The sequence below is a fragment of the Dehalobacter sp. MCB1 genome, from assembly GCF_003590275.1.
Lineage (GTDB): Bacteria > Bacillota > Desulfitobacteriia > Desulfitobacteriales > Syntrophobotulaceae > Dehalobacter.
On sequence record NZ_LXPC01000009.1, the window covers coordinates 1 to 56,982 of the forward strand.

Below are 56,982 nucleotides of genomic sequence, written 5' to 3' on the forward strand. Positions count from 1 at the left end.
AGAAGGAATCGGTAAGCCGATTCCAACAAGATCGAACCTCGGACTTCGAACTTCGAACCTCGAAAAGATCTGGTGACTATACCGGAGGGGTACCACCCGTTCCCATCCCGAACACGGAAGTTAAGACCTCCTGGGCTGAAAATACTGCAAGGGAAGATAAGACGTTGCCAGGTAATGTAAAGAGACTACATCAAATGATGTAGTCTCTTTACATTTGAACTTGCACCCCTTTGCTTTCCATGAATAATTCAGTATACTATAGGGTAAATTGATTGAGAAAAAGCAGTAAATGGAGAGTAAATGGAGAGTAAATGATGGATAACTATTTGTTTTTTTCAAGCCTTGAGCTGATTGACTACTTTGTTAATAACTTGGCAGAAAAAGACATCAGGACCCAAACGAAAAGAATATTTGAAATGGCCAGGGTCTTTATGGGCAAAAAAGATTTTAAGCTGGAAGACATTTATTCAGTACTCATCATGGTTAGAAACATTGGACTGGGTTCCCAGATTGATGAAGTCTTTTCTCTATATTTCAAAGAGGGGAATTACCCTATCCGGGTTTTTATACAAATTGCTGATTTAGAAAGCACAGCCGATGTCGAGATAGAATTTTCAGCCTATCGGGGACAGAAAAAATATATCAATAACGGGAAGATTTATCTATCTGAAGGGCCTTTCTCGCAAGGCGTTATCATAGACAATTATATTCACTGCTCCAGCGTACAGCCCTTTTCCCCAGTTACTCAAGAGCTAATTGATGGCAACATCAAGCCGGCCGTCAGGCAGTGCTTAGATAACTTGCGGAATACGCTAGAGTTGACAGGAAGTAGTTTAGATCAAGCTTACTCTTTTATCGTTTATTTAAAAGACCTGGATACGCTTTCCGAGGTTGAAGAGATATTTGAGGAGTATGTCTCCAGTCAGAATGAAATATTGCGAGAAGTAATACAAATTGAGCAGTTTAAGGGAAATCATGCGATTGAAATTGCTTGTTCAGCATATCTGTGTTGAGACTTTTGATATTTTCTTGCTAAATTTTCATTGAATTCTAAGACAATTTTAAGAGCACGCAGCTAATATTACAATCAGGACGTATTATTTGGCTGTTCCTTGTTCTTTTATTATGTTTATATTACTATATTAAGGCAAGGAAATGATTAAAATAGGTGTGTTTGTTTAAATGTTTGTTTAAATCCATGTCTGAATGAAGGAGAATTTGATGGAATTTATTACGAGTTTGATTGATGTTGTCTTACATATTGACAAATACCTAGGTATGTTGGTCCAGACGTATGGTGCCTGGGCGTATCTGATTATTTTTTTGATCATTTTTTGTGAAACCGGCCTTGTCGTGACACCTTTTCTGCCCGGGGATTCTATGCTGTTTGTCGTCGGTGCTTTGGCAGCGACAGGGGCAATGGATATTAAATTTGCTTTAATCTTACTGCTAATTGCTGCTATCGCAGGAAATACGCAGAACTATTTTATTGGAAGATATTTTGGACAGAAAGCCTTCAATTGGAGAGACAGCAGATTCTTTAAGAAAAAATATCTTATACAAACCCATGGTTTTTATGAGAAACATGGGGGGAAAACGATTTTTCTTTCGCGGTTTTTGCCAATCATTCGAACATTTGCACCCTTTGTTGGCGGGATCAGCAGCATGGGGCTATGGAAGTTTATGTTCTACAATATATGTGGGGCCTTAGCTTGGATCACGCTTTTTATGATGGGCGGATATTTTTTCGGGAATATTCCGACAGTCGAGCAGAATTTTTCGTTAATCATTTTTGCGATTATTTTTATCACTGTTTTACCAAGTGTCATTTTTGCTCTTCGCCAAAAGTTTTCGTAAAGCTGCACTAGGGGGATTGAAAAATGGCTGATCATATGAAGGAAATTGAACAATATGAAGATGCAGAGATCATTATTGAACCGCAGGAGATGGTGCGCTGGCAGAATAAGGCTGAGCACTATGTGGACAACCCTAAGAAGACAAAAGATTTGCTTTCCGAAGCCCTGGAAAAAGCGAATAACAATAAAAACCGCGATGTGATTCAGAATATCTGGGATAAAATCCAGTTGCTTTTTTCTCTATTAAAAGACTGGTTAAACGGTGATTACCGAACGATCTCTAAGACTGCCATAATTTCTGTAATTGCCGGGTTAATTTATTTTGTATCCCCCGTTGATTTTGTTCCTGATTGGATTGTCTCGCTTGGGCTGGTGGATGATGTTGCTGTTTTAGGATTAATTTTTAACCAGTTAGATAAGGAATTAACCAGGTATAAAAAATGGAAAAACGCAAACAACCCAAGGATTTGATCCTGGGTTGTTTTTTATAGTCCGCCTGGAATGGATAACTTGGTGTGAAAGTCTGCTACAGGCTTAGCAGCAGCATTCTGCTCATTTTAGTGGCGTTGATCAGGCGTATTGAATCTTGGAGCTTGGGGGTCTTTAAGTTCATTGAAGTACTTTCCAGGTGTTGAGAGATCAAAGTATACCTTGGAATCCTGGGTAACTCCCCAGTCCTGAAGTGAGCCTGTATTCTGGAGCATATTGAATGCTTCCCGGAAAAGCGTATTATGTGCTTCTTCCCTATTTAAAAGGAAGTCAATCGTTTCTCTTACCCCTTTATCGTTAATCTGCCGGTAGAGATATTCATAGACTACTTTTGCCCTTGTTTCAGCCGATATATCTGACAGCAAATCTGCAGCGAGATCGCCGGTACATTCGATATATGCTCCGGTCCATGGATAACCGGAAGCATTGGTTAACATGGGGGCAAGTCCGCCGATAACATGTGATTCCACGGTACCAACAGAAGTATTCATGGCCTCAAGCGTGTGACCATTTAATAGGTTGACTGTCTGGGCGACCATTTCCATATGACTCAATTCTTCTGAAGCAATATCCATGAAAAGATCCTTAATCTTCTCATCTTTAATGCGGTAACTTTGAGACAGATACTGTAAAGCTGCTTTGAGTTCACCATGCGGTCCGCCTAATTGGTCTAACATTAAAGATGCATAGTTTGGATTAGGACCGTCGACGCGTACATCTTTCAATAGCTGCTTATCATGTTTGAACAAATGTATTGCCTCCTTCATTTAGATTTTAATCGTTCGTTACCTTCTATAGTTTTGCAATATCCTTATAGATTATACAAAGAAGAACAGTTCAATTTTAACTTTTGCATAATAATCATAGATTTTTAACAAAATATAATAATATTGATAATAGGAGGAACTAAAATGCAATTAAGCCAGAAAGAAAAAATGCTTTTGGAAGACTTGAAAAGCCACGAGCAAATGTTTGCTCAAAAATGCAGTGAATTTGCCAATCAAGCTCAAGATCCGCAACTCAAACAAATTTTTCAGAACATGGCGCAGCATGAACAGCAGCATGTCCGAAAAATCGATCAAAGTTTGAGCCAAACTTCCGGAACATCAGGCCAGTCTCAAGGCATGACGGGTCAAAAAGATTCGATGCTTTGCCATGATATGCTCTCAACAGAAAAATATCTCTCTGGAGCCTATAATACGGTAATTTTTGAAATCCAGGATACCTCCCTCCGTCAGGATCTGAATAGTATACAGAGTGAAAAGCAAAGGCAGGGGGAAGAAATCTTCAGGTATATGCAGAGTAAAGGGATGTATACAGTCCACTAAAAAAATAGAGGGTACCGCCAACGACTACAAAGTAGTAGTTTTGCGGTATCCTCTGTCCTTATCAAAAAATATTTTGGGGGGGTTACATGATGCAGCTTACAAGTAAAGAAAGATCTTTACTGGAAGATTCTAAGAGCCATGAAGAGCTGTGTATTAAGAAGTACAATAACTATGCCAGTCAGGCCCAGGATCCGCAGCTTCAACAATTGTTTCAGAGCCTGGCGCAAAAAGAGCAGGAGCATCTAACAAGCCTTAATCAGATTTTAAGCGGCGGGATACCCAACATCCAGCAGGGCCAACAGCAACCGCCGCAATTTATGACATCCGGTATGGGACAGGCCGGAATGGTCAACCAGCAGGATGCAGATCTTTGCCAGGATATGCTTTCTACGGAAAAACATATTGCTTCAACGTATAACACTGCCATTTTTGAATTCAGAGATACAAATATCCGTAAAGTATTAAATCATATCCAGACAGAAGAGCAGCAGCATGGTGAATCTCTTTTTAACTATATGCAAACAAAAGGGATGTATCAAGTACATTAGGATGCGTAAATATACCCAATCAGTTTTTTGAAATTTCTAGACCCCAAAGCTCGTTCTGGGGTCTGATTTTCAGTTGTGATTACTTGCTACAAATTACGACAACAATCCGTTTACCGCAAGAAGGCTAAGGAAGATGTGGCATTTAAAATTTGTTTTTGTGCATACTAACAAAAAACTATAAGAGGTATAATTGTGAAAAAATTGCTCTATATAACCGCAAATCCTAAACCAGAAAACCTATCGGCCTGTAAAACAGTAGGAAGACAATTAGTAAATAAATTATTAAAGCAAAGTACAGATTATATGCTTGAAGAAGTAGATTTATATGCGGATCATATCCCGCAGTTGAAGCATATTTATTACGAAAGCCGGAGTACGCTTATTAGCCAAGATAAAATAGAAAAATTAAAACCAGAGGATAAAAAAGAAGTACAACGTATCATAGCTCTTTGTGATCAGTTTAGAAGTGCGGATATATATATCTTAGCGGCTCCGATGTGGAGCTTATCATTTCCGGCTCCTGTAAAAGAGTATCTGGATTGTATTATACAAGCAAATTGGACAATTAGGTTTGATAATGAAAAACCGTATGGCATATTAGATGACAAACCTAGAACATTTATATACGTACAATCATCCGGAGCAAATATTCCTTGGATAATCAGACCTGCTCTTAATAAAGGATTAAATTACGTACATGATATGATAAAGTATATTGGAATCAGTAATTTTGAAGAGCTTTTGGTAGATGGTACTGGTTCTAATGACGCGCAAACACAACAAGCCATTGAGATAGCAAAAGCAAAAATAAATGGATTAGTTGAAAAAATAAGTCTATAAGCACTGCAAATAAGCAGTGTTCACCATTGACGGTGTTCTGCCATACGTTGTGGCTGTCACGTTTTCCAGCCTGCTTTATGTCATCGGCTCCCGCATGATCAAATCAATGGGGGGTCTTTTTTAATTCCATGTGAAAACAGGATAAAATCCTTTTCAAAATACTATTCGGGAATACCTGAACGATACGGGTTTGAAGTAAATACTAAACGATTACGATAATCACTATGTAGTTTTTTATATCTAATTATTTCATGCTTTTTCTTGATATTATACGGATATGCGTATATAACTAAAGCTAACCGGTCATGGAGGTTGGCAAAATGTTGGACTATCTTTCTGTTCGAGATACGGCAATCAAATGGGGCTGCCGATGGCAGGCTGAAAGAAGACAGGAAAACAGCATATTGCCTTAAGATAATCTTAAGGATTTGATAAGATTAAACCACAAAATTGTTTTCGATTCCTTGATATGATATTATGGGTTTTTGTGAAAGAAGGAGTTGAGCAGACTATGACAGTAAATATTTTAGTGGTAGATGATGAACAGTCTATTGCGGACTTGATTGAAGTATATTTGAAAAACGAAAATTATGATGTATTCAAGTTCTATAATGGGCAGGATGCTTTACAGTGTGTTGAAAACCAAAATATAGATTTAGCAATATTGGATGTCATGCTTCCCGATGTAGATGGTTTTTCAATCTGTCAGCAAATCCGGGAAAAGCATAAATTTCCGGTTATCATGCTGACAGCCAAAGAAGAAGAAATCGATAAGATTACGGGGCTGACATTAGGTGCGGACGACTATATCACTAAACCTTTCCGCCCTTTGGAGCTTATTGCCCGTGTTAAGGCGCAGCTCCGGAGATTTATCAAATATAATTCTTCAGAGCCAAAACAGGAAGGACACTTAATTGCCTTTTCCGGCTTGTTATTGGACATGGATACTCATGAATGTACCTTGAATGAAAAAAAGCTATCGCTTACCCCTACGGAATTTTCCATTCTTTGGGTCCTTTGTTCCAAGCGCGGACGGGTGGTCAGTTCAGAAGAATTGTTCCATGAAGTATGGGGAGACAAGTATTTCACCAACAGCAATAATACGGTAATGGTTCATATCAGGCATTTAAGGGAAAAAATGCAAGAAAGCGCGGAGCATCCTAAATATATCAGAACGGTATGGGGGGTTGGCTATAAAATTGAAGAGTAAGAGAGATATAAGAAAGAATGATTATACAAAATTAAAAAGAAAAGTATTTTTGCAAATGATTCTGATCACAATTGCCGCCGCTGCGACTGTTTATCTATTACGCGATATCCTGCGTGGACAGTTCGGAGATCGTATCGTTCAATTTTTAGTCAAAGCTTTTCATTTTAATAATTCGGATGCACTAACAATCTATCAGCTGGTGATTCGCAACAATATGGATATGATTCTTTTTGTTGTAAGTCTAATTTTTTTAGTTATTCTTTTTCGATTTTTTGTTTCATGGTTCACAAAATATTTTGATGAAATCAGTGCCGGAATGGATAAACTTGCTGAGGAATCTAATGCTGAAATTATTTTAACACCGGAATTGGATTTTATGGAAAATAAGCTTAATCAGATGAAAAACAACTTGGAAAAACAAAAGAAAGCCGCGCTTGATGCCGAGCAGCGCAAAAATGATTTGGTAGTTTACTTGGCTCATGATATAAAGACACCCCTGACCTCCGTTATAGGATACTTAAGTCTTCTGGATGAAGCTCCTGATATGCCTCCTGAACAAAAGGCAAAATATGTTGGTATTACCTTGGAAAAAGCTTATCGCTTAGAACAGCTTATCAATGAGTTTTTTGAGATCACAAGATTTAATCTTCAAACGATTGTTTTGAATAAAGAAAAAATCAATTTACTGTTCATGCTCGAGCAGATTGCGGATGAATTCTATCCAATACTGGCTCCACAAGGAAAGCAGGTGACTGTCAATGTGCCCGACGGCCTAACTCTGTGGGGAGATGCAGACAAACTGGCCCGTGTGTTTAATAACATTCTGAAAAATGCGCTAACCTATAGCTATGAAAACAGCGTCATTGACATTTCCGCTGACCAGCAGGACAAAAATATTATGATAACTTTTACGAATCAAGGTAATCCTATCCCACAAGAAAAGCTGGAAACGATATTTGAGAAATTTTTCCGGCTGGATACATCCCGTTCTGCCAATACAGGCGGTGCCGGGCTTGGACTGGCTATTGCCAAAGAAATTGCAAATACGCATGGAGGCAATATTTTTGTGCAAAGTAATACAGAAAAGACAGTCTTTACTGTCGTGCTTCCACAAAAGCAAGAAAAGGACAAGTTATCTGCTTAAGTTAGATAGCTTGTCCTTTTGTAAACTGATTCGCCTGCACTTATTAAATCAAAACAAATCCAAACAAAGATCTTAAAAATGGGATTAATAAAGATCTTAAAAATGGGTAAAACACAAAGAACATACCGGCGAATGCGCCGGCCATATAAAAGCAGGCCTCTTCACGAAGGAGTAAGGGAATTTTTTTGATATGGGTACTTCGGACAGAAACTTTGACCTGTAATTTTGCTAAATGTTTTTTTAGTAGCCTGAAAATTACCCATCCGATTAACGCTCCGAGAGTATTCATCAGTAAATCATCAATATCCGTTATTCTTCCATTGAACAATTGACTCAATTCGATAATAAGCGAGAATGTAAAACCGGATAATGCTGTTTTCCATAACACTTCATGCTTTTTCCAAATAAATGGAAGCATAAATCCAAGAGGTAAAAAAAGTAATATATTTTCTATGTATGTGCGTACACCCTCTGTGATCCAAAGAAATGGAATCAGATTAACCTCCTCCGATGGAAAATTCAACCCCTTTGGGGTTATTATTCCAAAGCTGTTATGAACAATATCACTAATGGAAGGAATTTGAGTAAAACTTAGCACCCCGGTAAGATAGTATACAAAGATATATACGCTTACAATATGTTCAGTTGACGGCTTATAGCCAATCTTTTTACTTTGAGAGGTCAGTAGAATATGGTATGGAATCAAGAATGGCAAAGTACTAATAAACCATGTAATCGACACTATAATAAACATTAAAATCGTAATGATCACTAAATTTACCTCCGTTATAATTACTTGTTTATTCTAGGATATTTAAAAAAGAAATGTCTTAATAAAACCTTAAGAAATTCATAAGTTGGAATTCCAACATAGCTCCTTGTTCTATGATTGAATAAATCAATACAGAATAAGGAGCTGGTTTAGAGTATGGCACGAAAAGTAAAAAAGAAAAAGTCAGGAATACGCTTATTTGTAACATTTCCGTTAATAATTGTCATTGCCGCTTTTGTTTACAAATCCATCATTATTTCAGGAAACCACCAAATATTTGAGAAAGAATATGACGATAGAACCTTGTCATATTCTTCTTTAAAGATAACCCCTGATCCCTCTGTTTCTATATCTCTCGACAAGCTGAACAGTCCTAATGCGATTTTGATCCGGTTAAAAGATCATACCATCATGATGCAAAAAAACAGCGAAGAAAAAATCTATCCTGCTTCTTTGACTAAAATGATGACAGCCATTGTTGCGATAGAAAATTTACCTGATCTGCAGGAAGAAATCAAACTTACCAATTCTACGTTTCAGGGGCTGTACGAAGCAGATGCATCAATAGCAGGTTTCCAACCGGGTGAGCAGGTCAGGGTAATCGATCTGTTATACGGCGTAATGCTACCGAGCGGCGCGGAGTGTTGTATTGGACTTGCTCATCAGGTTGCGGGATCAGAGCAGAATTTTGTAAAAATAATGAATCAAAAGGCGGCAGGTCTTGGTATGGACAATACCCATTTTGAAAATGCGATCGGACTTCACAATGAAAACCACTACACAACAGTCAAAGATCTGGCTATTCTTCTAAGCTATGCTTTGCAAAATGATACTTTCCGGGAGATTTTTACTTCATCCCGTCATTCCACACAACCTACGAATAAGCACCCTGGCGGTATAACCTTTTACAGTACCATGTTTGAGGACTTCAACAATCAAAGCATTATCGGTGGAGAAATTTTAGGAGGGAAAACTGGATATACCGATGAGGCCGGTCTATGTCTCGCGAGTCTCGCCAAAGTGGGTAAACAAGAATACGTTCTGATTTCAACTGGTGCAAAAGGAGATCACCATTCGGAACAGTATAATATTACCGATGCATTAGCTGTATACAACAGTATAAGAAAATAATAAGTTCTTCATAAGGATGTATTAAGTTTTACACTGCTGTATCCATAGGCCTTATCCTCAAGGCACGTAGAGTGCCATCCATGGCACGGATTAGACGAATATTATCAAAAATTGTATGGCTTTTAAAGTGAGGTATTAGTAATGAAAGATAAAGATAGCATCATTTGATTCAGAAGATGCCGGAAAGGCTGAGAATATGCAAGCATCAATTTTGGAAAAGGAAACCACGCTGCAAAAGAATAAAAGGGCTTTAGAGCTTGTTAACGACGCCTATGAGCGCGAAACCACCCGTATAGAACCATCATTAATAGTATTATTTATTTAAGAGAGAGAAATACTATTCAGATAAAAATCATTTCAAATAAGGGAGGTGATGCCCTATGTTGTCAGAGAAAAAAATACCCAATAGATTGGTAAACGAAAAGTCGCCTTACCTGCTCCAGCACGCGTATAATCCGGTGGATTGGTACCCCTGGAGTGATAAAGCCTTTGCAAAAGCAAGAGCTGAAGATAAGCCGATTTTCCTTTCTATTGGGTATAGCTGACTAACATGATTTTACGTACATGTCATTGGTGTCATGTTATGGAACGGGAATCCTTTGAGGATGAAGAAGTAGCCGAAATTCTTAATCGCGGGTATATTCCGGTTAAAGTGGACCGGGAAGAAAGACCGGATATTGACCAGCTGTACATGACCTATTGCCAGGTCTTGACCGGAGCAGGGGGCTGGCCGCTGACGGTGCTGATGACGCCGGATAAACAACCTTTCTTTGCCGGAACGTATTTTCCGAAACACAGCCATTACGGACGTCCTGGCCTCATGGATATTTTGAGTCAGGCAGCTGAGCTGTGGCAGACGGAGAAAGATAAAGTCATCCAAACGGCAGCGGAACTTTACGAAACAGTCACCAGGCATTATCGCGGGGATAAAAACGCCACGTCTGCCGTGCCAAGGAACAAGCAGACCCTGCCGCTTACAGAGAAAGAAAAAGACAGCGGTGATATAGCTGTCTGGGGTAAAACCCTACTGGGCAAAGGATATGAACTGCTGGAAAACAAGTTTGATTCAAAATACGGGGGATTCGGCAGTGCTCCGAAATTCCCGGCTCCCCATAACCTGGGGTTTTTACTGCGGTATTCACTGGGAGAGCCGCAGAGCAAAGCGCTGGCGATGGTTGAAAAAACATTGGACAGTATGGCTGACGGAGGGATCTTCGATCATATCGGGTTTGGCTTTGCACGCTATAGCACGGACCGTTACTGGCTGGTTCCTCATTTTGAAAAAATGCTTTATGACAACGCCGGTCTGGCCCTTGTCTATTTAGAAGCTTATCAGAGAACCAAAAAGGAAAAATACCGCCGGGTTGCGCAAAATATATTCGGGTATGTTCTGCGCGATATGACTTCTTCGGAAGGAGGCTTTTATTGTGCAGAAGATGCGGACTCCGAGGGTGAAGAGGGCAAATACTATCTGTGGTCCAAAGATCAAATCAGAAAGACGCTGCAGGAAGGGATTAAACGTCTACAACAAGTAAAAGACGTAAAAAACAAGTTTGAACGTTTTCTGAATCAACCGGAAGAAATTGTAGATATCTACTGTGATGCTTATGGAATTACGGATAAAGGCAATTATGAAGGAAAAAACATTCCTTCACGAATCTTTAGTGTCAGAGACGATCTCGCTTTTCGCTGCAGTCTGACCGGAGGCGAACTCGACGAATTGTTGAACCTCTGTAATCCTATTCTGTTTAAGGCGAGAGAAAAAAGAGTCCGTCCGGCTAAAGATGATAAGATCTTAGTTTCCTGGAATGGTTTGATGATTGGGGCTTTAGCCAAAGGAGTGCAAGTGCTCGCAGGCGATCTCTCCTGGAAAAACGACAGAGAGAGTCTTCTCCTGACGGCAGAAAATGCCGCAGGCTTTATCATGGCCAAGATGTTTGATCCCCGCGGCCGACTGCTCGCCCGCTACAGGGATGGTGAGGCAGGTATCCCGGGTTTCCTTGATGACTATGCTTTTTTAATTTACGGGCTGCTGGAACTCTATATCGCATGCGGAAAAACAGTATATCTTGAGCAGGCCATACACCTGCAGGAAGAACAGGAAAAATTGTTCTGGGATGAAACGAACGGCGGATATTATTTTACCGGACGAGATGCGGAGGAACTGCCGCTCAGGCCCAAGGAGATCTATGACGGTGCGATGCCTTCTGGGAACTCGATGAGTGCCTGCAATCTTGTCAGGCTGTGGAGACTTACCGGCTTATCCAAATGGCGAGAGCGGGCTGAAAAACAAATTAATTCATTTCAGAGTACGGTAGAGGATTATCCTACGGGATACACTGCTTTTCTTCAGGCGATCCAATACTGTCTGAGTCAGGGAGAGGAGCTGGTATTGTCTGGACCGGCCGGTCATGAAGACTTAGAAAAAATGCAGGCCGTGATTTTTAAGGATTTCCATCCGTATGCTGTGGTAGCCTATAATGACGGATCGTTAGTGGAGGTGATCCCGAGAATGCAAGATTACCCCGTTAGTGGGACTCTGACTGCTTATGTTTGTAGGGATTATGCCTGCAGGGAGCCTGTAAATACCCCAGAAGAATTAGCAAAAATTCTTACGGAATAGCTCTGATTTGAGGCATCGTCGTGCTTTCTGTGTCCTATGCTGTCACCTCTCCGTATATCTGCTTGTGAGTACGACAAAAGCATCAAGTTTCCGATGGACTCGCTCGAAGAGAAGACCGCCGGCAAACCACACCGGCGCATAGAGCAGCGTAATCAGTCCGTTTATCGCCAGCCGGTCTGTATAGTGCCAGGGATAAACACCCAGAATTTTAAGTAAAAACAGTCCGCTTAAATATTCTATCCCCCAGATTGCTGTGAGCCAAACGAGTCCTCTCAGCGGCCACCTCCACTCTGAAATCAAATCGTGCAAAGGTTCAAGAATAACAGCGGAACCATATATGAAGAACATCCAAAGGTTGGTAAAGCCCATCAGCCGAAAATCCCCGTGGATAAGAGAATTAAGTCCCGTCCAAATAATTTCGAGGCTCCAGCCCATTAGCCCGTAAAATAAATATCGTTTTAGCATGATTATAGTTTGTGACAGGGAGGGATGTTTTACTTATAGTAAAATATCCCTTAATAATCAGTACTGTGTTATCCCTAAAACCTAATTATTCTTAGATTAAAGTAAATAATTCGGAAAGTGCACCGAACACGGGGACTCCTTCATTGTGAATCAGCCCTGGGGAAGGATTTTTTTTCCGGGTGTGTTCGATTGCTTTTGTGATCACTTCAAGACTCATCGGGGCGATAGGCAAATTACGGCAATCTTCAAGCGAGTAGAAACCAGCCTGGATCACCTCGACCGGATCATGTTTTAATTGACCGCCCAGACCATGAAGAAAGAAGACAATATAAATATTGTGTTTCATGTTAGGGACATCTTCAGGGTAATCGCGGACTGCCAGAATGCTTACAGGCTTCGACAGGATGCCAGTTTCCTCCCGGACTTCTCGGACAACTGCCTGGGCAATTTTTTCATTCTGTTCTACATAGCCGCCGGGAATAGTCCATCTTCCTTTACCGGGGTTATGCGCTCTTTGGACGAGGAGTACTTTGTCGTCTTGCAGCAAAACACCGCCTACGCCCAGGGAGTATTCCCCCCAGTTGATATAGTCACAGGCCGGGCAGCTTTGCCTTTTTTTGTCTTCAATTAGTTTATACTCTAGCGTGGCAGAACACACGGGACAAAACTTAAATTCCGGATAAAGAGACGGCATATTGTTCCTTCTTTCTATAATAGGTCAAAGTCATTAATACTATTTTATCCTGAAAAAGATAAGATGCAAATTTTATCTGAATTGAGAAATACGGCACGAAGGATAAATAATTTCTTTGTAGAACTACTAAATAATACTTTATAATACTTTACTCGACTGAATTTTCAACCTGTGGGGGAAACATTAGAATGAAAAATGATAAGAAAAAAGAGATTTGGCTTAATCCTGAAGAACTCCGGCAGTTGTTGGAGGGAGGCTTGTATTGGAAAGATATAGAGCCTAAACTGTCCGAGGAAAATGCGGAAAGCATCAGAAGGCAGTTTAGTCCTGAAGATGATGCTGATATTAATGACAGTACCATTAACGAGCATGACCAGGACGATGGAGAGCATAACCGAACGGCCGGGAAGTTTCCGGAAGAGGATCAAGCGGAAGCAGGGCCGGTTTTTACCGGAGATTTGGATGAAGACAATGAGGAGATTAGAACGATTCTGCTCGGTGATCAAAATTTGGGGCAGGATGAACTGCAAAGACTGTTTATCTCCCAAGCGGCTTCCCTGGAAGATGATTTCAATGAAATAGAGAGTATAAGTGAAATCAATGATCCGGTAAAAACAAGCCCGGACAGCTTTAGCCCACTTACTGATATTGAGGCAGCGGATGTTTTAAATAAAGCGGATGAAGCCTATAACGCGGAAGATGCCACTATGACACTGAAAAGGCCGACAGATCTGGGTATGCTGGAGGAAACAGAAGTAGGGGCGGAAGAAAGAAGCCGCTTTTCTGATTTGAATAGTTATATCATGAACAGTAAAAATGACCCGAGTCCGGACGATGATGATGACCTGGATTTTGGGTTCGAACAGAAAAGCTCCTTCGGCGGGCTGAAACTTGTCATTCTGGTTGTAATTGTCGCAGCGGTCACTTTTGGTTTGTGGTATTTCTTTATCAGTAAGTGAGGACCCTTCCTAAGCACGTTCATGTTTTGTAGTCATGCGAGTAAAAAACCTATCTTCGGATAGGTTTTTTTAATAAAATAGTTTTCAAAACAATCAAAAAGGGGTAAAATAGTTACAAAGGTCAAAAAAGGTCATAAAGTCAATAAAGGTCAACATTAAAATGAGGATGGATGACGATGAGTAATTTGGCGAACAGAATCGAGGAGTACCTTAAAAAGATTATAGAGCAGGCTGAAGATGGGTACATCGTCCTGCAAAGAGGTTATCTTGCTGATTTCTTTTCATGTGCCCCTTCCCAGATTAACTATGTCCTTACAACGAGGTTTACCGCAGAACGCGGTTATCTTGTTGAAAGCAGAAGAGGCGGCGGCGGTTATTTAAGGATTGTTAGGCTGGGACTTGATCCTGAGGGTAAATTCCAGAGACTCATGTCGGAACTCATTGGGGATGACCTTTCCCAGGATCGGGCCAATAATCTTGTGGACAGACTCAGAGAAGAAGATCTGTTCACCAAAAGAGAAGCAATCCTGGTAAAAACGATTTTTTCCGACCGGCTTTTGGTTGGGGTGACGAATTTCCCTTCTACGCTTAGGGCCCGAATGATGAAAGAAATACTGGCGAATATGTGCCGGGACGATATCAATGATTGATCGGGGGGATAGCAATGCTTTGTCAGAATTGTCAACAACGGGAGGCTGTGGTTCATCTGACCAAAATCATTAATGGTCAGGCGGCTCAGCTTCATCTTTGCCAGGAGTGTGCGCAAAAAACGCCTGGCACCGGCTTCAATCTCTACCCTGGAATGGTATCGGATTTTTTACAGGCATTATTTGGGGTAAATCCGGCAGGGCAGTATGATCAGACGATCGTAGACAGCCAGACCGGAAAATGTCCCGGATGCGGAAGAACTTTTTCCCAGATACAGCAAGCCGGGAAAATGGGCTGCAGCAAATGTTACGATGAATTTGAGCCCCAAATGGAGATGCTCCTGCGACGGATCCATGGAAGAGGGATGCATGTCGGGAAAGTGCCGGTAAGAGGAGGAGCATCGTTCCGAAACAAACAGGAAATAGCCAAATTAAAACAACAACTGTTGGAACTTGTCCAAGCGGAAAAGTTCGAAGAGGCAGCCATATTAAGAGACCGGATTAAAGAAATGGAGAATACTGTCGGAGGTGAAAGCAAATGACTTATCGGGAACTGCTTGCCAAAGACAGCTTCTGGATGAAGGATACGCCGGACATTCCGATTGTACTGAGTTCCAGAATCAGATTGGCCAGAAATATCGCTGACAATCCTTTCCCTCACGTCATGTCCTATGATGATGCCGAAAAAATTGAAGCGCAGATTTCCGGTGTCTTAGACGGTTTTATTGCTGAAAAAGAAAAGCTTGTTTATATTCCGTTGAAAATGCTTATTCCAGTGGAGAAAAAGGTGCTGATTGAAAAGCATCTGGTCAGCCCAGGTTTTAAGGAGACTGAATATGCACGCGGTCTGGCCTTGTCCGAAAGCCATAAAATTGCAGTCATGGTCAATGAAGAAGACCATCTGAGAATTCAGGTGCTGATGCCGGGGAATAGCCTCAGGGAAGCTTGGCATCTTGCAGGATTGGTCGATGATCATCTGGAAGCACATTTGGATATTGCTTATAAAGAAAAGTTTGGTTACCTGACGACTTGTCCCACCAATGTTGGAACGGGCCTGAGAGTATCCGTGATGGTTCACTTGCCGGCCCTGGTGCTGACCAATCAGGTTCAGCAGGTTCTGGGTGCCCTGACGTCGCTTGGGTTGGCAGTACGCGGTGTATACGGTGAAGGCTCCAGGTCATTCGGAAATATCTTTCAGATATCCAACCAGGTTACGTTAGGTAAGAGCGAAGAAGACACCTTGGCACATCTTGATGCGGTCACGCGGCAGCTGATGGAACGGGAAGTCCAGATGCGGGAAGTTATTCGCAAAGAATCTCCGCTTATCGTCGAAGATAAAGTCTGGAGGGCCCGGGGGACTTTGGAAAATGCCAGAATCCTTGAAACGGAAGAGATCTATTCTCTTCTATCGGAGGACCGGCTGGGCATTGATATGGGCATTCTGCCTAGAGTCTCTGCAGGTTTCGTGTCTGTCTTGATCAACTCGATGCAGGGATGTCTGCAATATAATCGCAATAAGCAGCTGGATGCTTATGATATTAACGCAGAAAGAGCTCATTTTGTGCGTGGAATCTACCATCAAAAAATGAGTGAGAATGTAAATTAAACGACAATAGGAAAGGAAGGATCAAAATGTCAAGAAAATTTACGCAAAAGGCAGAAAAAGTATTTATGCTTGCTGAGGCGATTGCCAAACGTATGGGCCATAAGGTTATAGGGACGGAGCATATTCTTCTGGCTTTGATTGAAGAAGGAGAAGGAGTCGCTGCGAAGGCGCTAACCGGGGTCGGATTGGACCCGGACAAGGTAAGCGCAAAGATTACCCAGATCATTGGCTTAGGAACCCCTATTAGCGGAGAGGTCGGATTGTCGCCGCGAGTGAAGCGCGTGATTCAGCTTGCCACCGAAGAGGCTCAACGCCAGGGGGTCAATTATATTGGAACCGAACATATTCTGCTTGGCCTGATCATTGAGGGAGAAGGAATTGCTGCGAGAGTCCTGGCGGATCTTAAGATCAGTCCGGAAAAAATATGGGAACAGGTTGTAGAGCTCCTGGGAGGGGAAACCGAAGGTACATCAATGCCTGGAAGTGGTGCCGCGAATAACGGCAAACCCGGACAGACAGGCGGAACGCCGACTTTAAACGAGTTCGGACGGGACTTGACGGTCATGGCTGCTGAAGGGAAGCTTGACCCTGTCGTTGGCCGGGGAAATGAAATCGAAAGAGTCATTCAGGTGCTGAGCCGCCGGACGAAGAACAACCCTGTATTGATTGGAGAACCCGGGGTTGGAAAAACGGCTATTGCTGAGGGTCTAGCCCAAAGAATTGTCAACAACCAAGTACCGGAGATCCTTGTCGATAAACGGGTTGTGACACTTGATCTTTCTTCGATGGTCGCGGGGACAAAATATCGCGGTGAATTTGAAGAGAGAATGAAAAAAGTCATGGAAGAAATCCGGCTGGCGGGCAACGTGATTGTCTTCATCGACGAACTCCATACGCTGATCGGAGCGGGGGCTGCCGAAGGAGCTATTGACGCAGCCAATATTCTGAAACCCGCCCTAGCTAGAGGAGAAATGCAGTGTATCGGAGCAACGACACTCGATGAATACCGTAAGCATATTGAACGTGATCCGGCCTTGGAAAGGCGTTTTCAACCAATTAAGGTAGGAGAGCCTACGGTTGAGGAAACGGTGGCTATTCTAAAGGGTTTAAGGGACAGGTATGAAGCGCATCATAGGGTGAAGATATCCGACGAGGCAATTGATGCGGCAGCACGCTTGTCTGACAGGTATATCTCCGACAGATTTTTACCCGATAAAGCCATTGATTTAATTGATGAGGCTGCATCCAGGGTCCGTATCCACAGTTTTACAGCACCGCCGGATTTGAAAGATCTGGAGGAAAAAATCGAAAATCTCAAGAAAGAAAAAGAAGCAGCCGTAAAAAGACAGGAATTTGAAAAGGCCGCTGAAATCAGAGACGAGGAGCAAAAGAAACGCGAAAAGCTCAGCGAGATCCGTAAGAACTGGGAAGAAAATAGAGAAAAAGAGCTAATTGGCGTGGGGCCGGAGGATATCTCCAGAATCGTATCGAGCTGGACGGGGATTCCGGTGAATAAACTGGAAGAGGGAGAAAGCTCCAGACTTTTGAAGCTGGAATCCCTTCTACATGAGAGCGTGATCGGACAGGATGAGGCAGTCACGGCTGTTGCCCGTTCGATCAGACGGGCTAGGGCAGGACTTAAAGACCCAAAGCGGCCCATTGGTTCCTTTATTTTTCTCGGACCCACAGGAGTCGGGAAAACCCAGCTGGCGCGGTCCTTGGCTGAATCTTTGTTCGGGGATGAAAGTTCACTGATCAGAATTGATATGTCCGAATATATGGAAAAGCATGCCGTATCCAGGATGGTAGGTTCTCCTCCGGGATATGTCGGACATGATGAAGGGGGACAGCTGACTGAGGCAGTACGCAGGAAACCGTACAGTGTCATTTTATTTGACGAGATAGAGAAGGCCCACCCTGAAGTATTTAATATTCTGCTTCAGGTATTGGAAGACGGCAGGCTCACTGACTCCAAAGGAAGGCTTGTAGATTTTCGCAATTGTGTACTAATCATGACGTCTAACGTTGGGGCCTCTTTCCTCAAAAAAGAATCTCTGGGTTTTGTCTCTGGAAGAAACGAAGAAAGTGAATACAAGTCCATGAGTTCGCGGGTCATGGAGGAACTGAAGAAAACCTTCCGTCCGGAATTTCTGAACAGAGTGGATGAAATGGTGGTATTCCATCAACTTCAGCAAGCCGATCTTGTGAAGATTACAAGAATCCTGGTTAAGGACGTCAGCAAACGTCTGAAAGAACAGGATCTCGAGTTGGTTCTGGATGATGAAGTTCTGGAGCATCTGGCAGAGGAGGGTAAAGATCCGACCTATGGTGCGCGTCCTCTAAGAAGGGCCATTCAAAAACTGATTGAGGATCCCCTCTCAGAAAAGATCCTCGAAGGAACTTATAAAGCAGGCGATACGATCAAGGTCGAACTTTCCGACAAAGAAGTGGTTTTTGTGAAACCAGCAGCCGCAAAGAAAACAGGCAAAAAGAGATAGGGGGAAGGATTCTTGGCAGGTCCGAAGACAAAGTTCTATTGCCGGGAATGCGGGCAGGAAAGCGCGAGATGGCTCGGAAGGTGTCCCGGATGCGGTGAATGGAATACGCTGATTGAGGAACGCGTAGAAAAATCCAAACCTACAGAAAGCAGAGGGATCGTTCAGGCGATCCCTCTGACTGAAATCCAAACGGTGGAAGGACACAGACTTGATACCGGAAGTCCAGAACTTAACCGGGTTTTTGGGGGAGGGGTTGTCGAAGGATCCTTTGTTCTTTTAAGCGGAGAGCCCGGAATCGGCAAATCCACGCTGTTTCTGCAAATGGCAGAATATCTTTCCCGGAAGGAAAATGTGCTTTATGTGTCGGGAGAGGAATCTGCCCGGCAAATCAAACTCAGGGCTGACAGAATGGGACTTTCTTCTTCCCGGGTACATATACTTGCCGATAATTCTTTGGAAGCAGTACGTTCGGAGGTACTGGATAAAGGTTATAAAGTCGTTTTTATTGATTCAATTCAGACGATGCTGCTCGAAGACGTCCAGTCTGCACCCGGAAGCGTCAGCCAGGTCAGGGAAGGGGCTTCTTTCTTGCTGAAACTGGCCAAAGAAAATGAGATTACGGTTCTCCTGGCTGGCCATATTACAAAAGAGGGTGCGATTGCCGGGCCCAGGGTTCTGGAGCACATGGTTGATACAGTCCTGTATTTTGAAGGAGATCAGCACCATATCTTCCGTCTGCTGCGGGCGGTCAAAAACCGTTTTGGTCCGGCCAACGAAATTGGGGTATTTGAGATGAGGGGCTGCGGTCTAGCTGATGTGACAAATCCCTCCATGTTTTTTATGGGTGATCATACACAGGTATCCGCTGGTTCCGGGGTGGCTGTCGTGATGGAAGGAACAAGGCCGCTCTTAGTGGAGATCCAGGCTTTAGTAACATCGTCCATCTTTACGCCGCCGAGAAGAACCGTAAACGGGATGGATTACCACCGCCTGCTGATGCTTCTGGCAGTTCTGGACAAACGGGCCGGATACGCTTTTGGCGCCCGGGATGTTTTTGTCAATATTGCCGGGGGTCTCGATGTGGATGAGCCGGCAGCAGATCTTGCTGTCATCGCCGCTGTGATGTCGGGAATTAAAGATCAGCCGCTTGGAAATATCGCGTTAATCGGGGAACTTGGCCTGACCGGAGAAATTAGAGGAGTTTCTCATATCGAGCAGCGGATCAGAGAAGCGGAGAAATTTGGTTTTCGAAATTGCCTGGTACCAGAAGTCAATGCAAGCAGTATAGAGAAGACCGATTGCCGGATCATTCCGGTTAAGAACATTGAGGAAGCACTGGATTTTCTTTTTTAGATGATGATACCAAAATAAAAAAGGATGTCAAAAGACATCCTCGGCAGTCATTCCAAGGCATCACTGATATGTAAACTCATTTGGTAACTGATAACAAATATACGAAATGATAAAAATATCTCTGCATCCTTTAATCTTCTTTTAAGCTCAGCTATCTAAAATTAAAAACAGTAAGTGTTTTAAGTCTGCGTTCTTCTTTTTCCAAGATTTCGTTCACGGACAAGCCCAGAATATTGGCAAGAGCTGAGATGTAAAAAAGCTGATTTCCCAGTTCGATTTCGACAACTTCACGGCAGTTGGAACAAAGGTCTCCTTCCAGATGACTGTTCAGGAGAAATTTAAGATCTGATAGGGTAGCATTTTCTGGAATTGGGCTCTTGTGGGCATCCACTGAGACACAGCCGCAAGAAGTCACAGCCTTCGTTATAGCCCTGTTTACCCGGGAAGAAGCCTCTTGTCCTTTTGATAAAATATCCAAGATGCTTTGGTGCCGAATGAGCATAGCATCAACCGTTTCTTGAAAATCATTATTGATTGGACTCATAGAACATACACTTCCTTTCTGCCAGTTTCATTATAGACAGCATCTGAAGCTGTTGTCAATTTCATCAAATCGGGAAATATTTCTTGAATTAAGATATATTGAAATAATTTGTCGTTTGCTTTGAAAGAGAAATACAACCTGATATAATGATGAGATACAGGGGAAAATACCGCTAAACAATTTCATAGGGGACAGATCAGGAAAATTTCAGGCTCCTGGTATAAACAGAATTGTTTTTAGCCAAAATATAGAAAAAGGGAGGTGAATTTGATGCTTAGCAAAATTGTTCGCGGCATCATTACGCTGCTGTTTGGAGCAGCAGGAATTTACGTAGATTACTTGATATTAAAGGTTGTCGATATTCGTCAGCTTAGCCAGACATTAGGTTTTGAGATTCACTTATACTGGACTTATATTATTATTTTTACTGTGTTATCTGCTTTTGGTTTCTTTCTCGCCCCTGTATGTATGAAAGTCTTTATTGGCCTTGTCAAATGGCTGGAAAGCAAACTTACCCGCATGCCGATTCACGATCTAGTCGGAGGTTCACTTGGGGGTATTGTCGGTTTGCTGATTGCCCGTCTGATTTGCATTACTTTTGTGGATATTCCGTTTCTCGGTCCGATTCTGTCGGTCATTGTCAGCTTGTTACTTGGCTACGTCGGCCTGATTATTGGGATCAATCGCAAGGATGATATTCTTGGATTTTTCAACTTTTTACCCAAGCTGAAAGGGGAACGTGCTGAAAAAGAAAAGAATAAGGATAAAGGGCACGGGAAGCAGCCTGCTGCAGGCTATAAAGTGCTTGATACCAGTGTGATTATTGACGGCAGAATAGCGGATATTGTTAAAACGAGTTTTTTAGATGGGGTTCTTCTCATTCCTGGTTTTGTTCTGGAAGAGCTCAGACATATTGCCGATTCTTCAGACGCCCTCAAAAGAAACCGGGGTCGGAGAGGGCTTGATATCTTGAACCAGATTTCTAAGGAATCGGTCATCAAGGTTGAGATCTACGAAGGTGATTTTGAAGACATCGCTGAAGTGGATAGTAAGCTTGTCAAACTGGCGAATATTCTAGACGCGCCGATATTGACCAATGATTATAACCTGAACAAAGTGGCCGAGCTTCAGGGGATAAAAGTCTTAAATATCAATGAATTGGCCAATGCTGTAAAACCAGTCGTCCTTCCGGGCGAAGAGATGTATATTCAGATTATGAAGGAAGGAAAAGAGGCTGGACAGGGTGTAGCTTATCTAGACGATGGAACGATGGTTGTCGTTGACGGAGGACGCAGGTACATTGGGCAACAGACCACCGTACTGGTTACGACTGTTCTGCAAACGGCTGCAGGTAGGATGATCTTTGCTAAACCCAAAGGGATGCAGGAAAAATCATCTGAGGAGTTTTCCCATGAGTTTAATGCGTTCGGCTAATATCGCTGCTATCGTACCTGCCGCCGGGCGGGGAAAAAGGATGGGGGGTCAAGGCAACAAGCTTCTGCTTGAACTTGCCGGGACCCCTATCCTTGTTTTTACTCTTAAAACACTGGAATTTTGTCCGCTGATTAAAGAGATCATTATTCCTGCGGCAGGGATAGATATTTTGGCAATTAAAAAGTTGGTGGAAAAATACAGCCTAAAAAAGGTGACAGCAGTGGTTGAGGGAGGTGCCGAAAGGCAGGACTCCGTTTACCGGGCGCTTCAGTCCTTAAGTCCTGAGGTGGACAGCGTGATCGTCCATGACGGTGCCAGACCCTTATTAACACTGGATGATCTGAACCGTTTTCTTGAAGAAACGGCAGACCTTGAAGCGGCTGTCATGGCTGTACCTTTGAAAGATACTGTAAAAAAGGTGGATGCTCAGGGCCGAGTTATGGAAACACCCCCACGGGAACAGCTCCGGGGGATTCAGACACCGCAGATTTTTAACCGGAACCTTTTAGAAAAAGTACACAAACTTGCCTTTGAACAGCAGTACCTGGCCACGGACGATGCTTCTCTGTTTGAGTGGCAGGGTTTACCGGTCAGGGTTGTTAAAGGCAATTACGAGAATATCAAAGTGACCACGCCTGAAGATATACTTTGGGCCGAGTCCATCCTGTGCAGAAGAAGAGAGGTGCCTCCAATGAAGATAGGACTGGGCTACGATGTCCATGCACTGATTGAGGGACGGACGTTAATTCTGGGCGGAGTAGAAATTCCTCATGAGAAAGGACTTTTGGGGCATTCTGATGCAGATGTCCTGACGCATGCTGTAATGGATGCGATTCTCGGGGCTTGTGCGCTTGGTGATATTGGTAAACATTTTCCCGACAGCGATGCCCGGTACAAAGGCATTTCCAGTCTGGCACTGCTGGCTGAAGTTGTAAAGCTTGCGCAAGGCGAAGGCTATAGGCTTGGGAATCTGGATAGTATTATTGTCGCTCAGAAACCGAAAGTGCTGCCTTATATCGCGCAGATGAGAAAGAATCTGGCAGAGATTCTGAACGCAAGTCCGGACTGTATATCGATCAAGGCAACGACAACGGAATGCCTGGGCTTCGAGGGCAGAGAAGAAGGAATCAGTTCGCAGGCAATTGTTTGTCTTTTACCCGTATGACCTGATATAATATTAAACGCAATTATTCCTAATAGGATCTTTAATAGGATCTTTAATAGCTTTAATACCTGCTGAAGACAAGCAGTACGAAGTAGAAATGAGGTTATGTCGATTATGACGGTGAAAGTAAGGTTTGCTCCAAGCCCGACCGGGCCCCTGCATATCGGAGGAGCAAGGTCAGCTCTTTTTAATTATTTGTTTGCAGCAGGCAAAGGTGGGACCTTTGTCTTTAGGATAGAGGATACCGACCTGGAACGGTCGAGCCGCGAATCAGAGCAGGATATCATGAAAGCGCTACACTGGCTGGGGATCACCTGGGATGAGGGGATAGACGCCGGCGGAGATTCCGGCCCTTACAGGCAGACGGAAAGGCTCGGTACATACCGTGAATACACGGATAAGCTTCTTCAAAGCGGACATGCTTACCTGTGCTACTGTTCGGAAGAAGAACTGGAGCAGGAACGTCAGGAGCTGAGTTCCCGTGGGGAGACCCCGCGCTATCTCGGAAAATGCCGGACGCTGACCACAGAACAACGCCAGGCTTATGAAATGGAAGGACGGAAGCCCGTTGTCCGCTTCCGAGTGCCGGAAGGTCAGGATATTGTGATCAATGACTCGGTCAGAGGAAAAGTCGTTTTCGAAAGTGATGGAATCGGGGATTATATCATTGTCAAATCAGATGGAATCCCAACCTACAACTATGCCGTGGTCATCGACGATGTCCTGATGGGCATTACGCATGTTGTCAGAGGCGAAGAACATCTATCGAATACGCCGCGTCAGGTCCTAATTTATGAGGCTCTTGGAATGAAAGCGCCCGATTTTGCCCATATCTCCTTGATTTTGAATACGGAAGGGCGGAAGATGAGCAAACGGGACGGGGATACTGCTGTCATGGATTATTTCCATAAAGGGTATCTGCCGGAGGCCGTCGTGAACTTTATTGCGCTTTTAGGCTGGTCGCCCTCCGGTGAGCAGGAGTTCTTTACGATCGAAGAACTCAAGAAAGAATTTTCATTGGAGAAAGTATCAAAGAGCCCGGCAGTTTTTGATTTGAATAAGCTGAACTATATTAATGCGCATTACCTGAAACAGACTGCTTCGGCAGACCTTGTTCGGCTGGTGCTGCCGTTTTTGAGAGAAAAAGGACTTTTTCCGAATGAACTTTCTTCGGCCGAACAGCAGTGGGTGACCGGCTTTATTGATGCCGTCAAGGAAAAAATCAACTGCTTAAGTGAGGTTAAGTCCTATATTCATTATTTTATTGGAACAGAAATTGATGTGCTGCCGGAGGAAGCTGAAGCGATTATGAAGGCGGATACCGTACCGGCAGTATTGCAGCTTTTTGCAGCTAAGGTCCGGGAAACCGCCTTGCTCGACGCGCCAGCAGCCAAGAACATTTTAAAAGAGATTACCAAAGAACTTAACCTGAAAGGCAAGGACGTGTTTATGCCAGTCAGGATTGCACTTACGGGGCAGATGCATGGCCCTGATCTCGACCGGATCATGGAGCTTCTAGGCAAAGAAAACATTTACGGGAGATTGGAGAAGACGTCTGTTTATCCGAAGTAAGTACAAGGAGGAAATCGTGATGGCGATCAGACTGTATAATACACTTACGCGTCGCAAAGAAGAGTTTGTGCCGAGGGAACTGGGAAAGGCTTCAATGTACGCCTGCGGCCCAACGACGTATAATTATTTTCATTTGGGAAATGCCCGGATGCTGGTGGTTTTCGATATGGTCAGGCGCTACCTGATCCATAAAGGATTTGTCGTCACGTATGTCCAAAATTTCACCGACGTTGATGATAAAATCATTAACCGCGCCGCTGAAGAAGGTTGTGACCCGATAGCACTAGCCGGTAAATATATTAATGAGTACTTTACGGATGCCAAGGCTTTGAATATTCTTCCTGCCGATATTCATCCGAAAGCCACGGAACATATCCCGGAGATGATTGATATTATCCGCAGGCTGGAGGAAAAGGGCTTAGCCTATCATATTGACGGAGATGTTTATTTTGCTGTGGACAAATTCCCGGGATACGGTAAGCTGTCCGGCCGGACCCTTGAAGATATGCAGGCCGGGGCGCGTGTAGAGGTGGATGACAAGAAGCATAACCCGATGGATTTTGCACTATGGAAAAAAGCCAAAGCGGGTGAACCTTTCTGGGAAAGTCCTTGGGGTAAAGGAAGGCCCGGCTGGCATATTGAATGTTCAGCGATGTCCTTGAAATACCTCGGTCCTGGGTTTGATATTCATGGGGGCGGAGGCGACCTGGTTTTTCCGCATCATGAGAATGAAATTGCGCAGTCCGAAGGCTGTCTGGAGGGCCAACAGTTTGCTCGGTACTGGATGCATAATGCGTTTATTACTATTAATCAGGAGAAAATGTCCAAATCGCTGGGGAATTTCTTTCTGGTCAGAGATGTTACCGAAAAATTCCCGGGAGATGTTATCCGTTTTTATCTGCTCGGAACACACTACCGCAGTCCGCTGGATTTTGATGATGAGAAGCTAGTCATGGCCTCTAAAGGATTGGACCGTCTGAAAAACAGCGTGCGTCTGGCCAAAGAGGCGTTGGGCAAAGCACTGGGTAAAGAGGGTAGGTCGTTCGGTATGATTACTGGAAACCCGGATCTGAAGGCGGACAATGAAATGGCTGGGGTCTGCCTGGAAGCTAGGAATGCTTTCGAACAGGCTATGGACGATGATTTTAATTCGGCCCAGGCTTATGCAGCTTTATTCGAGTTGGCCAAAGGAATTAATACGTATCTTGCCAAAGGTTCTATAGAGACTGAATCTTTAGCTGAAGCAGCACGGACTTTGATCGAGCTGGCTGGGATACTTGGATTTGATCTGGAGGTTGAGGCCGAAGCCTCACAGGAGGATTCCGGAAAATTGGCCCAGGTCATGGAGCTTGTGATGGAGATCAGAGCCAATGCCCGTAAGAACAAAGACTGGACGACTGCGGATCTCATCAGGGACAGGATTAAAGACATCGGGATTGTGATTGAAGATACCCCCGAGGGTGCCCGTTGGTATTTGAAATAGTTAAGGGATGATAACATTTGCCTAAGCATAACGAACCTGAACAGGATAACGACATGCCGGATATTTGGTCGGTACAAATCAATAAGCGGTGGCAGGATATTAATATCCTGCTGCTCGCCTATATAGGTGACGCCGTTTACGAATTATGGGTGCGCAAGCATCTTCTGGAGCAGGACATTGCCAAGGTACAACTCATGCATAAGCGGGCTATTTTCTATGTACAGGCCAAAACGCAAGCAGGTATTTTGAGGCATCTCATGAACGAACTGGATGAAACGGAGACGGAGGTTGTTCTGAGGGGGCGTAATGCGAAGGGCCACTATCCGCGCAGTATTGATGTTGTCACCTACAGGCATTCTACAGCCTTCGAAGCACTTATCGGCTACTGGCATATTACTGGCCAAAATACGCGGATGAGCGCGGTTCTAAACAGCATAGACGGGATTCTTGAGACAATGGCGACAGAAAATAACAAGAAAACAGAAAGAGACACTTTACCCGAAGAAACTGGAAAACGGGGGGAGTCAGAGCATGAAGATCACGAATTTTGAACATACCGGACTGGACCGGGTTGCAGACTGGATTAAACGAAATCATTTAAGCGGAATATCCGGCACGGAACTAAAGAAAATTTTGAAAACAGCCAATATATTCTTTGTTGCCGAAGGCATCAATCGGGTTCAGAGTATGTTGCTCTGTGAGCTGAAAGCATCCTATGTCCAACAAAGTCAAAGATATGTGGCATTTGATCAGGACGCGTTTGCTTTTCCCGACCTGCCGCCTGAAGATTGCCACAGAGCCTGGGAACTTGGGCAGCAGGCATTAGATCTGTATACCAGAATGTGTGCACTGAAGGAAGGCGGATTTAAAGGGAGACCTAAGCCCGAGCATTACCTTTACGCGATTCCGATCGAAGATGCCCGCTATATCCTGCCGCTTGCGGCAAAGACGAATCTATCCGTTTCGATGTCCGGAGATAAACTGTGGGAGTTCTTTCTTTTATTCAATGACAGGAGATATGAAGGGATATTCGACACTTTGAAAAATGAGCTGGAAGCTTTTCTTCCAGTTGAATTACGCGCACTGTTCCCCTGTGGCTATGACAGTACGGAGGAATCAGCAATCATTGAAGACTTCTATCGGACAGATTTGGCGAGGATCAATCCCGAAGATGATCTCATCTTAATGTCCGGTTATCAGGAACCGGACATTAAGGCTGGCCTGGGCGCTCTGACCAGCACCCAAAGCAGGGCGTCTTCCGAAGTTTTACTATCCTGGGGGGAAGAAGCTCCGGTCAAGGCGAAAGAAATTGTCCGGAGGGTACTTGGTTACGGGCATGAAAGCATTGCCGAACAGTCCCGGACCACTTTTGGGATGATGTGTTCCCTGGTGACGTATCACCAGCAGATCCGTCACCGTCTGCCGGAAATGTTCCGGGAAGATTTCAGTAACCTTTTCAGCGACATGAAAAGACCAGTAATTATTCCGGATAGCATTTGTAATTCCCCATTTTTGGAGGAGTTCTTGGATCTAACGGAAGCCTATCGGACATTTTCCAGGGAGATTTATCAAAAATTTGGGTTGGGTAAAGCTATGCCATTTATTCTGAACTGCCAGCTTATAAAAATGATCATGTCCACGAATGCAAGGATAGACAATCAGATGCTCTCGGAAAGGACCTGTATGAATGCCCAGTGGGAAATCAGAAAGCTCGCTGTCAAGAAACTGAAAATCCTCAGAGAATTATCCGATGTACTCTATGAAAAAGCGCTGCCGCCCTGTCTGGTCAGCAAATGCCATGAAGGGAAGATGACGTGCGGCAGACAGCAGGAAGTAAGAGAGCTGTTTGATTTCAGGAAATAATAACAGTTGTGTACTGCTACAGGAGTCTGTTATCTGCAGATTATTTACCCGCGCGGCGTCGGGAAAAATGTTGGACGGGGGTTACGGATGAAAGCGGTTGTTTCGGTAGATCAAAACTGGGGTATCGGTTATAAAGGAAACCTGTTGCTGAAAATCCCGCAAGATATGAAGTTTTTTAAGCAGATGACTGTCGGCAAGGTTGTGGTCATGGGCAGAGGAACCTATGAATCATTGCCAGGAAAAGAACCCTTGAAGGACAGAACCAATATCGTCTTGAGTACAAACAGGGATTTCCGGGATAATAGAGTTATTAGCTGTCACTCTCTGGATGACCTGCTTCAGGAGTTAAAAAAATACCCTTCGGACGATATCTGTGTGATCGGCGGAGAATCGCTTTTTCAGCTGCTCATGCCCTATTTGGATGAACTGTATGTGACAAAAATCAGGCACACATTCCCTGCGGATAGGCATTTTAGAAATGTCGACGAAGATGACAACTGGAGAGTTGAGTCCGAAGGTGAATTGCATACTTATAATGACATTCAGTACAGTGTTGTAAAATATGTAAGAAAGTGATTGTCGTTTGAAAGGAGAAACCGGCTTTGGAAGAAAATATTGTGTGCGGACGCAACGCTGTGACCGAACTGATCAAATCCGGGAATCCGGTAAATAAAGTGCTGGTCAAAAATGAAAAGGGGCCGGGAAGAAATTCGGACATCCTGCATCTGCTTAAAACACGCGGCATACCGTATCAATTTGTGGAAAATACTGTCCTGGACAAATATACTGCCGGAGAAAAGCATCAAGGAGTGGTGGCATTTGCTGCTGCCAAAGAATATGCAGAACCATCCGATATTTTGGAGATAGCAAGGCAAAGAGGGGAAGATCCATTTATCCTTGTTCTGGATGAGATCGAGGATCCGCATAATCTAGGAGCCCTTCTTCGAACTGCCGATGCAGCGGGTGTTCATGGGGTTATCATTCCCAAAAGAAGAAGTGCCGCGCTCACACCAGCTGTCGGCAGAACGTCGGCCGGAGCTGTGGAATATGTGCCTGTGGCCAGAGTAAGTAACCTTGTCCAGACACTTAAATATCTCAAAGAAGAGGGCTGCTGGGTATCCGGTGCGGAAGCAGGCGGCAAAGATATCTATCAGGCGGAACTGAAAGGGTCAAGGGTCATCGTCATTGGCGGAGAGGATAAGGGACTCGGGAGACTGATCCGAGAAACCTGCGATGAAATTATATCCTTGCCAATGTGTGGCAGAATTTCATCTTTAAATGCCAGCGTAGCCGGGTCTATCATCATGTATGAGGTCCGGAGACAGAGAAATCAGACTTAATCCGCCATATCCCGCCATATCCCGCCAATCTTCATCTTGACGCTATTTGTGCATTTCAGGTATAATTGTTTTGTTATAAGCATATAATGGACGCTTCAGCGTTACCTTCGTGAATCGGTTTCGGGAGGGATGGACTTGACTTACAGTATCCAGACAGAGATTCCAGAAGAATTCGAGGCTAATGAATACATAGCGGATGAGGAACTAGTTGAGTTAGCAAAGATCGGTGACGCAGAAGCTCAGGAGTACTTAATCAATAAGTACAAGAATTTTGTCAGGGCAAAAGCCAGATCGTATTTTTTGATCGGCGCAGATAGAGAAGATATTATTCAAGAAGGCATGATTGGGCTGTATAAAGCAATTCGTGACTTCCGTGGGGACAAGCTTTCCTCTTTCAGAGCATTTGCCGAGTTGTGCATAACTCGGCAGATCATTACAGCGATCAAGACGGCTACCAGACAAAAACATATTCCGCTCAATTCGTACGTATCGCTAAACAAACCTATTTACGATGAGGATTCCGACAGGACACTCTTGGATGTTATTTCTGGAAATAAAATCACGGATCCCGAGGAACTGATCATCAGCAGGGAAGAATTTGACGATATTGAAGAAAAAATGGGCGAAATTTTAAGTTCGCTCGAATGGGAAGTGCTGATGTCCTATCTTGAAGGCAAATCTTATCAGGAGATTGCCGTTGATCTTGACAGGCATGTCAAATCCATTGACAATGCACTGCAGCGGGTCAAGCGAAAGTTGGAAAGGTATCTGGAGCACAGAGGGGCCTAAAATCCCATATAATATGAATAAAATCAGGTACTCCGTTTTGTAAATCTTTCCAGAAGAAAATTGACTTTTATTGTTGACAAGTAGCCGTAATCTTTGATACAATACGTTGGTGTCTAATGCCGATGTAGCTCAATTGGTAGAGCAGCTGATTTGTAATCAGCAGGTTGCGGGTTCGAGTCCCATCGTCGGCTCCAATTGAAATGGGTAGGTGGCCGAGTGGTTAAAGGCGGCAGACTGTAAATCTGTTCCGAAAGGTACGGTGGTTCGAATCCATCCCTGCCCACCATTCTATAATTGGAGATATCGAGCTGGAACGTTTTTTTAACATCGCGGGGTGGAGCAGTGGTAGCTCGTCGGGCTCATAACCCGAAGGTCGTCGGTTCAAATCCGGCCCCCGCAACCAATGAAATTAAAAAAGCCTTAGACAAGTGTCTAAGGCTTTTGTGTATCGTATAAACCATTAAAGTCAAAGCCCGCTATGTATACTCAGGCATCTCTCCTGAATAAACTCCAGCATAGCTTCGATGAATTCTACTTAAAACCCAGACTAATATCTCCCCAATATTTACTTGATTTCCTTTATGCCAGATGAACTCCAACTGTTTATCAGGCTTACGTAGGCATTCAGTTCAATATCATCAATCAGGAAATTTACGACAATTGATTTCGGCACGGGTAGGGTTGCCTCACCGTTTTCACTGATCATGAGGGTCGGAGGTGAAATATCCAGATCGGTAATGCCAATTTTCGTAAACTGCGTGCAGGTATTCGCGCAGATTATATTCCCCATCTCGGAAATCGCGCTTTTGGCTATGGCATCCAGTTCAGTCACCGGCACGCCCATCATCATTTTTGATGCAAACTTATTAGCAGCTTCAACATTCATCCCGAACAGGATCGCGCCTTTCACTGTTCCGAAAAGTGAGATGTTCAGAAGAATGCCATTATACTGAAAGGCTGCTTCAATTTTGGACACCTTGCGCCGTTCGACCGACTGGAAGCCGAGCTGAGGCAGAATTTCTGTAAAAGCAGTCAGAAGAGGATTAATAATACTTACATCCATATACTCGACCCTTTCTTAAAACCCACACCCAGGAAAATATTCCCAAAGTTAGTTTCTGCCTTCACAGCATCCATTTTAAGATTTGGACTCATAATTTCAGTTGCGGTACCGTAAAAAAGACTGGGGGGAGAAACGCTCAGACTATAGGTTTTATCGGATTTATTCAGCATCGAGCAGGCAATCCCGGCAATAATGTTGGCCAGTTCGGCAACCATGGCCAACACCTCTTCACGGTTTCTATGAGCGCGTTTCAGGATTATCTCAACAACCTTTTCCGCAGTTTCCATCGATATATCTAAGATCATAGATCCGGAGTGGCGGCCGATCAGCCCGATAACAGCTGTAATTCCCTGGGAAAAGTAATGGTCTTCAAAATTTTCGTATGAAGCAAAAGAAACGGGTGATTTGGTCATTCGGGCAATATTCTGGGTCATAGATTCCTTAAAGGTTTCCAGACCATATGCGAGCAGATGGTCATAATGAATATCCGGCACCATAACGTTGTTAATCATCTGAACCAGGTAGTCGCCGTCAACAGGTTTTTGAATGTATCCGGAAATCCCGATGCGGCGCGCTTCAGCTTCCGATTCTTCGTCCTTCATCGAACTGACAAGAATAATCTTTGCATTGGGGTCTTTTACAAAAAGAGCACGGCTGCACTCAAATCCGTCTATATCAGGCATAACAATATCCATCGTTACTACATCGGGTTTGCACCGTTCATATGTTTCGATTAAGCTGTCGTAAGAATCGGCTTCCCCGACGACTTCCAAGCCACTGTCGCGAAGTATTTCCATAATAAACGTTCTTGAAAACAGAGAGTCGTCAACGACCATCACTTTTATTGAACTCATTTTTCCGGTATTACCCCCATCCGATGTAGTACACCAAGGTATTAGTCAATATGCACTCTAAATTATAGCAAGTAATTTTTGGGATTGCTATCATCAAATGGGTTCTCAATAAATAAAAAAAGATTTAATTGGTTAAATTCGAAAACAAAGCCAGGCTATTGCCTGGCCACTATTTTTTGGATCATTCTATACTTGCTTTTTTTTATCCAGGGCTTCGTCCCGGATTTCCGCCCTCATTCCGTTTAACGCATCACGCCTTCGATCATTCTTTTCTTTTAAATCTTTCTTACTTTTTGGATCATTAGTTCTCGCAATCATTTCATCAGCAAGCTCCATATTCTGGATGGTGTGATTAATATTTTTCTGGATTCTGTCGACATTATCTCTGCGGTCATCCGGATTGTGTTTCATTAATACTGTTCCTCCTTTGGTCTGCACTTAAATAATTTGTCTCAGTATATTGTTTGAGGAGTGAACAAGTCTTATACTATAAAAATTTAAAGCAGTTTCTTTATATTGTATAAAGATCTTAAAACAAGCCAGTTCTGTGGAAAATATCTTCCAATTGTCCAATAGCTTATGCCCCCAATTCGAAATTCTTTGGCCAGGGACAGTTTGGCATAGATGCTTCGGGCATCTTCAAACCATACTTCGTGCTTTTTGCCGGAATCATCGTAGTAGGTGAAATACGGAGACTGTGCTGTTGAATTATACTGGATTGCTGTCTTTTCAGTTCTGGCCAGATCTACCGCCCCGCTGTTAGAGACTGTTCTGGCGGCAGTACCGGAAACGTATGGAAGGGTCCAGTCATAGCCATAATTGGGGATACCCATAAAGATTTTCTGTCTCGGAATAGCCGACACCGCATAGGTCAATACTTTGCGTACTTCATTTACAGGAGCAATTGCTTTGGGCGGGCTGTAGGTGTAACCCCATTCATAGGTCATTAGGATGACGTGGTTGGCCAGAGCCCCGTGGACAGGATAGTCGTGGGCTTCGTATAGCAGACCTTTTTGGTCGGCACTCAGTTTAGGGGCGAGAGCTGTCGTCACAGGATAGCCTAAAGGGCGGAGCGTATTGACGATTCTTCGGAGAAAGTTGTTATAGTTTTCCCGGTCGGATGGGTAGATGTATTCAAAATCAATATCGAGGCCGTAATAGTTTTTTTCTCTCAGCGTTCTGATAACTTGACTGATTAAAGTATTCTGAGCAGTCTGATTTGTCAGGATGGATCTGGCCAGCGTACTGTTGAAGCTTCCACCCTGCTGGATATTTGTGATGACCATTAGTGGAGCTGTCCGGGCTTCTCTCGCTGCCTGGATCAGTGGTTCATCCGGAATCGTATTCAGGGTACCGTCCGCGTTGACCTGGTAACTAAAGATACTAAGATATGTAAGATGGCGAAGACTTTTTCGGAGGATGTCTCTGTTAATATTCGGAAAGGCATACCCGTTCACTTCTATCGTTCCATAGCTGGCAGATGCTGCCGGAATCGCAATAGTCTGACCGGCATAGATACGGCTCGGATCTGTTATCCGAGGATTGGCGGCGAGTAACGCATTCACAGTTACACCGTGTTTTTGGGCAATCAGATAAAGAGACTCACCGGCGGCAACCGTATGTGTTCCGCTACTTTCCAGAATGACCACCGTCTGCCCGACAACCAGCTGGTTGGGATTGGTCAGTTCATTATCCGCAATCATTTTCTGGGGTGAGACCCCGTATTTGCGAGCAATGGAATAGATGCTCTGTCCTGAGCTTACAACATGAATTTTCAAGAAACACACTTCCTTTTTCATACTGTATGCTTCAGAGAAAAAAGAAGTGTTTAGGGTGCGGGTTTATTATCCGGGACAGATTATGTTATCATAAGACAATAGAAATAAATAAAGAATAAAACCTTAAGGAGCTGTGGAATGAATATCGGAGCCAGAACGTTAAAGACAGGTCTAGCCGTGGCCGTCAGTGTTTATATCTGTATCCTTTTGGATATTGAACCATCTTTGTTTGCTGCGACATCTGCAGTGGTTTGTATGCAGCAATCACTCGGAAGAAGTTTTCGAAATGCGCTGGAAGAAATTATAGTAAACATCATTGCAATTATTGTGGCTGTAGCGATCGGACTGGCCATACCGCTGCAGTTTCTGAGTATGGCACTTGCCACGATTGTTCTGATCATCATATTTACGACAGTGATTAAAGTGCCGAACCAGATCGTACTGGCGGTCATTTCAGCTATTTTTATCCTGGCTTCTCCACAGGAACAGTTTTTATCCCATGCCGTTTCAAGGTCGCTGGCCATCCTTATCGGACTGGTGACAGCCAATGTGATCAATTTGACGATCGCACCTCCGCGTCACCAAAAAGTGCTTGAGGATAAACTGATTGAACTGAATAATTTTGCTGTCCGGATGTTTGTCGATGCAGTGAACCGGTATTTATACCTGAATCTGGCTTCGGAAGAAGAAATGCATAAGAATAAAGCGGAATTCAACAGCTTGTTTCAGGAAGCTGAGAATTTATATGATTTATACCGCAAAGAGTGGAACGTCTTGTGGTTTGGCAATAACAAGAAAAACCCCAAGGCCCGTAAACCATTATATAAGGAATATTTAAATTACAGCCGGGGCCTCTGGCAAAGATCACAGGATTTACTTTTTCTTGCCGCAGAACGAAAAACCCGCCGGGAGGAAGCAAATGATCCGGCGGTGAGTCCTGAATTTGAGCATGTTTTTGAAATGCTGCACAATGTGATGTTCAGTGCGACAAGCTACAATTTGCAGCTTCAGAAAAAGGTCAAGGGAGAAGAGGCAGCTCAGTTTCCCGAATTGCGTGTCTGGAGCAAACTGCACGCTATTTTGAATGAATGGCAGGAGAATATGCCCTCAACAAGTTTTTACTATCATGCGCTGATTGAATTGTCTGTTGTCACCTACAGCATTCGCTGGTTTGCGAAGGAATCCTCCCGGCTGCTGAATCTGGAGACGGAAGCGAGTATATAAAGAAGACTAGATGCAGCTTGATTTCATAGTATTGTAGGGTTCACGGCTGCAGGCCAAACAGTTTTCTGCCGTTTTCCCAGAGGATTTTCTGGTTTTCCTCTTTCGTCAGGCCAAGTGATAAGAAACGCTCAAGTTCGGATTCGGGTGACCACATTGGGTAATCCGTGCCAAACAGTACTTTATCAATGCCATGGGAGCGAATAATATCAACAGCTGTTTCTTTTTCTATTAACATCAGAGAGCTGGACGTGTCGATGTAGACATTTCGCTCAAACAGGCTGTGGTCAAAATCATCCCACAAACTCCAGCCGCCCAGATGGGCTGCAATGACCACTAGATCAGGAAACATTTCCAAAATGTGAGCAAGTCTGTGTGGATGAGAGTAGTCAGTCCGAATATCCCCAATATGAAAAAGGATCGGTAATTTGCCCTCGGCTGCCTCATATATAGGAAACAAAGATGGATCGTCGATGTTATATTCCTGAAAATCAGGGTGAAGCTTCAGGCCTTTTAAACTGAGTGAAAGTATTCGCTCGATTTCCAGTTGAGGATTAGGAAATTCAGGATGCATGGTGCCGAAGCCGACAAACTGCGGATCGGTGCAAACACCGGCAATGAAATCGTTGATTGACTCGACTTGTTCTGTTCTCGTAGCGGTTGAGGAAATTAAAAAGCGGTTGATCCCGACGCCTGCACCGGAAGCGATCAGATCGGAGGCGGTTCCTTTTCCCGGCTCCATATCTTGTATAAGTTCGTCGTAGAAGGACAGGATGGAATCTACTGCCCTGGAAGCTACTTTTTGTGGGAAAATATGGGCATGGGCATCAAAAATGTTTGGGTAATCTGGATTGGACATAAAACAGACCTCTAATTCTTTTTTTATTTTCTAAACACAGTTATGATATAATGAATAAATATCGACAATAATACAATCCTAATTCGTTCTGCCTATTTTGGCAAGAGGATTTCACAGTTTATTTGTGACATACAAAGTAATCTTCCTTGACAAAGACTTTATTATTGTGTTAAATTATTCTGTGCGACTTGTAAAATATGCAGTTTAATGCCATTGCCGGGGGGGTGTTCCGAATGCGTGTTGCAATCACATTGGCTTGTACAGAGTGCAAAAACAGAAATTATCAGTCCAATAAGAATAAGAAAAATGACCCAGATCGTATTGAAATCAAAAAATACTGTAAAACTTGTAAGGCTCATACTGTTCATAAGGAAACAAAATAGTACGACCCGGAAGAATATTCCGTTAAGGATGTGAAGATATGGCAGTGGCAAAGAAAGCAGATACCACAGGTGCAAAAGGCGGCTTTCTTAATAGGTTTAAGAACCCCGGAAAACGGTTTGCTTTTTTTCGTGAAGTTGGACTTGAGTTGAAAAAAGTGCACTGGCCGACACGTCAGACGTTGCTGACCTATACAGGTGTCGTGCTTGTTTCTGTGGCAATTGTTGCTTTGTTGATTTGGATTGTAGACAGCGGGCTAACGTACGCAATGACCAATCTGCTTGGCATTTAACAATTCACTTGACAATTGGATGAATCTTTCTTAGGAGGCTTTCGGTTAATGACGAAGAACTGGTATGTTATTCACACTTATTCCGGATATGAGAACAAGGTGAAAACAAATCTGGAAAAACGCGTGGAATCCATGAATATGGAGGATAAAATCTTTCGCGTTTTAGTTCCTATGGAAGATGAGATCGAAATAAAAAACGGTAAGAAAAAAATCTCCAAACGCAAGGTATTTCCAGGTTACGTTTTGGTAGAAATGGACATGACTGACGACTCGTGGTATGTGGTCCGCAATACGCCTGGGGTAACCGGGTTTGTAGGAAGCGGCAGCAAACCGATTCCGCTTCTGGATCATGAGGTCGCTGTTATTTTGCGCCAAATGGGACTCGAGAAAATCCGCACCAAGATCGACGTTGTTGTCGGGCAGTCTGTTCGGGTCATTGCTGGTCCGTTCAAAGACTTTATTGGTGTTGTAAAAGAAGTCCTCGAAGAAAAACAGAAAGTCAGGGTCTCTGTTTCCATGTTTGGGAGAGAGACGCCGGTCGAACTCGAATTTGGGCAAGTGGAAAAGCTTGACTAAATAGATATTCCACAGCAAGGAGGTGTAATTATGGCAAAGAAAGTTATTGGACTGGTAAAATTAGCAATCACCGCAGGTAAGGCAAATCCGGCACCTCCGGTTGGTCCTGCTTTGGGTCAGCACGGTGTTAATATCATGGGCTTCTGCAAAGAATACAATGAAAGAACGAAGGATCAGGCTGGACTGATCATTCCTGCAGAGATTACGATTTATGAAGACCGTTCCTTTACTTTTGTTCTGAAGACTCCGCCGGCATCCGTATTGCTTAAGAAGGCAGCCAACATTCCGTCTGGTTCAGCTGTTCCGAATAAGCAAAAGGTTGCAAAAGTGACCAAGGATCAAGTAAGGGAAATTGCTGAGCAAAAGATGAAGGACTTAAATGCAGCAAGCGTTGAAGCTGCAATGCGGATGGTCGAAGGGACTGCACGCAGTATGGGGATTGATATTATTTAATTCCTTTGAACAATGTGGGAGGGTTTGGCCCGAAGACCACAAGGAGGTTAAAGAAAGATGCCAAAAAGAGGTAAGAAATACCTTAACGCTTTAAAAGCGTTTGATAATCAGGCTTTATTTGAGCCTGCCGAAGCTCTTGGCGTAGTAAAAGACAATGCCAAGGCAAAATTTGATGAAACCGTTGAAGTTGCTTTCAAATTAGGAATTGATACCCGCCATGCTGATCAGCAGATCCGCGGAGCGGTTGTTCTTCCTCATGGTACTGGCAAAACATTAAGTGTCCTTGTTTTTGCCAAGGGTGACAAAGCTAAAGAAGCCGAAGCTGCTGGCGCTGATTTTGTCGGTGCTGAAGATATGGTTGAAAAAATTCAACAGGGCTGGTTTGGTTTTGATGTTGCTGTAGCAACACCGGATATGATGGGTACTGTCGGTAAGCTGGGTAAGCTTTTGGGACCCAAGGGCCTCATGCCGAACCCAAAGACCGGAACTGTATCATTTGATGTCGAGAGAGCAGTTAAAGAAATTAAAGCCGGTAAAGTGGAATACAGGGCTGATAAAGCCGGTATCATTCATGTACCGATCGGCAAGGTTTCTTTTGATCAGGATAAGCTGATAGACAACTACAAAACCATTGCTGAAGTTGTCATGAAAGCAAAACCTGCTGCTGCTAAAGGACAGTATGTCCGTAGCGTAACGGTATCCTCTACCATGGGACCAGGAGTGAAAATCAATCCTTTAAAGATTGTCTGAGTACATTTTTTAAGGGCCGAGATATACTGTAAGATTCAAAAAAATAATAGCAATTTTCCGCTGTAGAAAGCAGGTGCTTTATTAAGCTTAATTTCCTGCCGAGGTGGAGACAGGATCGTCTTTTGAAGACATGAAAGACATTAATAATCTTGCCTCTGCGTCCAGCAGAGGCAAGTTTTATTTAATGGCCAATGGACGACGGTACTGGAAGTGCCTAGTATCGAATACGTCATGGATGAATAATATTCAACTGGCCTAATGCCGTGGTAGCCATGGATGGCAAGGAGCGGTGAACGAAACACATACGGCAGTATGCGTTCGGAAGGAGGTGTGTGTATGCCAAATTTTGAAGAGAAGCAAAAAGTTGTTGAAGATATCAAACAGAAGTTTGAAGGTGCAAGCGGAGTGATCCTGGCAGACTACAGAGGTCTGACGGTATCGCAGGTAACCAATTTGAGAGTAGAACTTCGCCAGGCCGGTATTGAATACCGCGTATTAAAAAATACAATGGTTCGCCGGGCTGCAGACGAAATCGGGATTACCGGTTTGGATGAATTTCTGGAAGGTCCCACTGCTTTAGCTTTTTCTACAGATCCTGTTGCTCCTGCGAAAATTCTCAGTGAATTTAGCAAGAAAAACAAGAGCCTGACCATTAAGGCTGGAGTTCTTGACGGCAAGGTCATTGACGCCGACAAAGTAAAAGATCTTGCAAATCTTCCGTCCAGAGAAGTTCTTCTTTCCCAGGTACTTGCCGGAATGCAAGGTCCACTTCAAGGAATGGTCAACGTTCTGCAAGGGCCTATCCGCAAATTTGGTTATGCTTTGGAAGAAGTTCGTAAACTTAAAGAAGCCCAGGCATAGTCGAGGCACGGGATTCGATGCCCGAGGCCCGATGCATGCTCAGACTCTGGGACTATCCAATATCTGACACGAAGGTTTGGACGGTACCGGATGTTAACAGATCTAATGACTGGTCAAAACAAAAATAAAAAATATGTGAATTATTTTAAGGAGGATATTCTAATGTCCAAAACTGCCGAAATTTTAGAAGCCGTAAAAGGTATGACCGTTCTTGAGCTTGCTGAGCTCGTTAAAGCTTTCGAAGAAGAGTTTGGGGTAAGCGCTGCTGCTCCCGCAGCTGTTATGGCTGCTCCGGCAGCTGGTGCTGCTGCTCCTGTTGTTGAAGAGCAAACAGAATTCGATGTTATCTTGACCAGCGCTGGCGCTGCTAAGATCAACGTCATCAAAGTTGTCCGTGAAATCACTGGTCTTGGTTTAAAAGAAGCTAAAGATCTCGTTGACGGCGCACCGAAACCTGTTAAAGAAAAAATTGCCAAAGAAGAAGCTGAAGCTATCAAAGCTAAACTTGTTGAAGCTGGTGCCAGCGTAGACGTAAAATAATTTAAAACGAAAAATGTATTGCAGACTGAACCGGCCATGCTTAAACCGGTTCAGTTTTTTATTTAACGCCGGGTATTCGTTGATGCCAAATGCGTTCTGGACCGACTAATGGAATATTGACTAGAACCAAGCTGAAAAATATCTAAATACCTTTAACTTTTTGGAATTTAATATATAATAGAAGATATTTAACCTTTATTGGTAAAAAGATGTTGCAGGGATGAAAATTAGTAAAAAAATAGCAAAATATACACTTGACAAATATCGGTATACTTGTTAAGATTAATAACTGTCACTGTGATCTTAAGCTAAGACAAACCAATAAAGTTGGGAGATAATAGTGTGGATGTATTGCATCTCGTGTGAGGCAGCTCCATAAACATTGAAGCGAGGTTTTTTCCAAAAAAGCCTTGCTTTTGGTTGTTTATGCCTATCTGCTCTTTGCTTTTTGGTGTTTGGATACTAATGAATATTTGTATTAAGGTATTCGCAAACGATTATAATTATTTCTTGATTATCTAGTTTTCTGTTGGAACGATCAGGAAAATACACTGGAAGGGTGAAACGGCATGGTGAATCCTATCAAAGTTGGAACAAGAGAACGGGCAAGTTATGCGAGGCTTCGGGAAGTTCTGGATATGCCCAACTTAATCGAAATTCAACAGAATTCCTACGAGTGGTTTCTGAAGGAAGGACTGCGCGAAATGTTTCGCGACATTTCCCCAATTCAGGATTTTACCGGAAATCTGGTTTTGGAATTCATAGACTACAGCCTCGGCGATCCAAAATATGAGGTTGAGGAATGTAAAGAACGTGATGTTACGTTTGCAGCGCCTCTCAGAGTCAAAGTACGCCTTATTAATAAGGAAACAGGAGAGGTTAAAGAGCAGGAAGTGTTTATGGGGGACTTTCCCCTGATGACTGATAAAGGCACCTTCATTATTAATGGTGCGGAACGTGTTATTGTCAGTCAGTTGGTAAGATCGCCCGGCGTTTATTATTCTGAAACCATTGACACCAGCGGTAAAAAGCTTTACGGCGCGACGATTATTCCGAACCGTGGTGCCTGGTTGGAATTTGAGACAGATATTAATGATAATATTTTTGTCCGGGTTGACAGAACCCGTAAACTACCGGCTACTGTACTGGTCAGAGCCCTTGGCTATTCAACCAATGGCCGGATCCTCGAAGCCTTCGATGATAATGAGAACATTAAAATTACGCTGGAAAGAGACAATACGGAATCGACGGAAGAAGCGCTGGTTGAAATCTATAAACGTCTTCGTCCAGGAGAACCACCTACGGTCGAGAGTGCTCGCAGTCTTCTGGAATCCTTATTCTTTGATCCTAGAAGATATGATTTGGCAAAAGTAGGCCGTTATAAGCTGAACAACAAACTGAGTTTGGATATTCCCAAGAACATACGGCATTTAACATCTGAGGATATCATCGCATCGATTTCTCGGATGCTTAAAATAATCAATGGTGAAGGACATATTGATGATATTGATCACCTTGGAAACAGACGTTTGCGTTCGGTTGGTGAGCTTCTTCAGAATCAGTTCAGAATCGGTCTCTCCCGTATGGAGAGAGTGGTAAGAGAGAGAATGACGATTCAGGACATTGAGGGGATTACACCTCAGGTGCTGATCAATATACGTCCGGTCGTGGCTGCAATTAAAGAGTTTTTTGGCAGCAGCCAGTTATCACAATTTATGGACCAGACCAATCCGCTTGCCGAGCTTACGCATAAACGCCGTCTCAGTGCGCTGGGACCTGGTGGTTTAAGCAGAGAGAGAGCTGGATTTGAAGTGCGCGACGTGCATCATTCCCACTATGGCCGGATGTGTCCGATTGAAACGCCTGAAGGTCCGAACATTGGTTTAATTGGTTCACTCAGCACGTATGGTCGCATCAATGAATATGGCTTTATTGAGGCGCCTTACCGCAAAGTAGAAAACGGCAAGGTGACGGATGAGATTCATTACCTAACAGCTGATGAAGAAGAAAAATACATTATTGCCCAAGCCAATGCCGCTGTTGGTGAAAATGGGGAGTTTTTAAGCGAAAAGATCGAAGCGCGCCACGGTGAAGATTTTGTCCTGGTCCCTCCGGTAAACATTCAGTATATGGACGTTTCGCCGAAGCAGATGGTATCGATTGCGACCGCCTTGATTCCATTCCTCGAGCATGATGATGCCAACCGTGCGCTAATGGGTTCCAACATGCAGCGTCAGGCTGTACCTTTACTTAAAACAGATGCACCGTATATCGGCACTGGCATGGAGTATAAGGCTGCTGTTGATTCCGGTGTCTGCCTGGTTTCTCCGAAAGAAGGAACTGCTTTACGAGTTACGTCCGATGAGATCATCATTCAAAACAATGACGGCACAACAACCCGGAATAGACTTTTGAAATATACGCGCAGTAACCAGGGAACCTGTATCAATCAGAAACCGATTGTTGTCAAAGGCCAGAGAATCGGTGCCGGTCAGGTAATAGCCGACGGCCCGTCCACAGATAATGGAGAACTTGCCCTTGGGCGAAACGTTCTGGTAGCGTTTATGCCCTGGGAAGGATACAACTATGAGGATGCTATTCTGATCAGTGAGAAACTGGTTAAAGAAGATTACTTTACGTCCATTCATATTGAGGAATACGAAGCGGATGCCCGGGATACCAAGCTTGGGCCTGAAGAGATTACGAGAGATATTCCAAACGTCGGAGAAGATGTTTTGAAAGACCTTGACGAACGCGGTATTATTCGGATTGGTGCCGAAGTGCGCCCTGGAGATATCTTAGTGGGCAAGGTTACTCCAAAAGGGGAAACAGAGCTTACGGCTGAGGAACGCCTGCTAAGGGCAATTTTTGGTGAAAAAGCCAGAGAAGTCAGGGATACTTCTTTACGTGTTCCGCACGGCGAGGCGGGAAAAGTCGTTGATGTTAAAGTATTTAAGCGTGAGAATGGCGATGAACTGGCCCCTGGGGTCAATCAACTGGTAAGAGTCTATATTGCTCAGAAACGTAAGATATCCGTCGGCGACAAAATGGCAGGAAGGCACGGAAACAAAGGGGTTATTTCCAGAATCATGCGCCAGGAGGATATGCCTTTCATGCCGGACGGCACGCCGATTGAAATCGTTCTGAATCCGCTCGGCGTTCCATCCCGTATGAATATCGGACAGGTTCTTGAAACTCATCTTGGTTGGGCCGCTAAAGCACTGGGCATGTATATTGCTACACCGGTTTTTGACGGAGCCAGAGAAGATGATGTCTTTGACACCTTGAGAGAGGCCGGGCTTCCTGGACATGGAAAATCCGTTCTTTATGACGGCCGTACCGGTGAGCCTTTTGATAATGAAGTTACTGTTGGCTACATGTATATGTTAAAACTCCACCATCTTGTCGATGATAAGATCCATGCCCGTTCCACAGGTCCGTACTCGCTGGTTACCCAGCAGCCGTTAGGAGGTAAAGCACAATTTGGCGGTCAGCGCTTCGGAGAGATGGAAGTATGGGCGCTTGAAGCTTATGGCGCATCGTTTACGCTGCAGGAAATACTTACCGTTAAGTCCGATGATGTGGTAGGCAGGGTCAAGACCTACGAAGCAATCGTCAAAGGTGAAAATATCCCTGAACCGGGCGTGCCGGAATCATTTAAGGTGCTTATTAAGGAATTGCAGAGCCTTGGACTTGATGTTTCTGTACTTTCAGAAGAAGATCAGGAAATTGAAATTAAGGATCTGGATGATGACGTCACAGAAGTTGCTCATGAACTGGGAATGGATGATCAGTATTCCGTGATTGATGCCAATGACGAAAGCGGTATTGGCTATGATAATGAAGACGAAATATTAGATGAAGATATGGATGACAACTTGAATGACAAAACTGAAGATTTCCCTATCCTGAGTGTTCCCGAGTCTGACCTTGGTGATGATCTTGTTAATGATCTGGACGATGATTTCAGCGATAACATGTCTGAAGATTTTGATCCGGATTACAAGTAAAATGTGCGTTTGAGATTGAGAAAGCTTGATGTTGATGGGCGAAAGGAGAAAATACCATGCTTGATGTGAATAATTTTGAGAGGATGCGTATCGGGTTGGCTTCTCCGGAGATGATCCGTAAATGGTCCTATGGGGAAGTAAAAAAACCTGAAACCATTAATTACCGTACCTTAAAGCCCGAAAGAGAAGGCCTTTTCTGTGAGAAAATATTTGGCCCTACCCGTGACTGGGAGTGCCACTGCGGTAAATATAAGAGAGTCCGTTATAAAGGTATCATTTGTGACCGATGCGGTGTTGAAGTAACGAGATCCAAAGTCCGCCGCGAGAGAATGGGACATATTGAGCTGGCGGCGCCAGTTTCCCATATCTGGTACTTCAAAGGGATTCCGAGCAGAATGGGGCTTCTGCTGGACATGTCACCGCGTTCGCTGGAAAAAGTTCTATATTTTGTCGCGTATATTGTTGTTGATCCAAAGGATACCTCCTTGATGAAAAAGCAACTTCTTACCGAGACAGAATACCGGGAGGCCAGAGAAAAATACGGCAGTGGCTTCAAGGCAGAGATGGGTGCTGAGGCCATCAAGGAATTATTGTATGAGATTGATCTAGATAAACTAAACGAGGAACTTCGTACCGAGCTTAAGGAAGTGTCCGGTCAGCGGAAAATCAGGGCGATCAGACGCCTGGAAGTTGTCGAAGCATTTAAACAGTCCGGAAACAGTCCGGAATGGATGATTCTTGATGCGATCCCGGTTATTCCACCCGAACTACGCCCAATGGTTCAGTTGGACGGCGGAAGGTTTGCAACCTCCGACCTGAATGATCTGTACCGCAGAGTTATTAATAGAAACAACAGGCTGAAAAAGCTTCTTGATCTTGGCGCTCCGGATATTATTGTCCGTAACGAAAAAAGAATGCTTCAGGAAGCTGTTGACGCACTGATTGACAATGGCCGCCGCGGACGGCCTGTGACCGGACCTGGCAACAGACCGCTAAAATCGTTGAGTGATATGCTAAAAGGCAAGCAGGGAAGATTCCGTCAGAACCTTTTAGGAAAACGTGTTGACTATTCCGGCCGTTCTGTTATCGTTGTCGGACCGACACTGAAGCTTTCCCAGTGCGGTCTGCCGAAAGAGATGGCGATTGAGCTGTTTAAGCCTTTTGTGATGAAGAACTTAGTTAATGAGGGTTATGCCCATAATATTAAAAGCGCCAAACGAATGGTGGAAAGAGTAAGGCCGGAGGTCTGGGATGTCCTGGAAAAGGTTATTGCCGAGCATCCTGTACTCCTGAACCGTGCGCCAACGCTACACAGGCTTGGAATTCAGGCTTTTGAGCCTATACTTGTTGAAGGTAAGGCTCTGCAGATTCACCCGCTCGTTTGTACGGCTTACAATGCTGACTTCGATGGTGACCAGATGGCTGTGCACGTGCCGCTTTCCGCTGAAGCTCAGTCTGAAGCCCGGCTGCTTATGCTATCCGCACATAATATCCTTAACCCGAAGGACGGCCGTCCAGTTGCATCACCGACCAAGGACATGGTTCTGGGCTGTTACTATCTGACGATGGAAAGACCCGGAGCTCTTGGCGAAGGCAAGGTATTCAAGGATCATGATGAAGCCGTTCTGGCCTATAATTCCAAAGCGATTCATCTCCAGGCGATAATCAAAGTCCGTAAAGACGGAGAGCTTTTGGAAACCACCGTAGGGAGAATGATCTTCAATACTGTAATTCCTAAAGAAGCCGGCTATATTAATGAAATGGTCACCAAGAAATCTCTTGATAAGATTGTTGCCAAGACCTATCGTTTTTGCGGTTACGAAAAAACAGCCTCCCTGCTCGACGGAATCAAAAACCTTGGTTTCCGGTTCTCAACGCAGGCCGGCGTAACTGTCGGTATTGATGATATTAAGGTTCCTGGAGCAAAGAAGACCGTTCTGGGTGAAGCAGATGTTGCTGTTGCCAAAACTGAACTGCAGTATCGGCGCGGTCTCATTACAGATGAAGAGCGTAAGGGCCTCGTTATCGATATCTGGACTAAAGCAAATGATTCCGTAACGAAAGCGTTAATGGAATCACTGGATAAATTTAATCCGGTTTATATGATGGCCAATTCCGGGGCCCGCGGTAATATTCAACAGCTGCGTCAGTTGGCCGGGATGCGCGGACTGATGGCTGACCCGTCAGGCCGGACGATTGAACTGCCTATTAAAGCCAACTTCCGTGAAGGCCTAACTGTATTAGAGTACTTTATTTCCTCACACGGTGCGCGCAAAGGTTTGGCTGACACCGCACTTAGAACTGCCGACTCCGGGTACCTGACCCGCAGACTTGTCGATGTATCCCAGGATGTCATTGTTCGGGAGAATGATTGTGGTTCCGATAAAGGCATCATGGTCGAAGACATCAAGGAAGGCGGTGAAATGATCGAAAAACTGGAAGAACGTCTGGTAGGACGCTTCCCGGTAAGAGAGATCTATCATCCTGAAACAGGTGAACTGCTGGCTTCTCCCGATTACGAAATCAATGAAGAACAAGCCAAAGCGATTGCTGATGTTTATGACAAAGTTGAGATAAGGTCCGTGCTGAACTGTAAGACCCGTTACGGCGTTTGCAAGAAATGCTATGGCAGAAACCTTGCCACCGGACGTCAGGTTGAAATCGGCGAAGCAGTCGGCATTATTGCTGCCCAGTCTATCGGTGAGCCTGGAACCCAACTTACGATGCGTACTTTCCACACCGGTGGTGTTGCCGGAGACGACATTACCCAGGGTTTGCCGAGGGTAGAGGAACTGTTTGAAGCACGCAAGCCTAAAGGCCAAGCGATTATCTCCGAAATCAGCGGCACAATCACGATTAAAGAAGTCAAAGGCCGCAGAGAAGTGGAAGTCATGAGTGAAGCCGGGGAACAGGAAGTCTATACGATACCGTACGGTTCCCGCCTTAAAGTCAAGAATGGCCAGGTCATTTCCCCTGGTGATGAATTGACTGAAGGCAGCGTTAATCCCCATGATACGTTGAAGATCAAAGGAATAATCGGTGTACAGGTTTACCTGCTCGGAGAAGTGCAGCGGGTATACCGTCTGCAAGGCGTTGATATCAATGACAAACACATCGAGGTCATGGTCCGGCAGATGCTTAGAAAAGTTAAGATAGAAGAAGCCGGAGACACCAACCTTCTACCCGGTGGACTGATCGATATCTTCGAGTTTGAGGAGGAAAACCAGAAAGTCCTGCAGGAAGGCGGAGAACCTGCTGAATGTCGTCCGGTGCTGCTTGGAATTACCAAGGCATCGCTGGCTACCGACTCCTTCCTCTCGGCAGCATCTTTCCAGGAGACAACCAGAGTGCTCACAGAAGCTGCCATTAAAGGAAAAGTCGATCCGCTGATCGGCCTGAAAGAGAATGTCATTATCGGAAAACTAATCCCTGCCGGTACCGGGATGTCCAAATACCGCACCCTGAAAGTCACAGACGGCGGGGCCCTTCAGTCCAGGACTGAAGTCTAGAGCAATTGTATTCTTGACATAGAAATAGGCTACTGCTAAAATAATATAGTCTGATTTTGGAATAGGGGGAGGAGAGCATTTTAAAATGCTTGATGAATCTATAAAAAAAGCGCAAAGAGTTGTGGTTGGTTTTAAACAAACCAGTCGGGCGCTGGAGAAAGGCGAAGTCGGCAGTGTTTATCTTGCCAAGGATGCAGACCAAAAGCTTCTTCGCCCGATCCTGGAGACGTGTACTGTCAGACAAATTGAAATCAAGGAAGTTCCTACGATGACTGAATTGGGTAAAGCCTGTGGTATTAAAGTGGGTGCTGCAGTTGCAGCCATTCTGAATGACTAGGGTTCCTATAAGCAGCTTTCTTGGTTGCCAAAAACCATTTGATTTTTGTAGAATGATTATTACAGGAAGGAGGTGCAGTTATGCCGACAATTCACCAGCTTATCCGCAAAGGGAGAGAAAAAGTTATTACAAAATCGACCGCTCCTGCTCTTCAATGGGGACATAATTCGTTGAAACGCAAGGATTTTCCTTCGGGTGGTTCTCCGCAAAAGAGAGGGGTATGTACGAGAGTGTATACCACAACACCTAAAAAACCAAATTCTGCTCTGAGAAAGGTAGCGCGTGTCCGCCTGACCAATGGCATCGAAATAACCACGTATATCCCTGGAATTGGCCATAACCTTCAGGAACACTCCGTAGTTCTGGTTCGTGGGGGCCGTGTTAAGGATCTTCCGGGCGTACGTTATCATATCGTTCGTGGGGCATTGGATACAACCGGTGTTCAAAACCGTAGTCAGGCTCGTTCCAAGTATGGGGCCAAGAGACCTAAGAAAAAATAAGGTGCTAAGCATCGTTGCCTAAAATATGTTATATTTTAGCTGCACTCCAATTTTATTGCAGTTTTTTTAGGAAGGAGGAATACAGTTGCCCAGAAAAGGTTATATTGCGAAAAGAGAGATCCTGCCGGATCCAATCTATAAGAATAAGACCGTTACAAAATTTATTAACCAGATCATGCTTGACGGCAAAAAAGGTGTTGCTGAATCGAATTGCTATAATGCCTTTCAGATTATTCAAGATAAGACCGGTAAAGATCCTATTGAAGTATTTGAGACAGCATTAAAAAATGTTATGCCTGTATTAGAAGTCAAAGCACGCAGAGTCGGTGGTGCCAACTATCAGGTGCCGATCGAAGTACGTGCGGATCGTCGTCTGACTCTTGGCCTGCGCTGGCTGGTTGAGTATGCCCGTAAAAGGGGAGAGAAAACCATTCAGGAAAAACTGGCCGGAGAACTGATGGATGCTGCCAACAATACTGGCGGTTCTTATAAGAAAAAAGAAGATACCCATAAAATGGCCGAAGCAAACAAGGCTTTTGCCCATTATCGCTGGTAATCACAATAATTTAAAGCTTGGGGTTACTTTAGAGTTTATTTTATCTAGATAGAAAGGCTGATAATAAGTGGCAAGGCAAGTTCCCTTGGAGAAGACTCGGAATATCGGCATCATGGCGCATATTGATGCTGGAAAGACCACAACTACAGAGCGCATCTTATTTTACACTGGCCGTGTTCATAAAATCGGTGAAGTGCATGATGGTGCTGCCACGATGGATTGGATGGTTCAAGAGCAGGAGCGTGGGATTACCATTACTTCTGCAGCTACCACCTGTCAATGGAAAGGGCACAATGTTAATATTATTGACACACCCGGGCACGTTGATTTTACTGTTGAGGTTGAGCGCTCTCTGCGTGTGCTGGACGGTGCTGTAGCGGTGTTCTGTTCAGTTGGTGGTGTTGAGCCTCAGTCGGAAACAGTTTGGCGCCAGGCCGACAAATACGGTGTACCTCGTATCGCTTATATAAATAAGATGGACAGAGTCGGTGCAGATTTTTTCCGTGGAGTTTCCATGATCGTTGACCGCCTGGGATCAAATCCCGTTCCTATTCAGCTTCCAATTGGAACTGAAGACAAATTTAGCGGGATTGTGGATTTGGTTACCATGAAAGCAACAGTATACACAGATGATCTCGGAACAGCAAGTGATGTTTCCGATATCCCTACAGATATGATGGAATTGGCGCAGGAATACCGCGAAAAATTGCTGGAAGCTGTTTCAGATGTCGATGAAGAATTGATGATGAAATATCTGGAGGGCGCAGAGATTTCCGAACAAGAAATCAAGCAGGCAGTCCGCAAAGGCACGATTAGCTTAAAATTCATTCCGGTTTTATGCGGATCATCCTTCAAGAACAAAGGGGTTCAGCCTTTGCTTGATGCGGTCGTCGATTATATGCCGTCTCCTCTTGATGTGCCGGCCATCCAGGGTGTCAATCCGGATAGCGGTGAGGAAGACGTACGTCATTCCGATGACAACGCACCTTTTTCGGCATTGGCATTTAAAATTATGTCGGATCCTTATGTTGGGAAATTGACCTTCTTCCGCGTTTATTCCGGAACGCTCAGCGCGGGTTCCTATATTATGAACTCGACTAAGGGCAAGAAGGAGAGAATTGGCCGTATTCTTCGGATGCACGCCAATCACCGCGAAGATGTCGATGAAGTCCGTGCTGGGGATATCGCTGCAGCTGTCGGCATCAAAGATGTCAGCACAGGGGATACGTTATGCGATGAGAAAAACCGCGTTATTTTGGAATCAATGGTATTCCCCGAACCAGTTATTCATATTGCAATTGAACCTAAAACGAAGGCTGACCAGGAAAAGCTTGGTGGATCACTCGCGAAGCTTGCTGAAGAAGATCCTACCTTTAAGATGCGTACGGATGAAGAAACCGGACAAACCATTATTTCAGGGATGGGAGAACTTCACCTGGAAATCATTGTTGACAGGCTGATGCGAGAGTTTAAAGTTGACTGTAATGTGGGTCGTCCACAGGTAGCGTATAAGGAAACGATCCGCAAGCATGTCAAAGCAGAAGGAAAATATGTTCGGCAGTCTGGTGGACGTGGGCAGTATGGCCACTGCTGGGTTGAATTCGAACCGCTCGAACAGGGCACTGGCTTTGTATTTGAAAGCAAAATCGTTGGTGGTGTTATTCCTAAGGAATATATCTCGCCAATCGGTGCTGGTATCGAAGAAGCCCTTCAAAATGGTATCCTGGCCGGGTATCCGGTTCTGGATATCAAGGCGACTGTCGTTGACGGATCCTACCATGATGTCGACTCATCTGAAATGGCCTTCAAAATTGCCGGTTCAATGGCTTTCAAAGCAGCGGCTGCTAAAGCAGACCCCGCAATTCTGGAGCCGATGATGAAAGTAGAAGTCACCGTACCGGAAGAATATATGGGCGATGTTATCGGAGATTTGAACTCGCGCAGAGGTAGAATTGAAGGTATGGAAGCTCGTTCGGGTGCCCAAATCATTCGCGGTTTTGTGCCACTTTCGGAGATGTTCGGTTATGCGACAGAGCTCCGTTCCCGTACTCAGGGCAGGGGCGTATATTCAATGCAGTTTGATCACTATGAGGAAGTGCCCAAAAATATTGCCGAAGGTATTATTGCCAAGCGGCAGGGGGCTTAAGATAAAAATTAACTGCAAAAAAATAACATTTTAAATTTATTTAAGGAGTGAAACTTAAATGGGTAAACAAAAATTTGACCGTTCCAAACCCCACGTTAACGTAGGTACTATCGGCCACGTTGACCATGGTAAGACAACAACGACTGCTGCAATTACATTTGTTCTGTCTAAGGTCGGCGGTGCTGTTGCGACTGCATTTGACCAGATCGACAAAGCACCTGAAGAGCGTGAACGCGGAATTACGATTTCTACCGCTCACGTTGAGTATGAAACTGCTAACCGTCACTATGCGCATGTTGACTGCCCAGGCCATGCAGACTATGTTAAAAACATGATCACTGGTGCTGCTCAGATGGACGGTGCCATCCTGGTTGTATCCGCTGCTGACGGCCCGATGCCCCAGACGCGTGAACACATTCTGCTTGCCCGTCAGGTAGGTGTGCCTTACATCGTTGTATGGCTGAACAAAGTTGACATGGTTGATGATCCTGAACTTCTCGAACTGGTTGAAATGGAAGTTCGTGAATTGTTAAGCGAATATGAATTTCCTGGCGATGATATCCCTGTTATTCCCGGTTCGGGACTCAAAGCTCTGGAGTGCGGATGCGGACAGAGAGACTGCGAATGGTGCGGCAGGATCTGGAATCTGATGGATGCTGTTGACAGCTATATTCCTCAGCCGGAGCGTGCTGTAGACAAACCGTTCCTGATGCCTGTAGAAGATGTCTTCACGATCACTGGTCGTGGTACTGTTGCTACCGGCCGTGTAGAGCGTGGCGTTCTTAAAGTGGGCGATGAAATTGAAATTGTTGGTCTTAACGAGAAACCTCGCAAGAGCGTTTGCACAGGTGTTGAAATGTTTCGTAAGCTGCTTGACCAGGCTCAAGCTGGTGACAACATCGGTGCACTGCTTCGCGGTGTTGAGCGTAAAGACATCGAGCGCGGACAGGTTCTGGCTAAACCCGGAAGCATCAAACCGCATACAAAGTTTAGCGGTGAAGTATATATTTTGAGTAAAGAAGAAGGCGGACGTCATACTCCTTTCTTTAACAATTACCGTCCTCAGTTTTACTTCAGAACAACTGACGTTACCGGCGTGATCAAACTTCCGGAAGGTACAGAAATGATTATGCCTGGCGACCGTGTATCAATTGAATGTGAACTGATTACTCCGATTGCTATGGAAGAAGGACTCCGCTTCGCTATCCGTGAAGGTGGACGTACCGTTGGATCCGGCGTCGTAGCCAAAGTTGTCGAATAATTTACTAGTTGATATTTGGGGAAGCTGCCAGAAGATGTCTGCGCAGCTTCCCAACGTCCACGGATGGACTAGTGTCGCGGTGCCATGGACGGCAAGGAGCGGCCAACGTCCACGGATGGATGTTCTCTACGCAAAAGGTTGCTGTCTTCGGTGACTCCGCCGCAAGACAGGGAATTTTTGCGCCAATAGCCTTGTTTAACAGGCGATATTTTTAGGAGGTAAAGAAATGAACCAAAAGATTAGAATCCGGCTGAAGGCCTTTGACCACAAAACGCTTGATCAGTCGGCAGAAAGAATTGTTGATACCGCAAAAAGAACCGGTGCAAGCGTAAATGGCCCGATACCCCTTCCGACAGAAAAGAGTATTTACACCATTTTGCGTTCGCCGCATGTCAACAAGGATTCCCGCGAACAGTTTGAAATGAGAACGCACAAGAGATTGATCGATATTATTGATCCCACCTCCAAAACAGTGGATGCACTGATGAGACTGGATCTGCCTTCTGGTGTAGATATCGAAATTAAATTATAATTAGAGTCTGGCGTTTTTCTGGAATATGTGGTAAAATAGATATGTTTGTGACACGAAACACCCGGAGGTGTGGAACACTTTTGGGGTAAGTGTTGCTAAACGCATATAATATATTAATTGACTACACTCTCGTGCCCCGTTTCAGACGGTGCACTTCAAAGTGTACAGGAGGTGGCGTCGTGTCTAGAGGAATTCTGGGTAAAAAAGTGGGTATGACCCAAATTTTTGCAGAAGACGGAAAAGTGATTCCGGTGACTGTTGTTCAGGCCGGTCCTTGTTATGTCCTGCAGAAAAAAACTGAAGCTTCAGACGGTTATAACGCAATTCAGGTTGGTTTTGATGAGAAAAGAGAAAATCTTGCAATCAAGCCTGAAAAAGGTCATTTCAGAAAATCCGGTGTCAAATTTATGCGCTTTATTAAGGAGTTCAGGACTGCTGAGGTAGATTCCTTTGAAGTTGGTCAGGAAATCAAAGCGGATATCTTCGTAGCCGGTGACAAAGTTGATGTAGTTGGAACTTCCAAAGGTAAGGGTTTTGCTGGTATGCATAAGCGTCATGGAGCTCGTCGCGGACCCATGGGTCATGGATCAAAGTATCATCATCGTACAGGTTCCATGGGCGCGAAAGGGCCGGCTCGTGTTTTCAAGGGAAGAAATTTACCTGGACGGATGGGTGGAGAAAGAGTTACGGTTCAAAACCTTGAAGTTGTAAGGGTTGATACTGATAAAAACTACATCCTTATTCGGGGATGCGTACCTGGTGCTAAAAAAAGCCTGCTGATACTGAAAGAATCGGTTAAAGCGAAATAATCCGTAAGGAAAGGAGGATAAAGCAATGCCTAAGGTACAGGTTGTAAATATGCAAGGATCTCCGGTTGGAGAAATGGAATTAAATGAAACGATATTTGGAATAGAGCCCAATACCCATGTTATGCATTCCGCTGTTGTAGCCCAGCTGGCAAACGCCAGAGTCGGCACCCATTCTACATTAGGTCGGAGCGAAGTCAGAGGTGGCGGTCGCAAGCCTTGGAAACAAAAAGGAACAGGTCGGGCCAGAGCTGGCACCATCCGTTCACCGCTCTGGAGAGGCGGCGGCATCGTATTCGGGCCAAAACCGAGAGACTATAGTAAAAAGCTTCCTAAGAAAGTGAAGAGACTGGCTTTGTGCTCAGCACTTTCCAGCAAAGTGATTGACAACAGCCTGATCGTAATTGATCAAATCAGCTTTGAGCAGCCAAAAACCAAAGAAATGGTTAAACTTCTGGAAGCTCTGAAAATTGATAAAAAAGCGCTTCTCGTTGTGGAGAACAATGACGATAATAACGTTCTGGTCTCTGCGCGCAACATACAGGGAGTGCTTACCTCAAGAGCAGATGCCTTAAATGTTGTAGATCTTTTAAAATATGATTTTGTGATATTTACCAAGGCGGCTGTGATGAAGACTGAGGAGGTGCTGAGCAATGCGTGATGCTCGTGACGTGCTGATTCGCCCGGTCATTTCTGAAAAATCGGTCGGATTGGTAGAGGAAAATAAATACTCCTTCTGGGTTAGCACTGCGGCTAATAAGATTGAAATCAAATCAGCTGTAGAGAAAATGTTCAAAGTTAAAGTTGATGACGTTCGCACCATGAAGGTTAAAGGAAAAGAAAAACGCCAGGGCCGTTATTCAGGTATGACACCTACCAGGAAGAAAGCTATTGTAACCCTGAAGGCCGGCGACAAAATTGAAGGATTTGCAGGTCTGTAGTTTTAAGGCAAAGGAGGTAGAAAAAAATGCCAATTAGATCGTACAAACCAACATCTCCGGGACGCAGACAGATGACTGTACTGAATTTCGATGAGATTACCAGGAATGAGCCTGAACGTTCCCTTATCGCCCCCTTGCGCAAGAAGGGTGGAAGGAATAATGAAGGACGTCTGACAGTTCGTCATCAAGGCGGCGGCCACAAGAGACGTTATCGTCTGATAGATTTTAAAAGAATTAAAGATGGCGTTCCTGCCAAGGTTGCTAGCATTGAATATGATCCGAACCGTTCTGCTAACATCGCTCTTCTAAACTATGCTGACGGCTTTAAAAGTTACATTATTGCTCCCAATGGACTTAAGGTGGGCCAGGAAATTGTAAGTGGCGAACAAGCTGATATCAAAACCGGCAATACGTTAAAGCTTAAGAATATCCCGGTCGGAACACTGATCCATAATATTGAGATGAAACCCGGCAAAGGCGGTCAGTTAGTCCGGTCAGCCGGCGGATCAGCTCAGTTGATGGCCAAAGAAGGCAGTTATGCAACACTCAGACTCCCGTCGGGAGAAATGAGAATGATCCACATTGAGTGCCGGGCCACGATTGGCCAGGTCGGAAACCTGGATTTTGAAAACGTGACAATCGGTAAAGCTGGAAGATCCCGTTGGCTCGGGATTCGTCCGACAGTCCGCGGTTCAGTCATGAACCCGTGTGATCACCCCCATGGCGGTGGTGAAGGACGTAACCCGATTGGACGTAATCCTGTCACTCCTTGGGGTAAACCAGCCCTCGGCGCCAAGACTAGGAAAAAGAAGAACCAAAGCAATAAGTTTATTGTCAAGCGTAGAGATAAGAAGTAAGCGAAAGGAGACCTCATAATGGGCAGATCTCTAAAAAAGGGACCTTATGTCAGCGCTCGTTTGTTAGAACGGGTGGAAGATATGAATAAAAACGGCGAGAAGAGAGTATTGAAGACTTGGTCCAGACGATCCACCATTTTCCCACAGATGATTGGTCATACAATTGCCGTCCATGACGGACGCAAGCATGTACCTGTTTATATTACAGAAGATATGGTCGGGCACAAACTTGGTGAATTTGCATTGACCCGGACTTTCAAAGGACATGCCGGAAGTGAAAAATCGAGCGGCTTACGCTAGTTGAGAGGAGGTAAAGAAAAATGGAAACAAAAGCAGTTGCTAAATTTATCCGTATCTCTCCTCGCAAGGTGCGCCTGGTTGTAGATCTGATTCGCGGCAAGAAAGTTGAAGAAGCGATGGCGATCTTGAAATTTACGCCGAATATATCTGCTGAACCGGTTGGCAAGGTGTTGAAGTCAGCAGTAGCAAACGCGGAACACAACCTGGAAATGAGTCCGGATGATCTGTATGTTACCAAAGTATTTGTTGATCAGGGACCAACCTTAAAGCGTATCATGCCTCGGGCGCAAGGAAGAGCTGACAGGATCCGTAAACGGACCAGTCACATTACCGTTGTCGTCGGGGATAAGAAGGAGGAATAGGCAAAGCATGGGTCAAAAAGTTAACCCCAAAGGTCTTCGTATTGGCATTATCCGTTCGTGGGAAGGCCGCTGGTATGCTGATAAGAACTACAGGGAGCTCCTCCACGAAGACTTAAAAATTCGTAAATTTGTAACCGACAAACTCCAACAAGCTGGAGTTCCTAAAGTTGAAATAGAGCGCGCTGCAAACAGGGTCAAAGTATCTGTTCATGCTGCAAAACCTGGGATTGTAATCGGTCGCGGCGGCGCTGAAGTTGAAAACCTGCGCAAGGCATTGGAAACAATGACCGGCAAACAGGTTGCAGTTAATATTGTTGAAATCAAGAAGCCTGAACTGGATGCCAAGCTGGTGGCTGACAGTGTCGCTCAGCAGCTTGAAAAACGCATTTCCTTCCGGAGAGCGATGAAACAGACTGTAGGCCGTACCATGCGTGCAGGTGCCCAGGGAATCAAAATTTCATGCAGCGGACGTCTGGGTGGAGCTGAAATTGCCCGTACAGAATGGTATAACGAGGGAAAAGTTCCTCTTCATACCCTACGGGCAGACATTGACTATGGATTTTCCGAAGCCAATACAACGTATGGCAAAATTGGCGTAAAAGTATGGATTTACCGTGGAGAAGTTCTTCCGACCAAGAAGTCCGTTCAGGAGGAAGGAGGATTATAAAATGTTAGTACCAACCAGAGTAAAGCATCGTAAACAACATCGTCCGAGTCTTAAAGGAAAGGCTCAGAGAGGTACTAAAGTAGTTTACGGTGAATATGGATTGATGGCGCTCGAGAATGCCTGGGTCACCAACCGGCAGATTGAGGCAGCTCGTATCGCAATGACGCGTTACATTAAGCGTGGCGGCAAAGTATGGATCAATATCTTTCCTGATAGG

The 56,982-nt window shown here is 44.4% G+C and carries 60 protein-coding genes, 3 tRNA genes, 1 rRNA gene and 1 other annotated feature (1 of these 65 only partly in view); of the genes, 54 read left to right on the forward strand and 10 right to left on the reverse strand.

Going from position 1 to position 56,982, the window contains the following annotated elements; genetic code table 11:
* Positions 1-68: 68 nt before the first annotated feature.
* The 4 genes from rrf to A7K50_RS05430 all read left to right on the forward strand — a co-directional run bounded on the left by rrf (position 69) and on the right by A7K50_RS05430 (position 2,327).
* A 5S ribosomal RNA gene (gene rrf / locus A7K50_RS05415) occupies positions 69-173 on the forward strand.
* Between the two features lie 138 nt (positions 174-311).
* The gene (locus A7K50_RS05420; RefSeq protein WP_119774948.1) at positions 312-1,013 is read left to right on the forward strand and encodes a Rid family hydrolase; all 702 of its coding nucleotides are present in this window, start codon (positions 312-314) and stop codon (positions 1,011-1,013) included.
* Positions 1,014-1,221: 208 nt separating this feature from the next.
* Positions 1,222-1,857, forward strand: a complete 636-nt coding sequence (locus A7K50_RS05425; protein ID WP_119774949.1) for a DedA family protein — start codon at positions 1,222-1,224, stop codon at positions 1,855-1,857.
* Between the two features lie 23 nt (positions 1,858-1,880).
* Positions 1,881-2,327: a YkvA family protein gene (locus A7K50_RS05430; RefSeq protein WP_119774950.1), complete on the forward strand. Its 447-nt coding sequence runs from the start codon at positions 1,881-1,883 to the stop codon at positions 2,325-2,327.
* Between the two features lie 86 nt (positions 2,328-2,413).
* Here A7K50_RS05430 and A7K50_RS05435 read toward each other — a convergent pair whose 3' ends face one another.
* Positions 2,414-3,094: a manganese catalase family protein gene (locus tag A7K50_RS05435; RefSeq protein WP_026156250.1), complete on the reverse strand. Its 681-nt coding sequence runs from the start codon at positions 3,092-3,094 to the stop codon at positions 2,414-2,416.
* Positions 3,095-3,256: 162 nt separating this feature from the next.
* Between A7K50_RS05435 and A7K50_RS05440 the strand changes: the two genes are divergently transcribed.
* The 5 genes from A7K50_RS05440 to vanS all read left to right on the forward strand — a co-directional run bounded on the left by A7K50_RS05440 (position 3,257) and on the right by vanS (position 7,415).
* The gene (locus A7K50_RS05440) at positions 3,257-3,673 is read left to right on the forward strand and encodes a spore coat protein (protein WP_020491350.1); all 417 of its coding nucleotides are present in this window, start codon (positions 3,257-3,259) and stop codon (positions 3,671-3,673) included.
* An 86-nt stretch (positions 3,674-3,759) separates the two neighbouring features.
* Positions 3,760-4,221, forward strand: coding sequence for a spore coat protein (locus A7K50_RS05445; RefSeq protein WP_119774951.1), 462 nt, complete (start codon positions 3,760-3,762; stop codon positions 4,219-4,221).
* A 192-nt stretch (positions 4,222-4,413) separates the two neighbouring features.
* Entirely contained in the window at positions 4,414-5,061 is a 648-nt protein-coding gene (locus tag A7K50_RS05450; protein WP_119774952.1) for an NAD(P)H-dependent oxidoreductase, read from the forward strand.
* A 511-nt stretch (positions 5,062-5,572) separates the two neighbouring features.
* Positions 5,573-6,271, forward strand: a complete 699-nt coding sequence (gene vanR / locus A7K50_RS05455) for a VanR-ABDEGLN family response regulator transcription factor (protein ID WP_020491349.1) — start codon at positions 5,573-5,575, stop codon at positions 6,269-6,271.
* On the forward strand, positions 6,261-7,415 hold the full coding sequence (vanS, locus tag A7K50_RS05460; protein ID WP_165904938.1) for a vancomycin resistance histidine kinase VanS: 1,155 nt from the start codon (positions 6,261-6,263) through the stop codon (positions 7,413-7,415). The genes vanR and vanS overlap by 11 nt, the downstream gene beginning before the upstream one ends.
* 43 nt (positions 7,416-7,458) lie before the next feature.
* Here vanS and A7K50_RS05465 read toward each other — a convergent pair whose 3' ends face one another.
* Entirely contained in the window at positions 7,459-8,187 is a 729-nt protein-coding gene (locus tag A7K50_RS05465; protein ID WP_243103657.1) for a VanZ family protein, read from the reverse strand.
* A gap of 156 nt (positions 8,188-8,343) precedes the next feature.
* On the opposite strand from A7K50_RS05465, the gene A7K50_RS05470 reads away from it, so the two are divergent.
* From A7K50_RS05470 to A7K50_RS05480, 3 genes are all read left to right on the forward strand, one after another.
* The gene (locus A7K50_RS05470) at positions 8,344-9,318 is read left to right on the forward strand and encodes a D-alanyl-D-alanine carboxypeptidase (RefSeq protein WP_119774953.1); all 975 of its coding nucleotides are present in this window, start codon (positions 8,344-8,346) and stop codon (positions 9,316-9,318) included.
* 380 nt (positions 9,319-9,698) lie between these two features.
* A complete protein-coding gene (locus A7K50_RS14465; protein ID WP_083916721.1) occupies positions 9,699-9,863 on the forward strand; it encodes a DUF255 domain-containing protein in 165 nt (54 codons plus the stop codon).
* A gap of 38 nt (positions 9,864-9,901) precedes the next feature.
* Positions 9,902-11,941: a thioredoxin domain-containing protein gene (locus A7K50_RS05480; RefSeq protein WP_119774954.1), complete on the forward strand. Its 2,040-nt coding sequence runs from the start codon at positions 9,902-9,904 to the stop codon at positions 11,939-11,941.
* Positions 11,942-11,983: 42 nt separating this feature from the next.
* Here A7K50_RS05480 and A7K50_RS05485 read toward each other — a convergent pair whose 3' ends face one another.
* Both A7K50_RS05485 and A7K50_RS05490 read right to left on the reverse strand, forming a co-directional pair.
* On the reverse strand, positions 11,984-12,406 hold the full coding sequence (locus A7K50_RS05485; protein ID WP_119774955.1) for a hypothetical protein: 423 nt from the start codon (positions 12,404-12,406) through the stop codon (positions 11,984-11,986).
* A gap of 91 nt (positions 12,407-12,497) precedes the next feature.
* Entirely contained in the window at positions 12,498-13,100 is a 603-nt protein-coding gene (locus A7K50_RS05490; RefSeq protein WP_119774956.1) for an NUDIX hydrolase, read from the reverse strand.
* Between the two features lie 188 nt (positions 13,101-13,288).
* Here A7K50_RS05490 and A7K50_RS05495 point away from each other — a divergent pair, with 188 nt between their 5' ends.
* The 6 genes from A7K50_RS05495 to radA all read left to right on the forward strand — a co-directional run bounded on the left by A7K50_RS05495 (position 13,289) and on the right by radA (position 20,163).
* Positions 13,289-14,059 (forward strand): hypothetical protein, encoded by a 771-nt coding sequence (locus A7K50_RS05495; protein WP_119774957.1) that lies wholly within the window; start codon positions 13,289-13,291, stop codon positions 14,057-14,059.
* A 176-nt stretch (positions 14,060-14,235) separates the two neighbouring features.
* Positions 14,236-14,709 carry a CtsR family transcriptional regulator gene (locus tag A7K50_RS05500; protein WP_119774958.1) on the forward strand — a complete coding sequence of 158 codons (474 nt, stop codon included), beginning with the start codon at positions 14,236-14,238 and terminating at the stop codon, positions 14,707-14,709.
* Between the two features lie 14 nt (positions 14,710-14,723).
* The gene (locus A7K50_RS05505; protein ID WP_119774959.1) at positions 14,724-15,248 is read left to right on the forward strand and encodes a UvrB/UvrC motif-containing protein; all 525 of its coding nucleotides are present in this window, start codon (positions 14,724-14,726) and stop codon (positions 15,246-15,248) included.
* Positions 15,245-16,312, forward strand: coding sequence for a protein arginine kinase (locus A7K50_RS05510; protein ID WP_119774960.1), 1,068 nt, complete (start codon positions 15,245-15,247; stop codon positions 16,310-16,312). Before A7K50_RS05505 ends, A7K50_RS05510 begins: the two co-directional genes overlap by 4 nt.
* 26 nt (positions 16,313-16,338) lie before the next feature.
* Positions 16,339-18,810 carry an ATP-dependent Clp protease ATP-binding subunit gene (locus A7K50_RS05515; protein ID WP_119774961.1) on the forward strand — a complete coding sequence of 824 codons (2,472 nt, stop codon included), beginning with the start codon at positions 16,339-16,341 and terminating at the stop codon, positions 18,808-18,810.
* Between the two features lie 12 nt (positions 18,811-18,822).
* Positions 18,823-20,163, forward strand: coding sequence for a DNA repair protein RadA (gene radA, locus A7K50_RS05520; RefSeq protein ID WP_119774962.1), 1,341 nt, complete (start codon positions 18,823-18,825; stop codon positions 20,161-20,163).
* A 151-nt stretch (positions 20,164-20,314) separates the two neighbouring features.
* On the opposite strand, the gene A7K50_RS05525 is transcribed toward radA, so the two are convergent.
* Positions 20,315-20,707 (reverse strand): DUF1573 domain-containing protein, encoded by a 393-nt coding sequence (locus tag A7K50_RS05525; protein ID WP_083916720.1) that lies wholly within the window; start codon positions 20,705-20,707, stop codon positions 20,315-20,317.
* 270 nt (positions 20,708-20,977) lie between these two features.
* Here A7K50_RS05525 and A7K50_RS05530 point away from each other — a divergent pair, with 270 nt between their 5' ends.
* The 12 genes from A7K50_RS05530 (at position 20,978) to A7K50_RS05585 (ending at position 30,756) form a co-directional block, all read left to right on the forward strand.
* Positions 20,978-22,141 carry a PIN/TRAM domain-containing protein gene (locus A7K50_RS05530; protein ID WP_119774963.1) on the forward strand — a complete coding sequence of 388 codons (1,164 nt, stop codon included), beginning with the start codon at positions 20,978-20,980 and terminating at the stop codon, positions 22,139-22,141.
* Positions 22,119-23,306 (forward strand): 2-C-methyl-D-erythritol 4-phosphate cytidylyltransferase, encoded by a 1,188-nt coding sequence (gene ispD, locus A7K50_RS14470; protein WP_119774964.1) that lies wholly within the window; start codon positions 22,119-22,121, stop codon positions 23,304-23,306. The genes A7K50_RS05530 and ispD overlap by 23 nt, the downstream gene beginning before the upstream one ends.
* Before the next feature lie 114 nt (positions 23,307-23,420).
* Complete coding sequence (gene gltX / locus A7K50_RS05540; protein ID WP_119774965.1) at positions 23,421-24,878, forward strand: glutamate--tRNA ligase; 1,458 nt, start codon at positions 23,421-23,423, stop codon at positions 24,876-24,878.
* A 19-nt stretch (positions 24,879-24,897) separates the two neighbouring features.
* Positions 24,898-26,361, forward strand: a complete 1,464-nt coding sequence (cysS, locus tag A7K50_RS05545) for a cysteine--tRNA ligase (RefSeq protein WP_119774966.1) — start codon at positions 24,898-24,900, stop codon at positions 26,359-26,361.
* A 17-nt stretch (positions 26,362-26,378) separates the two neighbouring features.
* Positions 26,379-26,912, forward strand: a complete 534-nt coding sequence (locus tag A7K50_RS05550; protein WP_119774967.1) for a ribonuclease III domain-containing protein — start codon at positions 26,379-26,381, stop codon at positions 26,910-26,912.
* Positions 26,893-28,224 (forward strand): FAD-dependent thymidylate synthase, encoded by a 1,332-nt coding sequence (locus A7K50_RS05555; protein ID WP_119774968.1) that lies wholly within the window; start codon positions 26,893-26,895, stop codon positions 28,222-28,224. Before A7K50_RS05550 ends, A7K50_RS05555 begins: the two co-directional genes overlap by 20 nt.
* Positions 28,225-28,311: 87 nt before the next feature.
* A complete protein-coding gene (locus tag A7K50_RS05560) occupies positions 28,312-28,800 on the forward strand; it encodes a dihydrofolate reductase (protein ID WP_119775057.1) in 489 nt (162 codons plus the stop codon).
* Between the two features lie 26 nt (positions 28,801-28,826).
* Positions 28,827-29,564 carry a 23S rRNA (guanosine(2251)-2'-O)-methyltransferase RlmB gene (rlmB, locus tag A7K50_RS05565; RefSeq protein WP_026156241.1) on the forward strand — a complete coding sequence of 246 codons (738 nt, stop codon included), beginning with the start codon at positions 28,827-28,829 and terminating at the stop codon, positions 29,562-29,564.
* Between the two features lie 135 nt (positions 29,565-29,699).
* Positions 29,700-30,353: an RNA polymerase sporulation sigma factor SigH gene (gene sigH / locus A7K50_RS05570; RefSeq protein WP_025205203.1), complete on the forward strand. Its 654-nt coding sequence runs from the start codon at positions 29,700-29,702 to the stop codon at positions 30,351-30,353.
* Positions 30,354-30,471: 118 nt separating this feature from the next.
* Positions 30,472-30,547 (forward strand) — tRNA-Thr (locus A7K50_RS05575).
* An 8-nt stretch (positions 30,548-30,555) separates the two neighbouring features.
* Positions 30,556-30,639: transfer RNA gene (locus tag A7K50_RS05580), tRNA-Tyr, on the forward strand.
* 42 nt (positions 30,640-30,681) lie between these two features.
* Positions 30,682-30,756: transfer RNA gene (locus tag A7K50_RS05585), tRNA-Met, on the forward strand.
* Positions 30,757-30,918: 162 nt separating this feature from the next.
* Here A7K50_RS05585 and A7K50_RS05590 read toward each other — a convergent pair.
* The 4 genes from A7K50_RS05590 to A7K50_RS05605 form a co-directional block, all read right to left on the reverse strand.
* Positions 30,919-31,416, reverse strand: coding sequence for a chemotaxis protein CheX (locus A7K50_RS05590; protein WP_020491327.1), 498 nt, complete (start codon positions 31,414-31,416; stop codon positions 30,919-30,921).
* Positions 31,407-32,270: a response regulator gene (locus A7K50_RS05595; RefSeq protein ID WP_243103658.1), complete on the reverse strand. Its 864-nt coding sequence runs from the start codon at positions 32,268-32,270 to the stop codon at positions 31,407-31,409. Before A7K50_RS05595 ends, A7K50_RS05590 begins: the two co-directional genes overlap by 10 nt.
* 186 nt (positions 32,271-32,456) lie before the next feature.
* A complete protein-coding gene (gene tlp / locus A7K50_RS05600) occupies positions 32,457-32,681 on the reverse strand; it encodes a small acid-soluble spore protein Tlp (protein ID WP_119774969.1) in 225 nt (74 codons plus the stop codon).
* A gap of 86 nt (positions 32,682-32,767) precedes the next feature.
* Positions 32,768-34,048 carry a LysM peptidoglycan-binding domain-containing protein gene (locus A7K50_RS05605; RefSeq protein WP_119774970.1) on the reverse strand — a complete coding sequence of 427 codons (1,281 nt, stop codon included), beginning with the start codon at positions 34,046-34,048 and terminating at the stop codon, positions 32,768-32,770.
* Positions 34,049-34,186: 138 nt separating this feature from the next.
* On the opposite strand from A7K50_RS05605, the gene A7K50_RS05610 reads away from it, so the two are divergent.
* Positions 34,187-35,272, forward strand: a complete 1,086-nt coding sequence (locus tag A7K50_RS05610; RefSeq protein ID WP_119774971.1) for an aromatic acid exporter family protein — start codon at positions 34,187-34,189, stop codon at positions 35,270-35,272.
* Between the two features lie 40 nt (positions 35,273-35,312).
* Here the strand turns inward: A7K50_RS05610 and A7K50_RS05615 are convergent, their stop codons facing one another.
* Positions 35,313-36,128: an amidohydrolase family protein gene (locus A7K50_RS05615; protein WP_119774972.1), complete on the reverse strand. Its 816-nt coding sequence runs from the start codon at positions 36,126-36,128 to the stop codon at positions 35,313-35,315.
* A 233-nt stretch (positions 36,129-36,361) separates the two neighbouring features.
* On the opposite strand from A7K50_RS05615, the gene rpmG reads away from it, so the two are divergent.
* From rpmG to rplP, 23 genes are all read left to right on the forward strand, one after another.
* Positions 36,362-36,511, forward strand: coding sequence for a 50S ribosomal protein L33 (gene rpmG / locus A7K50_RS05620; RefSeq protein WP_119774973.1), 150 nt, complete (start codon positions 36,362-36,364; stop codon positions 36,509-36,511).
* 38 nt (positions 36,512-36,549) lie between these two features.
* The gene (gene secE, locus A7K50_RS05625) at positions 36,550-36,801 is read left to right on the forward strand and encodes a preprotein translocase subunit SecE (RefSeq protein WP_015043956.1); all 252 of its coding nucleotides are present in this window, start codon (positions 36,550-36,552) and stop codon (positions 36,799-36,801) included.
* A gap of 48 nt (positions 36,802-36,849) precedes the next feature.
* Positions 36,850-37,377 carry a transcription termination/antitermination protein NusG gene (gene nusG / locus A7K50_RS05630; protein WP_020491320.1) on the forward strand — a complete coding sequence of 176 codons (528 nt, stop codon included), beginning with the start codon at positions 36,850-36,852 and terminating at the stop codon, positions 37,375-37,377.
* 30 nt (positions 37,378-37,407) lie between these two features.
* On the forward strand, positions 37,408-37,830 hold the full coding sequence (gene rplK, locus A7K50_RS05635; protein ID WP_020491319.1) for a 50S ribosomal protein L11: 423 nt from the start codon (positions 37,408-37,410) through the stop codon (positions 37,828-37,830).
* Positions 37,831-37,887: 57 nt separating this feature from the next.
* Complete coding sequence (rplA, locus tag A7K50_RS05640) at positions 37,888-38,580, forward strand: 50S ribosomal protein L1 (RefSeq protein ID WP_020491318.1); 693 nt, start codon at positions 37,888-37,890, stop codon at positions 38,578-38,580.
* Between the two features lie 42 nt (positions 38,581-38,622).
* Positions 38,623-38,768 (forward strand) — a sequence feature (ribosomal protein L10 leader region).
* Between the two features lie 148 nt (positions 38,769-38,916).
* Complete coding sequence (rplJ, locus tag A7K50_RS05645; protein ID WP_020491317.1) at positions 38,917-39,441, forward strand: 50S ribosomal protein L10; 525 nt, start codon at positions 38,917-38,919, stop codon at positions 39,439-39,441.
* A gap of 162 nt (positions 39,442-39,603) precedes the next feature.
* Entirely contained in the window at positions 39,604-39,981 is a 378-nt protein-coding gene (rplL, locus tag A7K50_RS05650; protein WP_026156238.1) for a 50S ribosomal protein L7/L12, read from the forward strand.
* A 569-nt stretch (positions 39,982-40,550) separates the two neighbouring features.
* A complete protein-coding gene (rpoB, locus tag A7K50_RS05655; RefSeq protein ID WP_119774974.1) occupies positions 40,551-43,991 on the forward strand; it encodes a DNA-directed RNA polymerase subunit beta in 3,441 nt (1,146 codons plus the stop codon).
* Positions 43,992-44,047: 56 nt separating this feature from the next.
* A complete protein-coding gene (rpoC, locus tag A7K50_RS05660) occupies positions 44,048-47,500 on the forward strand; it encodes a DNA-directed RNA polymerase subunit beta' (protein WP_020491314.1) in 3,453 nt (1,150 codons plus the stop codon).
* 85 nt (positions 47,501-47,585) lie between these two features.
* Entirely contained in the window at positions 47,586-47,837 is a 252-nt protein-coding gene (locus A7K50_RS05665) for a ribosomal L7Ae/L30e/S12e/Gadd45 family protein (protein ID WP_020491313.1), read from the forward strand.
* Between the two features lie 80 nt (positions 47,838-47,917).
* Entirely contained in the window at positions 47,918-48,337 is a 420-nt protein-coding gene (rpsL, locus tag A7K50_RS05670) for a 30S ribosomal protein S12 (RefSeq protein ID WP_020491312.1), read from the forward strand.
* 85 nt (positions 48,338-48,422) lie between these two features.
* Positions 48,423-48,893, forward strand: coding sequence for a 30S ribosomal protein S7 (gene rpsG / locus A7K50_RS05675; protein WP_020491311.1), 471 nt, complete (start codon positions 48,423-48,425; stop codon positions 48,891-48,893).
* A 67-nt stretch (positions 48,894-48,960) separates the two neighbouring features.
* On the forward strand, positions 48,961-51,039 hold the full coding sequence (fusA, locus tag A7K50_RS05680; RefSeq protein WP_020491310.1) for an elongation factor G: 2,079 nt from the start codon (positions 48,961-48,963) through the stop codon (positions 51,037-51,039).
* 58 nt (positions 51,040-51,097) lie between these two features.
* Positions 51,098-52,300 carry an elongation factor Tu gene (gene tuf / locus A7K50_RS05685; protein ID WP_020491309.1) on the forward strand — a complete coding sequence of 401 codons (1,203 nt, stop codon included), beginning with the start codon at positions 51,098-51,100 and terminating at the stop codon, positions 52,298-52,300.
* Between the two features lie 226 nt (positions 52,301-52,526).
* A complete protein-coding gene (rpsJ, locus tag A7K50_RS05690) occupies positions 52,527-52,832 on the forward strand; it encodes a 30S ribosomal protein S10 (RefSeq protein WP_015043943.1) in 306 nt (101 codons plus the stop codon).
* Positions 52,833-53,011: 179 nt separating this feature from the next.
* The gene (rplC, locus tag A7K50_RS05695; protein ID WP_119774975.1) at positions 53,012-53,641 is read left to right on the forward strand and encodes a 50S ribosomal protein L3; all 630 of its coding nucleotides are present in this window, start codon (positions 53,012-53,014) and stop codon (positions 53,639-53,641) included.
* 25 nt (positions 53,642-53,666) lie between these two features.
* Entirely contained in the window at positions 53,667-54,299 is a 633-nt protein-coding gene (gene rplD, locus A7K50_RS05700; protein WP_020491307.1) for a 50S ribosomal protein L4, read from the forward strand.
* Positions 54,292-54,579: a 50S ribosomal protein L23 gene (gene rplW, locus A7K50_RS05705; RefSeq protein ID WP_015043940.1), complete on the forward strand. Its 288-nt coding sequence runs from the start codon at positions 54,292-54,294 to the stop codon at positions 54,577-54,579. Before rplD ends, rplW begins: the two co-directional genes overlap by 8 nt.
* A 26-nt stretch (positions 54,580-54,605) precedes the next feature.
* Positions 54,606-55,436 carry a 50S ribosomal protein L2 gene (rplB, locus tag A7K50_RS05710; protein ID WP_026156237.1) on the forward strand — a complete coding sequence of 277 codons (831 nt, stop codon included), beginning with the start codon at positions 54,606-54,608 and terminating at the stop codon, positions 55,434-55,436.
* Between the two features lie 18 nt (positions 55,437-55,454).
* Positions 55,455-55,736 (forward strand): 30S ribosomal protein S19, encoded by a 282-nt coding sequence (gene rpsS, locus A7K50_RS05715; RefSeq protein ID WP_015043938.1) that lies wholly within the window; start codon positions 55,455-55,457, stop codon positions 55,734-55,736.
* Between the two features lie 20 nt (positions 55,737-55,756).
* Positions 55,757-56,098, forward strand: a complete 342-nt coding sequence (rplV, locus tag A7K50_RS05720) for a 50S ribosomal protein L22 (protein ID WP_019225211.1) — start codon at positions 55,757-55,759, stop codon at positions 56,096-56,098.
* 7 nt (positions 56,099-56,105) lie between these two features.
* Positions 56,106-56,765 carry a 30S ribosomal protein S3 gene (gene rpsC, locus A7K50_RS05725; RefSeq protein ID WP_020491305.1) on the forward strand — a complete coding sequence of 220 codons (660 nt, stop codon included), beginning with the start codon at positions 56,106-56,108 and terminating at the stop codon, positions 56,763-56,765.
* A gap of 1 nt (position 56,766) precedes the next feature.
* Positions 56,767-56,982: the 5' end (the start) of a 50S ribosomal protein L16 gene (gene rplP / locus A7K50_RS05730; RefSeq protein WP_020491304.1), read on the forward strand. 237 nt of this gene lie beyond the right edge of the window; 216 of the gene's 453 nt are visible here — the first part of the coding sequence; it begins with the start codon at positions 56,767-56,769; its stop codon lies beyond the right edge, outside the window.

Bases quoted from the DNA above. Each gene is read 5' to 3' on its own strand.
- A7K50_RS05420 (WP_119774948.1), top strand. From the start codon at position 312: ATGATGGATAACTATTTGTTTTTTTCAAGCCTTGAGCTGATTGACTAC.
- A7K50_RS05425 (WP_119774949.1), top strand. From the start codon at position 1,222: ATGGAATTTATTACGAGTTTGATTGATGTTGTCTTACATATTGACAAA.
- A7K50_RS05430 (WP_119774950.1), top strand. From the start codon at position 1,881: ATGGCTGATCATATGAAGGAAATTGAACAATATGAAGATGCAGAGATC.
- A7K50_RS05440 (WP_020491350.1), top strand. From the start codon at position 3,257: ATGCAATTAAGCCAGAAAGAAAAAATGCTTTTGGAAGACTTGAAAAGC.
- A7K50_RS05445 (WP_119774951.1), top strand. From the start codon at position 3,760: ATGATGCAGCTTACAAGTAAAGAAAGATCTTTACTGGAAGATTCTAAG.
- vanR (WP_020491349.1), top strand. From the start codon at position 5,573: ATGACAGTAAATATTTTAGTGGTAGATGATGAACAGTCTATTGCGGAC.
- A7K50_RS05470 (WP_119774953.1), top strand. From the start codon at position 8,344: ATGGCACGAAAAGTAAAAAAGAAAAAGTCAGGAATACGCTTATTTGTA.
- A7K50_RS14465 (WP_083916721.1), top strand. From the start codon at position 9,699: ATGTTGTCAGAGAAAAAAATACCCAATAGATTGGTAAACGAAAAGTCG.
- A7K50_RS05480 (WP_119774954.1), top strand. From the start codon at position 9,902: ATGGAACGGGAATCCTTTGAGGATGAAGAAGTAGCCGAAATTCTTAAT.
- A7K50_RS05485 (WP_119774955.1), bottom strand. From the start codon at position 12,406: ATGCTAAAACGATATTTATTTTACGGGCTAATGGGCTGGAGCCTCGAA.
- A7K50_RS05490 (WP_119774956.1), bottom strand. From the start codon at position 13,100: ATGCCGTCTCTTTATCCGGAATTTAAGTTTTGTCCCGTGTGTTCTGCC.
- A7K50_RS05495 (WP_119774957.1), top strand. From the start codon at position 13,289: ATGAAAAATGATAAGAAAAAAGAGATTTGGCTTAATCCTGAAGAACTC.
- A7K50_RS05500 (WP_119774958.1), top strand. From the start codon at position 14,236: ATGAGTAATTTGGCGAACAGAATCGAGGAGTACCTTAAAAAGATTATA.
- A7K50_RS05505 (WP_119774959.1), top strand. From the start codon at position 14,724: ATGCTTTGTCAGAATTGTCAACAACGGGAGGCTGTGGTTCATCTGACC.
- A7K50_RS05510 (WP_119774960.1), top strand. From the start codon at position 15,245: ATGACTTATCGGGAACTGCTTGCCAAAGACAGCTTCTGGATGAAGGAT.
- A7K50_RS05515 (WP_119774961.1), top strand. From the start codon at position 16,339: ATGTCAAGAAAATTTACGCAAAAGGCAGAAAAAGTATTTATGCTTGCT.
- A7K50_RS05525 (WP_083916720.1), bottom strand. From the start codon at position 20,707: ATGAGTCCAATCAATAATGATTTTCAAGAAACGGTTGATGCTATGCTC.
- A7K50_RS05530 (WP_119774963.1), top strand. From the start codon at position 20,978: ATGCTTAGCAAAATTGTTCGCGGCATCATTACGCTGCTGTTTGGAGCA.
- ispD (WP_119774964.1), top strand. From the start codon at position 22,119: ATGAGTTTAATGCGTTCGGCTAATATCGCTGCTATCGTACCTGCCGCC.
- gltX (WP_119774965.1), top strand. From the start codon at position 23,421: ATGACGGTGAAAGTAAGGTTTGCTCCAAGCCCGACCGGGCCCCTGCAT.
- cysS (WP_119774966.1), top strand. From the start codon at position 24,898: ATGGCGATCAGACTGTATAATACACTTACGCGTCGCAAAGAAGAGTTT.
- A7K50_RS05555 (WP_119774968.1), top strand. From the start codon at position 26,893: ATGAAGATCACGAATTTTGAACATACCGGACTGGACCGGGTTGCAGAC.
- A7K50_RS05560 (WP_119775057.1), top strand. From the start codon at position 28,312: ATGAAAGCGGTTGTTTCGGTAGATCAAAACTGGGGTATCGGTTATAAA.
- A7K50_RS05590 (WP_020491327.1), bottom strand. From the start codon at position 31,416: ATGGATGTAAGTATTATTAATCCTCTTCTGACTGCTTTTACAGAAATT.
- A7K50_RS05595 (WP_243103658.1), bottom strand. From the start codon at position 32,270: ATGAGTTCAATAAAAGTGATGGTCGTTGACGACTCTCTGTTTTCAAGA.
- tlp (WP_119774969.1), bottom strand. From the start codon at position 32,681: ATGAAACACAATCCGGATGACCGCAGAGATAATGTCGACAGAATCCAG.
- A7K50_RS05610 (WP_119774971.1), top strand. From the start codon at position 34,187: ATGAATATCGGAGCCAGAACGTTAAAGACAGGTCTAGCCGTGGCCGTC.
- A7K50_RS05615 (WP_119774972.1), bottom strand. From the start codon at position 36,128: ATGTCCAATCCAGATTACCCAAACATTTTTGATGCCCATGCCCATATT.
- rpmG (WP_119774973.1), top strand. From the start codon at position 36,362: ATGCGTGTTGCAATCACATTGGCTTGTACAGAGTGCAAAAACAGAAAT.
- secE (WP_015043956.1), top strand. From the start codon at position 36,550: ATGGCAGTGGCAAAGAAAGCAGATACCACAGGTGCAAAAGGCGGCTTT.
- nusG (WP_020491320.1), top strand. From the start codon at position 36,850: ATGACGAAGAACTGGTATGTTATTCACACTTATTCCGGATATGAGAAC.
- rplK (WP_020491319.1), top strand. From the start codon at position 37,408: ATGGCAAAGAAAGTTATTGGACTGGTAAAATTAGCAATCACCGCAGGT.
- rplA (WP_020491318.1), top strand. From the start codon at position 37,888: ATGCCAAAAAGAGGTAAGAAATACCTTAACGCTTTAAAAGCGTTTGAT.
- rplJ (WP_020491317.1), top strand. From the start codon at position 38,917: ATGCCAAATTTTGAAGAGAAGCAAAAAGTTGTTGAAGATATCAAACAG.
- rplL (WP_026156238.1), top strand. From the start codon at position 39,604: ATGTCCAAAACTGCCGAAATTTTAGAAGCCGTAAAAGGTATGACCGTT.
- rpoB (WP_119774974.1), top strand. From the start codon at position 40,551: ATGGTGAATCCTATCAAAGTTGGAACAAGAGAACGGGCAAGTTATGCG.
- rpoC (WP_020491314.1), top strand. From the start codon at position 44,048: ATGCTTGATGTGAATAATTTTGAGAGGATGCGTATCGGGTTGGCTTCT.
- A7K50_RS05665 (WP_020491313.1), top strand. From the start codon at position 47,586: ATGCTTGATGAATCTATAAAAAAAGCGCAAAGAGTTGTGGTTGGTTTT.
- rpsL (WP_020491312.1), top strand. From the start codon at position 47,918: ATGCCGACAATTCACCAGCTTATCCGCAAAGGGAGAGAAAAAGTTATT.
- tuf (WP_020491309.1), top strand. From the start codon at position 51,098: ATGGGTAAACAAAAATTTGACCGTTCCAAACCCCACGTTAACGTAGGT.
- rpsJ (WP_015043943.1), top strand. From the start codon at position 52,527: ATGAACCAAAAGATTAGAATCCGGCTGAAGGCCTTTGACCACAAAACG.
- rplD (WP_020491307.1), top strand. From the start codon at position 53,667: ATGCCTAAGGTACAGGTTGTAAATATGCAAGGATCTCCGGTTGGAGAA.
- rplW (WP_015043940.1), top strand. From the start codon at position 54,292: ATGCGTGATGCTCGTGACGTGCTGATTCGCCCGGTCATTTCTGAAAAA.
- rplB (WP_026156237.1), top strand. From the start codon at position 54,606: ATGCCAATTAGATCGTACAAACCAACATCTCCGGGACGCAGACAGATG.
- rpsS (WP_015043938.1), top strand. From the start codon at position 55,455: ATGGGCAGATCTCTAAAAAAGGGACCTTATGTCAGCGCTCGTTTGTTA.
- rplV (WP_019225211.1), top strand. From the start codon at position 55,757: ATGGAAACAAAAGCAGTTGCTAAATTTATCCGTATCTCTCCTCGCAAG.
- rpsC (WP_020491305.1), top strand. From the start codon at position 56,106: ATGGGTCAAAAAGTTAACCCCAAAGGTCTTCGTATTGGCATTATCCGT.